The organism is Streptomyces montanisoli (assembly GCF_017813245.1).
Taxonomy (GTDB): Bacteria; Actinomycetota; Actinomycetes; order Streptomycetales; family Streptomycetaceae; genus Streptomyces; species Streptomyces montanisoli.
Genome location: NZ_JAGIQL010000012.1, coordinates 1 through 57,671, shown reverse-complemented (window position 1 = coordinate 57,671; position 57,671 = coordinate 1). Strand labels below are relative to the sequence as shown.

The following is a 57,671-nucleotide window of genomic DNA, read 5'->3' as shown; positions in this document are numbered from 1 at the left end:
CCAATGGTAGGGGACCGCCCCGCCGCCGTGCGGGATGATCAGGCGCAGGGTGGGGAAGTCGGCGAAGAGGTCACCCTGCACGAGCTGCATGAACGCGGTGGTGTCGGCGTTGAGGTAGTGGGCGCCCGTGGTGTGGAAGGCCGGGTTGACACTGGTGCTGACGTGCACCATCGCGGGGATGTCGTACTCGACCATCTTCTCGTAGAGGGGGTACCACGAGCGGTCCGTGAGCGGCGGGGCGCTCCAGTGGCCGCCGGACGGGTCCGGGTTGAGGTTGAGCGCCACCGCGCCGAGCTCCTCGACGCACCGGGTGAGCTCGGGCAGGCAGGTGGCGGGGTCGACCCCCGGGGACTGGGGGAGCATCGCGGCGGGCACGAACCGGTCGGGATAGAGCGCGGCCACACGGTGGCAGAGGTCGTTGCACAGGGCCGCCCACCGGGAGGACGTCTCGAAGCCGCCGATGTGGTGGGCCATGAAGGACGCGCGTGGGGAGAAGACCGTCATGTCGATGCCGCGCTCGTCCATCAGGCGCAGCTGGTTGCCCTCGACGCTCTCGCGCAGCTCGTCGTCGCTGATCGCGGGGCCCGCGGGGGAGGGCGCGGCGGCCGGGTCCGAGAGCGCGGCGACCTGCTGGTCGCGCCACGACGCCAGGGCGGGCGGTGCGGTGGTGTAGTGGCCGTGGCAGTCGATGATCATCGGCTCTCCTCCTGGGACGGCGTCGCGCCGTCGTGCGTGGTGCTGTGGGGGACCAGCACGTCGCCCGCCATGATCAGGCGCGCGGTGCGCAGCAGGGCCGAGCGTGTGACGTGCTGGGGGTCTGCGGGGTCGAGGCCGAGCACCACGCTGAACTCACCGGACGGGTGCTCCACGGAGACCGTGCCGTCCGCGCCGGCGGGCGCGGCGACGGCGTGGGCGACCGAGCCGTCGAGCACGCACGCCGTGGCCGCGGTGACCGCGGCCAGGACGCCGATCGAGGCGTGGCAGACGTGCGGGATGAAACTGCGCGTGCTGAGCGTCCCGCCGTGGGCCGGCGGCGCGACAAGCGTCATCTTGGGGTAGTTCTTCGCGGTGACGTCGCCGAGCCCCATCAGCTCGCCGCAGGCGAGCCGAAGCTCCTCGACCCTGGCCTTGAGCTCCTCGTCGGCGCCGAGGTCCGCGACGGACTCGTAGCCCGTGCGGCCGAGGTCGGCGGCGGCGACCACGACCAGCGGCTGGCCGTTGTCGACGCACGTGACGTCGACGGGGCCCGTCGATGCGGTCTCGACGCGGTCGCGGACGTTGCCGGTGGGCAGGAGCGAGGAGCACACCGAGCCCGCCGTGTCGAGGAAGTCGATCGTCACGGGGGCCGCCGTGCCCGGCACGCCGTCGATGTGCGTCGCTCCTGCGTACTCGACATAGCGGCCGTCGGGCCCCTCGGGGGTGGCGATGGTGATGTCCGCCGTGACCCCCGTGTTCAGGGTGAGCACCCGCGCGGTGGTGGTGTCACCCACCGGCGTGATCAGGCCCGACTCGACGGCGAAGGGGACCACGGCCGCGAGCATGTTGCCGCAGTTCAGCGTCGTGTCCACCACGTCGCTTTCGGGCTGGAGCTGCGCGAAGCGGAAATCCAGGTCCACGCCCGGGCGGCTGCCGGGCCCGACGATGCCGGCCTTGCTGGTGAGGGGGTGCGCCCCGCCGAGGCCGTCGATCTGCCGGGGATCGGGTGAGCCGAGGGCCGCCAGCAGGACGGCGTCGCGGGCGGCGCGGCCGGACGGCAGGTCGGCGGCGCGGAAGAACGGGCCGCGCGAGGTGCCTCCGCGCATGAACCAGCAGGGGATCGCGGTCTGGCCGCCACTACGGCGCGTACCGCCTGCCGGCCTGATGGACGTGGGCTGCGTCATTGCTCTCCCCTCGCTGGTGTGTTGAGCGTCAACTTAACTGGCGACGAAATTGTTGACAATAGCTCCGACGAAAAAGTTCCCCTTATGATCGGCACAGAGGGCGGCACGGATAGACTGCCCGCTGTCGGTAGGGCATCGGCTTCTGACAGTGTTCGCGGCGCAGTGAGGCGGTAGGAGTGGCGGAGAACCGGGTCACCGGTCGAGCGGGTCGGCATGTGGTCAGCACGGCGATCCGAAGGTCGCTCTCGGCGGGCGACATGGTGCCCGGCCAGCGCCTCGTGGAGCAGGAGCTGTCCGAGAGGTACCACGCCACGCGCAGCTCGGTGCGCGAGGCGCTCCAGGACCTCGCGGCCGAGGGCCTCGTCGAACTCGTGCCCCGCAGAGGGGCGCGCGTGCGCGTCGTCTCCGTCGAGGAGGCCATCCAGATCACCGAGTGCCGGGCGGCGCTCGAAGGTCTTTGCGCCAGGCGGGCGGCGGAGCACGCCCCGTCGCAGCGGCGCGAGGGCCTGCGCGAGATCGGCACGGGGATGCGCAAGGCGGTCGCCGAGGGCGACCTCAACACGTACTCCGCGCTCAACCGCCAACTCCACGACGCCATCGCGCGGATGAGCGGTCAGACGGTCGCCGAGGGCCTGCTCGACCGGCTCAAGGGCCAGATGGTCAGGTACCAGTTCAGGCTCGCCCTGCGCCCCGGCCGGCCCAGCCAGTCGCTCCCGCAGCACCTCGCCATCATCGACGCGGTCGTGGCCGGCGACGGCGCCGCGGCCGAGGCCGCCGCGCGCGCCCACCTCGACAGCGTCATCGCGGAACTGCGCGCCACCCCCGAGCGCGACGCGGCGGAGCGCCTCGGCGCCTGACGCACACGGCAGCCGGTGGCCGTACTGGTCCACATGGCGGATTGCGGAAGGCCCGGGCGCGCTGGGCCGGAGCTTCGCCGCCGTCTGCGGCATGCTGGCGCTGATGAGTGCTCCCGTGTGGCGACCGAACAGGACCTGGGTCCCCTGGGCGGTGATCGTCGTCGCGGTCGTGATCGACCTCGTGACACCGACGGCCGTGTCGTCCGCGGCCCTCCTGATCGCGGCTCCGGTCGCCGCGGCGCCGCTGCTCGGGCCGGTCGGCATCGTGCTCGTCGGCGCCGTCTCGATGGCCGTGCACGCCTGGCTCGCCCGGGTCGACCACACCTTCGGCTGGCAGCACGGCGTCGCGAACCAGCTCTGCCTCCTGGCCGTGACGGTCCTCTCGGTCTGGCTGAACCACAGCCTGCGCCTGCAGCACGGCAAGGCCGACCGCGCCTGGCGCGCCGCCGCGCTGGCACAGCGGGCCGTACTGCCCGCACCGCCCGAGGAGCTCGGCGCCCTGCGCATCGCCGCGCACTACGTGCCCGCCGACCGGGAGGCGCTCATCGGCGGGGACCTGTACGTCGTGCAGGACACACCGTTCGGCGTGCGCGTGATGATCGGCGACGTACGCGGCAAGGGCCTCGGCGCGGTCGCCGCGGTCAGCATGGACATCGGCGCGTTCCGGTTCGCGGCCGACCTGGCGCGCACCCTCCCCGAACTGGTCGACGCCATGGAACAGGCGCTGCGCAGGGAGGGCGCCCGCAGGCAGGGGCTCGACCAAACCGAGGGGTTCACCACCGCCGTCATCGCGGAACTGAGCGCCGACCTCAGGCGCGTGAGCATCATGAACCACGGCCACCCCGCGCCCCTGCTGCACTGCCCCGACGGGCGCGCCACGGCCCTGGAGCCCTCGCGCGAGGCACCGCCGCTCGGCCTCACCACGCTCGGCAGGTGGCACGCCCCCGTCGACACCTTCGACCTGCCGCCCGGCGCCACGCTCGTCTTCCTGACCGACGGCCTGACCGAGGCGCGCGACCCCGCAGGCGTCTTCTACGACCCCCTCGCCCGGCTGTCCCACCTCATGCGCCACCTGCCGCACGCCCCCGGCGAGCCCCCCACCCCCGCCGTGCTGCTCGACGCCCTGATCCACGACGTCAGCCGGCACAGCGGCGGACGCGCCCACGACGACCAGGCACTGCTGGCCCTGCGCTGCCCCGGTCCTTGACCGGAGAGCGCTCTCTCTGAGGTAAGATCCTTCCCCATGAACAGCAAGGCGGGGGCCTCCTCAGGACCGACACTGGAGGACGTGGCGCGCGCGGCCGGTGTGTCGCGAGCGACGGTGTCGCGGGTCGTCAACGGTGTGCGCAACGTCGACCCCGAGATCCAGGAGACGGTGCGCCAGGCGGTCGCCGCGACCGGCTACACGCCCAACCGCGCCGCGCGCTCCCTCGTGACCCGCCGCGCCGAGGTCATCGCGCTGGTCGTCTCGGGGGCGGGCGACGCGTCCGAGGCCGAGCAGGACGCCTTCGCCTCCCGGCTGTTCGCCGACCCGTTCTTCGGACGCGTGGTGAGCGGCGTCATCAGCTACCTCAGGCCACGCTCCATGCATCCGGTGCTGATGTTCGCCGAGACGTCCGACGCCCGCGACCAGGTCGTGGGCTTCCTGCGGCAGGGGAGCGCCGACGGGGCGCTGATCGTGTCCACGCACGCACAGGACCCGCTGCCCGCCATGGTCGCCGAGGCGTCCCTGCCCGCCGTGCTGTTCTCCCGTCCCGCGGGTCCCGTGCCGATCAGCTACGTGGACCTCGCCCACAAGGACGGCGCACGACTCGCGGTGGACCACCTGCTGGCCCGCGGCTGCCGGCGGATCGTCACCATCGCCGGCCCGTGCGACGTGCCGTCGGGCCACGACCGGCTGGACGGCTTCAGGGACGCCATGGCACGCGGCGGCCACCCGTACGCACCGATGGCCGAGGCCGACTTCACACTCGGCGGCGGCGCACGCGCGATGGCGCGGCTGCTCGCGGACAATCCGGATCTCGACGGCGTGTTCGCCGCCAACGACCTGATGGCGCAGGGCGCGTGCCAGGTGTTGCGGGACCACGGCAGGCGGGTGCCCGAGGATGTCGCCGTGGTCGGCTTCGACGACAGCTCCGTGGCGTCCGCCTGCACGCCGCCGCTCACCACGGTCAGGCAGCCGGTCGAGGACATGGCCCGCGAGATGGCCCGCCTGCTCCAGCAGCACATCGAGCACCAGGACCGCGCTGTCACCTCGGTCGTCTTCGACCCGGAGCTGGTGGTGCGGGCCTCGGCCTGAGCCCCGCACCACCGCTTCGCCGGTGCTGTGGTGCCGCGGCGCGTCACTGGTGGACGCCGCCGTGGGGTGGACGCATCGGATCCTCCTCGAGCGATCGGCTACGGAAGCTCGTAGTCGGCGTTCAGCACCGCGCCCTTCTCCGGGTGCGCCTGGTCGTAGCCGTGGGCGTCGCACTGCAGGCCGCCGTTGATGCAGTGGGCGACCATGGCGCTGAGCGTGGCGTTGTCCCAGCCGTCGAAGAAGTCGTAGTGGAAGGAGTGCCCGGTGCCGCTGGCCAGCCTGAGTTTCGACGTGTCGCCGTTGACGGGCCACGCCATCTTGAACTCGATCATCGGCAGTGCCACCGGGTGGTCGGCGGGGCAGACGTTCTGGTTGTTGCCGGTCGCCAGCGGGTAGGCCATGTGGCTCTTGTGGTCGGGCGTGTCCAGGTGGATGCCGTCCCAGCAACTCGGCGCCTGGAGGCGAATGTTGAGCTGCGTGTCGGGGGTGGAGGGACAGCTGGTGGGGAAGTCGAAGTTCTTGTACGACGTCCCGCACTCCCACCCCTCGACCGTGCCCTTGAGGTTCTTGAACTCGTCGAGTGTCTGCATGGGGCTGCCGACGACGAACCGCAGGCCCTTCGGGAACGGGCGCACGCTCGTGTAGTCCGTGACACCGGACTTGTAGTAGATGGTCTGCGGGCCGACGGGCAGGACCTTGCGGTCCCCGTCGTAGAGGCTGGGCATCCAGTACGCGGACTTGTCGCCCGGCGCCAGGCAGGCGGTTCCCGCCGTGTCCAGGGACGCCGTCGTGGTGTACGCGTCGGTGCCCGTGTTGCCCATGAACGTGTGGTCGTGGGACTTGCCCGGCTGACCGGGGAAGACGATGGGGTCGTCGGGGAGCGTGTGGTCCGCCGCGCACTTGGCTTGGAACTCGTGGAAGTACGCGTGCGGCGGATCGTATGTCGAGGGCGTGACGCCGGTGACGGGCGGGTCGGCCATGATGTAGCCGTCGCCGTCCGGGTCGTCACCGGACGTTCGCGTGGACGCGGGCATGCCCACCGCGGCCATCCGGGCGCCGCCGGCCATGTGCATCGCGGCGGGTGCCGCGTGCGCCGCCGTGGACGTGCCGGCGGACGTGTTGCCCGCCGCCGCGACGCCGACGAGGCTCAGGCCGGTCAGGCTCGTCGCCGCGAACAGGAACAGCCCGGAGAAGACTCTGGACCTCCGTGCCATGGGAGACCTCCTATCAGGTTCCTGGTTCCGGAGCGGTGGCCCCGCGGTGCTTGGCGCAGGACCGCGCCGGACGTGGTCGGGAGAGCGGGAGAGCGCTCTCCCAACTCGGAGTGTTCCGCTCCTGACAAGAGCCTGTCAAGGCTGTTGCACGGGTGCCGTGACGCGGAAAGCGGCCCGCTCCCTCATGGGGGAGCGGGCCGCTCGTCGCCGATGTGGGAGCGCGTCCGGTCAGCCGTTGATGGCCACCTGGTGCGCCATCGCCGTCACGTCGAGGTCTCCGTGGTCGACCCACTCGCCGAACGCGAGCGTCTTGTGCGCGGTCGACGCGGGCGGCGTGACGATCAGGTACGCGGCGTGGGTCGCGCCCGAGGTGTTTGCATTGGCGTGGGTCCACGCGATGACGGCCTGCGCGGACTGGCCGGGCTCAAGGTCCACTACCTTCTTGCCCGGGTTCTTCGCGTACCAGGTGCTGCCCCAACTCACGTGCGAGGCGAGCACCTTGTGCTGAGCGTTCTCCAGGCCGAGGCCGGGGTAGCCGAGCAGCGCGCAGGTGCGGTCACCGGTGTTCTTGAGCTGCAGCACCGTCCCTTCGTGGTTCATGCCTCCCGCCAGGGGATGGTGCAGTGACGCCTGCAGCGTGGAGGCGGAACAGGTCGGCACCTTCGCGGAAGCCGGCGCGGCCGGCGCCGCCTGCGCGACGCCCGCGGCCGCCGTGCCCGTCAGGGCGACCGCCGCCAGAGTCGCGGCCACCGTCCCGCGCTTGCCCCACCGCTGGTACAGGTTCATGTCGTTCACCTTTCCGCTTGAAGCCTTACATCACGTCCGATGCGGCGCCCTGGGGAAAAGTTCACGGAACGCGAGCATTCTTTCGCCGACATCCCGCCGGCCTCTCGTCGACGCGGTCGCGCGGACCCGCCGCACGTCCATGGGACAATCGGGCCTGGTCGCAACCGTGTTGTCGTCTTGTCCCGGCCGTGCGCGCGCATTACTGTGTGCCCGCTTTCGCAGTGCCCCCTTCCCGGACTGCCGCCCCGTTCCAGGAGTGCCCGTGCTCGCTGCCGAACCACCCGTGTCCCGCGCCCGTTCGCGCCGTAGTTCCGTCCGCTCCAGAGTCCTCGGCGTCGCCGCCACGGCCCTCGCGATCACCGCCCTGACGGCCGGCAGCGGAGCCGCCGCTCCCGTCACCGCCCCCGCCGCCGGCGATGGCGCGCCGGGCCAGGGCGACCCCTACTTCCCCCTCGCGGGCAACGGCGGCTACACCGTCCGGCACTACGACCTCGACCTCGCCTACGACCCCTCCACCAGGCGGCTGGACGGGCATGCCGCGATCACGGCGCGTGCCACCCACGGCCTGCGCGCGTTCGACCTCGACCTGTCGGGGCTGAGGGTCACCGGCGTGCGCGTGGACGGCAGGACGGCGCACTGGACGCGGCACGGCCAGGAACTCGTCATCGAGCCGGCGCGAACGCTGAGGCGCGGCGCCGCCTTCCGCGTCGACGTGGCCTACGGCGGAGTCCCTGAGCAGGTCACCGACCCTGACGGGTCCCCCGACGGCTGGATCGCCACCGACGACGGCGCGTTCGTCGCGGGCGAGCCCCAGGGCGCCATGTCCTGGTTCCCGTCCGACAACCACCCGCTCGACAAGGCCTCCTACTCCTTCGAGATCACCGTGCCGAGCGGGTACACGGCTGTCGCCAACGGCGTCCTGACCTCGCGCCGCACGTCCCGCGGCGAGACGACGTTCCGCTGGCGGCAGAGCCGGCCGATGGCGTCCTACCTGGCCACGGCGACCGTCGGGAAGTTCGACGTCCAGCAGTACACCACCCGCTCGGGCATCCCCGTCTACAACGCGGTCGATCCCCGCGAGGCGAAGGGCGCCGCCCCCGCGCTGGCGAAGATCCCGGACATCCTGGACTGGGAGACGAAGCTCTTCGGCCCCTACCCCTTCTCGGCGGCCGGGGCCATCGTCGACCACGCGCCGGACGTCGGCTACGCCCTGGAGACGCAGACCAGGCCGATCTACGACCGGGCGCCCGATGTCGGCACAGTGGTGCACGAGATGGCACACCAGTGGTTCGGGGACTCGGTGTCCCTCACCAGCTGGCAGGACATCTGGCTGAACGAGGGCTTCGCGACGTACGCGGAGTGGCTGTGGCAGGAGCAGCACGGCGGCCGCAGCGCACAGGCGTCCTTCGACCACTACTACGCCCTCCCCGCGAGCGACGGCCTCTGGGCGTTCCCCTCGGCCGACCCGGGCGACGGCGCCCACATCTTCGCCTCGCCGGTCTACACGCGGGGCGCGATGACGCTGCAGGAGCTCAGGGACGCCGTGGGTGACCGCGCGTTCCTCACCATCCTGCGCACGTGGGCCCGCGACCACCGGTACGGCCACGGTACGACGGCCCAGTTCGTCGCGTTGAGCGAGCGGGTGTCGGGCAAGGATCTCGCCACGCTCTTCCACACCTGGCTGTACACGGCGGGCAAACCCGCCAGGCCGTAGGCGCCGGCCGCCGGGCCGGGCTGCCGCGCCCGGCGGCCACGGCCGCCGCCCACGGAAAGAAAAGACGGACCCTCTTCCCATCCCGTAAGACTGCTTGTAACGTTCCCGGCATCTGAAATCGAGATTGCAGACGCTGCGGGTCCGCCCGCGGCGCTGCGAGCACCGAGTGCCGGGAGGACCCATGCTGGCTGAACGCATCGCCGCCTGTTCCTCGGAGCTGTCGCGGACCGACCGGCTGATCGCCGACCACCTCCTCGAACACCTCGATGACGTGCCCTTCCTGCGTGCGGCGGAGATCGCCGACAGCCTCGGAGTCAGCGCGGCGAGCGTGACCCGCTTCGCCCAGCGCCTCGGGTTCGACGGCTACCCGCACCTTCAGGACGCGGTCCGAGGCGACCTGCGCGCCGTCCTCGCACCGCAGACTGCCCCGACCGGGGGAGAGGGCAGATACGCGCGCATCTGGGAGCGCGAGGCCCGCAACCTGGAGCAGCTCAGGGAACTGCCCGACGACGTACTCGACGCCGCGTCCCGCATGATCGCGGGCGCCGGCGCCGTGTGGGTGCTCGGCGGCCGGGCCTCCGAGTCCGCCGCCGCGGCCCTCGCGTTCTCGCTCGCGCGGGTCAGGGGCGATGTGCGCCGGGTGACCTCGGCGATCCTCCACGATTACCAGCCGCTGCTCGACGTCGGCCCCGACGACCTGCTGATCGCCTTCACTTTCCGCCGCTACACCCGCAGCACGGCCGACATCGGGCGGATGTTCGCCGCGAGAGGCGTGCCCGTCCTGCTGGTCACCGACGACGGCAGCCCCTCGCTCGCCAAGGACGCGGAGCTGGTGCTGCGTGTCTCGGGCAAGGCATCCGGGGGGCTGCCCTCGACAACGGCCGCCACCAGCCTGGGACTTGCCCTCACACTCGGAGTCGTGGGACACCTCGGCCCGGAGCGGCTCGAAGCGGGCGAGCGGCTGAGCAGGAACATGGACATCTTCGAGGGATAGCCGAGGAGTGTCCGCCCCCGACCGGGGACGGACACCTGACGCACCGGAAACCACAACACTTTTTCGACGATCGGTGGCGGTACCCACCGACGCCGCACCGCGCGAGCACGCCGGAAGCACACCGGAACGTCTGCGCGTGGCACACCAACACACCATTTACACGCGTGTCCAGCCACTGGCGGCGCCTGTCCTCAGGCGGCACATGTCAGCGCAAAACACGAGAAGGCATGAAACAGGAGTTCACGATGGCAGACGAACCCACGGGCGGCCGCCCCGGGGAGCAACACACCGGCGAGGAGCCGTGGCAGTGGAGCGAGGAGACCTGGCGCGGCCATGTGGAGCAGGTGCGCGCCGGCCGTTCCCTCACACCGCCGGCGTGGCCCGGCGGCGCGCGGGTCGCGGTGGCCCTGTCGTTCGACTCCGACCACGAGACACCCGCGCTGCGCGACGGCGAGACACGCCCGGGCAAGCTGGCGCAGGGCGAGTACGGCTCGCGCGTCGCCGCACCCAAGATCCTGCGGCTGCTCGACCGTCACTCCGCCCCAGCCACCTTCTTCATGCCCGCCGTCTCCGCGCTGCTGCACCCCGAGGAGGCACGGTCGTACACCGCCGCAGGACACGAGACGGCCATCCACGGCTGGATCCACGAGCGCAACATGCAACTGCCGCCCGACACGGAACGCGAGCTGCAACTGCGCAGCGCCGACACCCTCGAACGGGTCACGGGCACACGCCCGGTGGGCATCCGCACACCGTCCTGGGACTTCTCCGACCACACGCTGCGCATCACGCGCGAGATGGGGCTGCTGTACGACTCGTCCCTCATGGCCGACGACGACCCCTACGAGCTCGTCGCGGACGGCGAACCCACCGGCATCGTGGAGATACCCGTCGAGTGGATACGCGACGACGCGCCCTACTTCATGATGGAGCGCTACGCCGGACTGCGCCCGTACACACCGCCGCGCTCCGTCCTCACCATCTGGCGCGACGAGTTCGACCAGGCGTACCGCGAGGGCGGCGTCTTCCAGCTCACGTGCCACCCCCACTTCATCGGCCACCGCTCACGCCTCCTCGTACTGGCCCAGCTGCTCGACCACATCACGGCGCACGAGGGCGTCTGGTTCGCCACCCACGCCGACATCGCACGGTACGTGGCCGACCGCGCAGGCCTTGCCGGCAGCCCCGGCCACGCCCCCGCGGGCACGGCCCCCGGCGCCGGCACACCGTCCCCGCGACCAGCCGTCCACGAAGGGTAGAGACGATGACGCAGCACGCCACGCCCCCGGGCACACCGCAGCCCGCCCGCTCCGTGCCGTCCGGGGCCACCAACCCTTCCGCCGCCGCACCCGGCAGCGGCGCGGCCCGCCGCCGCGCCATCTGGGCGGGCGCCGTGGGCAACACCGTCGAGTGGGTCGACTGGGCGGTCTACTCGACGTTCTCGTCGGTGTTCGCCGGCACGTTCTTCCCCTCGCACGCCCCCGAGGCCGCTCTGCTGTCCACCCTGGCGGTGTTCGCCGTCGGGTTCCTGATGCGGCCCATCGGCGGGGCGCTGCTCGGCGCCTACGGCGACCGCCACGGCCGCAAGAAGGCCATGACGCTGACCATCTCCATGATGGCCGCCGCGGCCCTCGTCATCGCGGTGTGCCCCGGCTACTCCACCATCGGCGTGGGCGCGCCCATCGTGCTGGTGGTCGCCCGGCTCGTCCAGGGCTTCTCGGCCGGCGGCGAGTTCGGCACGTCCTCGGCGTTCCTCGTCGAGTCCGCCGCCCCGTCGCGCCGCGCGCTCGCCGGGTCCTGGCAGCAGGTGTCCGTCGGCGCGGGCACGCTCATCGCCTCCCTCATGGGCACCATCCTGACCAGCAGCCTCGACGAGCACGCGCTCGACACCTGGGGCTGGCGTGTGGCGTTCGCGGTCGCCGGCGTGCTGGGTCTCGTCGGCTTGTGGCTGCGGGTGTCCGTGCAGGAGACGGAGTCGTTCCGCCGTGTGGAGCACGCCGAATGCCCCCGCGCCAATCCGCTGCGCGCGATGGTCACCGAACACCCGCGGGCCGCACTGCGCGTGGCCGGTGTGACCGTGGCGGGCACTCTGATCTACTACATCTGGGTCAGCTACATGCCGTCGTACGTCCACGTGACGACGGGCATGCCGCTGAGCCGGGCGCTCCTCGCCAACACCATCTCCCTCGTGGTGTTCATCGTGCTGCTGCCGTTCGGCGGCATGCTGTCCGACCGGATCGGCCGCAAGCCCACCATGTTCGCCTTCGCGGCCGGCTTCCTCGTGCTGTCCTGGCCGCTGTTCCACGTGCTGGGCGACAGCTTCTGGACGCTGCTCGCGGTCGAACTCGTCGGCATGGTCCTGCTCGTGGGCTACTCGGCCAACTGCGCCGTGGTCATGGCCGAGCAGTTCCCGCCCGAGGTGCGCACCACCGGCATCGCCCTGCCGTACGCGCTCGCCGTGGCGATATTCGGCGGCACCGCCCCCTACGTCACCACCTGGATGAGCTCGCACGGCCACCGCGGTCTCGTCTGGCTGTACCTGGCCGCCGCCGCACTCGTCGGTGTGATCGTCTACGCCACCATGCCCGAGACCAAGAGCAAGGAGATCGCATGAGCCCCCGCACCCGGGCCCGCACCCCGTCCCCGGAGCGTTCCGCACCGCCCGGCCGGCCCGCGCCCTCGGCGCGGCACGTCCTGGTCACCGGGGCGGCGGGCGGCATCGGGGCGGCGATCTGCGCCGCGTTCGCGGAGGAAGGCTGCACCGTCACGGCGAGCGACCTGCCGGGCGCGCCGCTGAACGCCCTGGTGGAACGGCTGGCCGCGCAGGGCGTGAGCGCCCGCGCGCTGCCCGCCGACCTGTCAGGCGCACAAGCGGCCGCGGACCTCGTGGGCCGCGCGTCGGACCTCGCGGGCACGCCCGGCGTCCTCGTCAACGCGGCGGGGATCTACCCGGCCACACCCCTCGGCGAGATGACCGCCGAGGTGTGGGACCGTGTGATGGACGTCAACGTCCGCGCGGCGATGCTCACCACCACGGCCCTCGCCCGGACACTCATCGAACGCGGAGAGACCGGCACCGTCGTGAACATCACCTCGGGCGCCGCCCTGCGCGCACGTCCCGGCGCCGCCCACTACAGCGCCTCCAAGGCCGCACTGGAGATGCTCACCCGGTCCTGCGCCGTGGAGTTCGGGGCGCACGGCATCCGCGTCAACGCCGTGTCGCCCGGCTTCGTCACGGTCGACAGCGCCGCCAACCCCGTCACCGACGCGTACGCGGCCGCCGTGTCGGTCAACCCGCTCGGGCGTCCGGGGGAGCCCGACGACATCGCCCGCGCGGTCCGCTGGGTGGCAGGACCCGAAGCGTCCTGGATGACCGGATCGATCGTCAGGCTGGACGGCGGCGCGTCGGCCGGCACCACCACGCTGCCCCTGCACTGGCCGCAGCTGTCCGGAACCCAGGCGGGCGCCGCGCCGGACACCGCGGCCTCGGGCGCGGCACCGCACCAGGAGGCCTCATGAACACGGACGGCACCACGGCCGCCCACCCGACCGACTACACCGTCGTGGGAGGCGGCGCGATCGGCGGCACCCTCGCCTTCCACCTCGCCGACGCCGGACACACCGTACGGATCGTCGACACCGACCCAGAGCACGTGGCCGCACTGCGCGCCCACGGACTCACCCTGCGGGGCCCGGACGGCGAGCGCACCGCCGCCGTCTCCGCGACCACGCCCGACGCGCTGGACCACCGGCCGCGCCACGTCCTGCTGTGCGTCAAGGCGCAGGCCACCGAGACGGCAGCCGACTGGCTCGCGACCGTGCTGGCCGACGACGGCTACGTCGTGTCGCTCCAGAACGGCCTCAACGAGCGGCTGATCGCACGGCGCGTGGGAACACACCGCACCATCGGCGCATTCGTGAACCTGTTCGCGGACGTGGTCGCACCCGGCGTCGTCCAGGACGGCGGCGCGGGCGCCCTCGTCTCCGGCGAACTCGACGGCGCGCCCAGCGAGCGCGTACGCACCCTCGTGCGCGACCTGCAGGCGTGGGGACCCGCCCGCGAGACGGCGAACGTCGCCGGATACCTGTGGTCCAAGCTGGCGTTCGGCTCCATGCTGACCGCGACGGCCCTCGTCGACGCGCCGATGGCACGGCTCATCGACGGACACCGCCCGCTGATGCACACGCTCGCCGCGGAGGTCGCGGCCGTCGCCACGGCGGACGGGCTCACACTCGAACCCTTCGACGCGTTCCAGCCGTCCGCCTACCTGCCCACCGCCGCCGCCGCGGAACGCGAGGCGGCGACCGACCGGCTGGTCGCCTGGCTCGGCGGGCAGGCCAAGGACCGCAGCGGCATCTGGCGCGACATCGCCGTACGCCACCGGCCGGTGGAGGTCCACCACCACTACCGGCCCGTCCTGAGCAGGGCCGCCCAACTGGCCGTCCCCACACCGGCACTCGAACACCTCCTGACGATGCTCGCCGAGGTCGAGTCGGGCACACGCCCCATGAGCGACGGCAACCTCACCGACCTGTACCGCCACACCCCCCACGGAAGCGCACGTTGAACACCGCATCCACCCCGCAGAGCGAACCGTCCGCCGCGTCCGTACACGACTGGGTCGCCGCCCACCGCGACACCATGCTCGACGAACTCGCCCGCTACGTGAACACCGACACACCGAGCGACGACAAGGAGTGCCTCGACGCGATCCTGCCCCGCCTGGAGGAGTGGCTCGAGCGCGCGCTCGGCACACCGTCCGCCAGGCACCGCACCGACGGCGGGACATACGGCGACACGCTGGTATGGGACTGGCCCGCCGCCCGCCCCGCCGGCCCGGACGCCGGCGCCGGCACGCCCGTACTGCTGCTCGCCCACTACGACACCGTGTGGGCGAAGGGCACCGTCGCCCAGCGGCCGTTCACCGTGGAGGGCGACCGCGCCACCGGGCCCGGCGTGTTCGACATGAAGGCCGGACTCGTACAGGCCGTGTGGGCGGTACGCGCACTCGACGCGCTCGGCCTGCCGCGCCCGCCGCTGCGCCTCGTGCTCAACGGCGACGAGGAGATCGGCAGCCCCGCGTCGCGCCCCGTGATCGAGGCAGCGGCCGGCGGAGTGCGCGCGGCCCTCGTCTTCGAGGCGTCGGCGGACGGCGCCGTCAAGACGGCCCGCAAGGGCGTCGGCCTCTTCCGGGTCACCGCGACGGGCATCGAGGCCCACGCCGGGCTCGACCCCGAGAAGGGCGTCAGCGCCGTGGACGAGATCGCCCGCGCCGTCCTGTCGCTGCACGCGCTCGCCGACCCGGCGGCCGGCACCACGGTCAACGTCGGGGTCGTCGGCGGCGGCACCCGCACCAACGTAGCGGCGGGCCACGCCGAGGCGCACATCGACGTGCGTGTCGCCGACGCGCGGGAGGCCGAGCGCATCGACCGTGCCCTGGCCGCGCTCCGTCCCCACGATCCGCGGGCCGTGGTGGAGTGGGACGGCGAGTGGAACAGGCCCGTCATGGAACGCACCCCTGGCAACGGCCGGTTGTACGCGCTCGCCCGCGAGCGCGCCGCCGCCCTCGGCCTCGACCTGCGCGAGTGCGCGGTCGGCGGCGCGAGCGACGGCAACTTCGTCACCGCGCTCGGCATCCCCGTCCTTGACGGGTTCGGCGCGGTCGGCGCCGGCGCGCACGCGCGCGAAGAGCACATCAGCCTGGCCGGCATGACGGATCGCACGGCACTCGCCGCCGAAGTCCTGCGCGCGCTGGCCGCCCCCGAGGCCGCGACCGCGGGCTGACCCCTGCCGCCGTGTCCCGCGTCCTCACGAGGTCCGGGACACGGTGGACGCGCCGCGGGCACGGCCGTCCGCGCGGTCCGACTCGCGAACGCCCCCTTGACGGTGGACGCGAACATTGCGAAGAATGATGCCGCCATGTCATGACAACGTTGTCTAGTCGGAGGTGCCACCGCGCGGCGACGCGGTCACCACCTTGGAGGAACCCCGATGAGATGGACCCGACTTCCGCGCCTGCGCACCGCGGGGGCGGTGACGGCCGCGGTCCTGATCGGCGGTGCGCTCGCCGCGCCCGCCGTGCAGGCAGCCCCGCTCAGCGCCGCCGGGGCGCACGGCCGACTCACCAGCCTGGTGAACCCGTTCATCGGCAGTCAGGACGAGGGCAACACCTACCCGGGCGCCACCGTGCCGTTCGGCATGGTGCAGTTCTCCCCCGACACCGGCCACAACACCGGGTACGACTACACGCAGAACCACATACGCGGCTTCTCGCTCGTCCACCTCTCCGGCGTGGGCTGCGGCCTCGGTGGCGACCTGCCCGTCCTGCCCACCACCGGTGACGTGACCGAGACGGACTACGCCAAGTACGCGGCCACGTTCAGCCACGACAACGAGAAGGCGAGCCCCGGCTACTACGAGGTCGGCCTCGACTCCGGCATCAAGGCGGAGCTCACCGCCACGCAGCGCACGGGCGTGCAGCGCTACACGTTCCCCGCGACCGACAAGGCGAACGTCCTGCTGAACGCGGGCCAGGCGCTGCACAAGACCCTCTCCACGAAGGTCACGATCCTCAACGACCACACGGTGCAGACGGCGATCACGGGCAGCGGCTTCTGCCAGGACACCAAGCCCTACACCGTCTACACGGTGACCCACTTCAACCGCCCCTTCACGACCTCCGGTACGTGGAACGGCGAGACGGTCACCGCGGGCTCCCGGCACTCCACCGCGACCTCGGGGCTCAACGGCGCCTACGTCCGCTTCGACACGCGCAAGAACCGCACCGTCGAGGCGACCACCGCGGTCTCCTACGTGGACGCCAGGGGCGCGGCGCTCAACCTCCGTGCCGAGGGCGGCCGTTCCTTCAAGCGCGTCGAGCACGCCGCCCAGGCGACGTGGGAGAAGCGCCTGGAGAGCGTGCGGACGCGCGGCGGCAGCGACACGCAGCAGAAGACCTTCTACTCCTCGCTGTACCGGTCCTTCCTCGCGCCGAACACCGGCAGCGACGTCGACGGGCGCTACACCGGCTGGGACCAGAAGATCCACAGGGCGAGGAACTTCACGTACTACCAGAACTTCTCGCTGTGGGACACCTACCGCACCCAGACCCAGCTGCTGTCGCTGCTCGCGCCGCGGCAGGCCCGCGACATGGCGATCTCGGTGCTCCAGATCGACAAGGACAGCGGCTGGCTGCCCAAGTGGGGCTACGGCACCGTCGAGACCAACATCATGACCGGTGACCCGGTCACGCCGTTCCTGACCAACGCCTACCAGCAGGGCCTGCTCAAGGGGTACGAGGAGGAGGCGTACAAGGCGCTGAAGAAGAACGCGGACGGCGTGCCGCCCACCGACTCCGCGCCGGTCGGGCGCGAGGGCAACAAGCAGTACATCGCGAACGGTTACGTGCCCTACATCGCGAACCACACGCACGCCAAGCCGGGCGACTCCGACTTCGACTACGGCGGCAGCGCGACGCTCGAGTACGCGCTCGCCGACGGCATGCTCTCCCAGATGGCGGCCGACCTCGGCCACAAGGCGGACGCCGCGCGCTACGCCAAGCGTGCCGAGAACTACCGCGACATCTTCGACCCCTCCACCGGCTTCTTCCGCTCGCGTGACACCACGGGCGCCTTCGCCGGCCCGGACGACCCGGCGAAGAGCGTCGGCTTCCACGAGGGCACGTCCTGGCAGTACCAGTGGCTGGTGCCGCAGGACATCCCGGGCATGGTGAGCCTGATCGGCGGCGAGAAGGCCGCCAACGACCGCCTCGACTCCTTCTTCGCCTACGACCAGCTCGTCAAGGACCCGGCGAAGACCGCCAGCGAGATCTGGGTCAACGGGCCCTACTCGTACTACAACGCGAACAAGTACAACCCGTCCAACGAGCCCGACCTCATCGCCCCGTACACCTACCTGTCCACCGGGCAGCCCTGGAAGACCACCGACGTGGTGCACGCCGCGCTGACCCTCTTCACCGACACGCCGACCGGCATGACCGGCAACGACGACCTGGGCACCATGTCCGCCTGGAACGTGCTCTCGTCCATCGGAATCTTCCCCGTGCAGCCGGGCACGAGCACCTGGGGGCTGTCCACGCCGATCTTCGACCGCGTCGACATCACCCTCGACCGCCACTACTACCCCCGCGGACACCTCACCATCAGGGCCGCGGGCACGTCCGACACCGACCGCTACACGCAGTCCGTCTCGGCCGACGGGTCCTCCTACGGCAAGACGTACCTGACGACCGACACGCTGCGGCGCACCCGTGACCTGACGTTCACGGTCGGCGCGCAGCCCTCGCAGTGGGGGACGTCCGCGAACGCGGCGCCGCCCGCCATCGTCGGCTCCGCCGGCTGACAGCGCCACGGCCCGCCGCCAGGACGGGCCGTGAGCGCGAGCACACGGGGTGCCCACCGATCCGGTGGGCACCCCGTGGCGTGCGCGTCGCGTGCGGTGGGCCGGTCAGGCGCCCGCCGCCGGCGGGCCCTCCCAGTCCCAGCGCAACCCGATCCGGCAGTGTCCCGCTTCGAGCGCCACGGCGTGGGCCGAGCCGGCCGCGTCGATGCGCAGCAGCCGCTCGCTGCGGTGGTCTTCGGCGTCCTCCCGCGCGCAGGCGCCGTCCAGGCGGTAGGAGTAGCAGGCGGACGGCAGGCACGCGGGGTCGAACCGCGCCTCCAGAACGTACTCGCGCACCGGCAGGTGCAGCGCGGCCTCGACATGGGTCTCGAACGGCCGCGGCACGGCATGCGTCAGCGTGTACTCGACGATCACGGTCTCGCCGCGCGCCAGCGGCCTGTCGAAGAGCAGCTCTGCGGCGAGCAGGCCTCCCTCGTGGCTCCTGACGACCCGCCCGGTGCGGCAGGGTGCCACGACCTCGATGCCGGGGGGAAAGCCCGGCTCGTCCAGCCGGTACACCGTCACCCAGCGGTCGGGGCCGTCGCGGTCGGCCCGCAGCAGCTGCCGCGTCCACTTGGAGCGGCTGCGGCCGTTCTCGTCGAACTCCATCCGGGTCTGGCAGCTGATCCGGGTCAGGCTCGCGTCCCAGCTCGTGTCGATCCCGCTGAGGGCGGGCAGCGAGAGGTCGGGGACGACGTTCTCCAGAGAGGCTTGCCCGTCGGCGCCGGCGGGTCTGGGACCGCGCGGGCGCGGCGGTCCGAGCAGCGCGAACAGGGCGCCGTCCGGCACCGGCAGGAAGCGCTCCATGGCACGGAGCGCGGCCAGCGAACGCGGCCGCTCAGGGCGGTACCTGCCGGACTGCCAGGAGCTCAGGCTCGCCAGGCTGACGTCGGCTCCGTGCCGCCGCAGCCGGTCCTGGACCCTGTCGAGGCTCAGCCCGCTCGCCGCGATGGCGGCGCGCAGCGCGTCGTGGAAGGGCCCGGTGCGCAGCAACTGCGCGAGCTGCGGCGACGGGCCCGCGCAGGCCGGGTCGACGAGTCCGCGGTGGACCACCGGAGCTGCCATGGACGCGGCGTGGGCCGTGCTTTCGAACTGCATGCGGTGTCTGCCTCCCGGACGGCCGCTGTGCTGTCCGGAACGCTACGCCGACTTGTTCGGTGCAGGTCAACCAAGGGTTACCCAAGAGGAAACCAGGACTGGAGCACGCGATTCCGGGACCGGCCGCTGACGTGCCGGCTCCCGGACCCGGCTCCACCGCTCAACTCGCGCCCGCATCCCGCCCCCAACTCCCGTAAAACTAAAAAGCCTGCGTCTCTTGCTGCACAGACTTTCGAACCGTCACTCTTCTGGTGCGCACAACCGTGAACGCCGGCCAGGCGGCCAAGCCGGACCGGCACCCCCCATCACGTGCTCCCCCCACGCACAGAAAGTGAGCGCACCCGTATGTCCTCTCACGTCTCCACCCGCCGCAATAGCCTCCGGGCGCTGTCCGTCGGCGCCGCCGTCGTCAGCGTGGCCGGTCTGAGCATGGCGGGCGCGAACGCGGCTCCGCGGACCCCCGCCCAGCTCACGTCGTCCATCGCGAGCCACGAATCGCACGCGCTCCACGGCTCCAGAGGCCACAACACCACGACGGAGGCGAGCAACTGGTCGGGTTACGCGGCCACCGGCGGCAGCGGCGCCTACAAGTCGGTCTCCTCGTCCTGGGTCCAGCCGGCCGTCAGCTGCACCTCGCAGAACACCTACTCGTCGTTCTGGGTCGGCATCGACGGATACAGCCAGAGCGACAGCGGCCTGGAGCAGACCGGCACCGAGGCGGACTGCATCAACGGCAGGGCCACCTACGGCGCGTGGTGGGAGGTGCTGCCCGCGGCGGAGAGCGCGTACTCGGTGACGGTCAGGCCCGGCGACCACCTCAAGGCCACGGTCACCAACGACGGCAACGGCCAGTACACCATGACCCTCGCCGACAGCACCGAGGGCTGGACGAAGACGACCCACCACGCCGGCAGCCAGGGCGTCAACGGCAGCTCCGCCGAGGTCATCGCCGAGGCGACCCAGGTCAACGGCCAGATAGCCGCGCTCTCGAACTTCGGGACCGTCAACTTCAGCGGCGCGACGGCCAACGGGTCGACCCTGCCCGGCAGCTCCGACGAGATCGTCATGGAGAACTTCAACACCGGCTCCGTCAAGGCCCAGCCGAGCGCGCTGTCCGCAGGCGCGTTCTCCGACACCTGGCGCAACTACAACTGACAGGTACGAAGCCCCGCGCCGTCGGGCGCCACCCAACCGGGTGGCGCCCGACGGGCGTTCCGGCCCCCGGGCGTCACGGCGATCCGATTCTGGCGTGTCCGCGCCATGGACAGTCAACTCACCGCCTGGCAATCTGAGTTGAGCACTCCGGGAGGAGCGTGACAACGTTGTCGTCCTCCCGGTACCCCGTACCCCCCACCATCGGGAGCAGCCGTGAAGACGAACAGACGCAAGGCGGCGGGACTCGCAGGCGCCGCGCTCGGCATCGCCGCCCTGGGCTTGACCGTCCCCGCCCATGCCCAGCCGGCGCCCGCCGCGGGCGCGGTGGCCACCCATGTCTCCGCGTCCCAGCAGCGGGAGGCGAGCCACTTCTGGACGGCCTCGCGGCTGCGCTCGGCCCGCGACGTCACCACCGCGCCGCGAGCGCACGCGGGCGCCGCCGCGCCCGAAGGCACGGCCGGCGCGCCCGTGTCGGTACCGCCGGTGACGGGCCCGGCGGCCGCCGATCGGGCTGCCACGGCCGCGCGTCCCGCGGCCTCAGCGCCGACGGCGTGGACGGGCGGCGGCCTGATCAGCACGACCGCGGGCAAGGTCTTCTTCCAGAACAACTCGGGCGGGACCTTCGCCTGCACGGCCACCGTCGCCAACAGCGACAACAAGTCGATCGTCCTGACCGCCGGACACTGCGTGGTCAACGCCTCGACCGGCGAGGTGTACCACAACTGGGTCTTCATCCCCGGGTACAACAACGGCAACCGTCCCTACGGCACGTTCACCGCCACCGACCTCTTCCACGACGACCAGTACGTCTCGACCGGCGGCAACGCCAACTACGACTTCGCCTTCGCCAAGGTGGGGCAGGTGGGCGGCCGTACGCTCGTCGACACCGTGGGCGCCGAGGGCATCGCCTTCAACTCCCCGACAGGGCAGGACGTGCACTCCTTCGGGTACGGGGGCTCGGCCGCCGAGGGCAGCGGCGAGCGCCTGAACCACTGCGAGGGAACGGAGTTCGCCGACACGGGGCGTGCCGGCTCCACGATGTGGGGCATCGACTGCGTGCAGTCGGGCGGCTCGAGCGGCGGCGGGTTCCTCTCGAACTTCGACACCTCGACCGGCGGCGGCTACCTGGTCGGCAACATCAGTGTGAGTGCGGGGAGCAACGAGTACCACCCGTACCTCGGCAACGAGGCGTTGAGCCTCTACCAGCGGGCCGGCGCCTGAGCAATCCGGGTGCGGGCGTCAGGATCTGCCCGTCACACCGGCGATGACGGCGGCCACCACCTGGAGTACGGCTTCCGCCCTGGGCGGAGCGGCCTTGCGGTCGGCGAACAGGAGGTGGCCGCTGCCCGTCAGGGTCGGGGCGAGTGCGTCGATGTCGGCGTCCGCCGCGATCCTGCCCAGGTCGCGTTCGGCGGTGAGGTACGAGGCGAACATGGCCGTGGCCTCGGTCAGGAGCGGGATGCCGGCCGGCGTGGTCGCACGCAGCCGCGCGCGCAGCTCGTCCCGTGACGTCACGAGGCCGACGATCGCCACCGCGACCGTCCCGAACAGCTCGGTCAGTGCCGCGGTGACATTGCCCGCGACGGTGCCGGTGCCCGCCGCGTCCCGCAGGGCGGCCGCCTGGCCGTCCAACCGGGCGATCCTGTCGCGCACGAGCTCGGCCAGGAACGCGTCGAAGTCGGCGAAGTGACGGTGCAGCACGCCCTTGGCGCACCCCGCCTCGGTCGTCACCGCCCTGCTGGTCAGCGCGTTCGGCCCGTCGCTCAGCAGCACGCGCTCGGCCGCGTCGAACAGCTGCTCGCGCGCATCGCGCAGCGCCACCCCTGTCGGCAACTGCCGCTCCTCTCCTCATGGCCCGCACGGTTGTCGAGTGGGCATGTGCCCACTAGGGTGGGCGTATGCCCACTCTACCGCCGGAGCACCCGGGTCCCGCACGAGACGAGCCGCACCGGCTCAGGACGGTGGCGGAGTCCTTCGGCTCCGACCCCGGCCGCTACGACCGGTCGCGGCCCCGGTATCCCGGGGCCCTGATCGAGCGGATCGCGACCGCCGCCGCGGGAGGCGCCGTCCTGGACGTCGGCTGCGGCACCGGCATCGCCGCCCGTCAGCTCAGGGCGGCCGGGTGCCGGGTGCGCGGCGTCGAGCCCGACGCGCGGATGGCGGCCGTGGCGCGGCGGGACGGTATCGAGGTCGACACCGGGCGCTTCGAGGAGTGGGATCCTACGGGGCGCGTGTTCGACGCGGTCGTCGCGGGCCAGGCGTGGCACTGGATCGATCCGGCCGCCGGAGCGGTGCGGGCCGCACGGGTACTGGTGCCGGGCGGCCGGCTGACCGTGTTCTGGAACGCCTTCCAGCTCCCGCTCCCCGTCGCGGAGGCCGTCGCCGCGTCGTGCGAACGGGTGATGCCCGGAGCGCCGTTCGACTTCAGCGCGGTCACCAAGCCGGCCGCGGAGGGCTACCGGCCCTTCCAGGACATGGCCGCCGACGGCATGCGGCGGTCGGGCGGCTTCCGCGACCCCGACCTGTGGCGCTTCGACTGGGAGCGGCGCTACACCCGGGACGAGTGGCTGGAGCAGATGCCCACCCAGGGCGCCTTCACGCGCCTCGCGCCCGACGCCCTCGCCGAGGTGCTGGCGAGCGCGGGATCCGCCATCGACGCGCTCGGAGGCGCGTTCACGATGCCGTACGCCACGGTGGCGGTCAGCGCGGCGCGCGCCGGCAGCGCCGGCAGCGCCGGCTGACCCGCCGTCCACGCTCCGCTGCCCGAGGTCAGTTCGCCGGCGCCGCCTCGGCGCTCAGCAGCGTGCGCAGGTCGTCGAAGTGACGGTGCATCGTCTCCGCCGCCCGCTGCCGGTCGCCCGTCTCCAGGGCGGTGACGATGGCCTGGTGCTGCTTCCACGTCGACAGGGGGTCCGACGGGCCGCCGTGCAGTTCGGCCCGCACCTGGTTCATCGCCGACCAGAAGGCGTCGAGCACCTCGCTCAGCAGGTGGTTGCCGAGTGTGCCGTAGAGCGTGGAGTGGAACGCCCGGTCGGTGGCGGGGGCGACGCCGCCCTGCTCGGCCTCCTGCCGCATGGTGTCCACGATCGACCGCAGGGACGCGAGGTCGCCGGGCGGCAACGCGCCCGCGATCGAGCTGATCAGGCCGGTCTCCAGCGCCTCGCGCACGGCCATCAGCTCGTACAGGCCCGCCTCGCCCTGGTGGTGGCGCACGGCCGCGCGGAAGGCGATGCCCTCGGCGAGCGAATCGAGGGACAGGCTCCCCACGTAGGTGCCGAAGCCGTGCCGGATGTCGACGATGCGCATGGCCTGCAACGCCTTGAGAGCCTCGCGTACCGAGTTGCGGCTGATGTCGAGGAGCTTCGTCAGCTCGGTCTCGGTCGGCAGCGCGTCTCCAGGGGCCAGCCGGCGGTCCAGGATCAGCTGCTTGATGTGCGCCTGGGCGTCCTCGGACCTGCTCGGCCTGCTCATCGGCGCTTCCTCCGCTTTTCGCTTCGCGCTTTTTGACGGCTCCCGGCTCTTGACCGGACGCGCCAACCTGGGCTTACCTTAGCCCCCAGATAGGACATCCTACGTTCTACATCCATACGGTCACTCAAGCTGGAGCACCTCATGGCACTGCCCGCCCCGTTGCGCGGCGTCGTTCCCCCCGTCTGCACCCCCCTGGACGCGGAGGGCGAGGTCGACACGGCCTCGCTGACCCGGCTCGTGGAACACCTCGTCCGCGGTGGCGTGCACGGCCTGTTCGCGCTCGGCTCGACCGGTGAGGTCGCCTACCTCACCGACGCCCAGCGGCGCACCGTCCTCGAAACGGTGGTGTCCGCCGCGGCCGGCCGCGTCCCCGTGCTGGCCGGCGTCATCGACACCACCACGCCGCGCGTACTGGACCACGCACGGGCGGCGGCCCTGGCCGGCGCGGACGCCGTCGTCGCCACGGCCCCCTTCTACACGAGGACCCACCCGCTGGAGATCGCCGCGCACTTCCGCAGGATCCGCGCGCTGTGCGACCTTCCACTCTTCGCCTACGACATCCCCGTCTCCGTCCACAGCAAGCTCTCCACCGACCTCGTGCGGGAGCTCGCCCTCGACGGCACGCTCGCCGGCGTCAAGGACAGCAGCGGCGACGAGGGCGGCCTGCGGCGCCTGATGGCGGCGCTCGGCGGCCCCGACCGCGCGGCCCAGGGCGCACCCGGGTTCAGCGTGCTCACGGGCGGCGAACTGACCGTCGACGCGGCCCTGCTGTGCGGCGCCGACGGTGTGGTCCCGGGCCTCGGCAACGTCGACCCCGCCGCCTACGTACGCCTCTACGACGCCGCGAGGGGCGGCGACTGGCAGCGCGCCGCCGCCGAACAGGAGCGGCTCGTCGCGCTCTTCGCGATCGTCGACGCGGGTCCCGAGGACCGGATGGGCCGATCGTCCTCCGCGCTCGGCGCCTTCAAGGCCGCGCTGCGGCTGCGAGGAGTGATCGAGCGGCACGACACCGCGTTCCCGCAGATCCCGCTGGACGACGAGTCCGTCGCGCGCGTGGCGAAGCTCCTCGCGGACGCGGGACTCGGCGCGGCCCGGTGAGCGTGGCACGCCCCGCGGCAGCCATCGGGGCCCGGCCCGTGGTGGGCCTCGACCTCGGCGGCACCAAGATCGCCGCGGCGCTCGTCGCCCCCGACGGGACGGTACGTGCCCGATACAGCTGCCCCACCCCGGCGACGGAGGGCGCGGACGCCGTGCTCGACGCGCTCGCCCACGCGGCCGCCGCCGTCCAGGGCGGCGCGCAAGCGCAGGCCATCGGGGTGGCCGCGGCGGGGGTCGTCGACCCGGCGGCCGGGGTGGTACGCGCGGCGACCTCCACCATCGCGGACTGGTCAGGGGTACGGCTCGCCCCGCTCCTCGCGGCCCGCACCGGGTGCCGGGTCGCCTGCGACAACGACGTCCGTGCGGCCGCGGCGGCCGAGTACGCCGCCCTGCAAGCGCCCGGCGCGTCGCTGCTGCACCTGTCCGTCGGCACCGGCGTGGGCGGCGCCGTCGTCGCGGACGGCCGGATGCTGCGCGGATACGCCGGCGTCGCGGGCCACCTCGGCCACCTGCCGAGCCCCGAGGCAGCGGGGCTGCCCTGCAGTTGCGGGGCGCTCGGTCACCTGGAGGCGGTGGCGGCGGGCCCCGGGATCGCCGCCCTGTACAACCGCCTTGCCGGCGGAGAACCGGCACCGCTCGAAGAGGTGGCGCGACGCGCGGCCGCCGGCGATCCGCACGCGGCCGGGGCGATCGCGACCGGGGCCACCGCCGCCGGCCGTGCGCTCGGCGGCCTGACCAACGCGCTCGGCCCCGGGCACGTGGTGGTCGGCGGCGGCGTCACCGGCATCGGAGACCCGTACTGGGCGCCGCTGCGCGCCGCCTTCGCCGCCGAACTGATCGAGCCCCTTCGCTCGGCGCCGGACGCACTCGTCCCGCGCCCGCCGCTCGCAGGACCCGACGCACCCGTTCTCGGCGCGGCCGCTCTCACCGCCACCGCCCCTCTGCACGCCCCGGACACCGGAGAGACCCGATGAAACCTTCCGCCTCACTCACGCAGGACGCCTCCACGCAGGACGCCTATACGCAGGTCGCCTCCACCCAGGACGCCGCCGCGTTCGTCTCCGCGCTCAGGGGACAGCTCGTCGTCTCCTGCCAGGCCCCTCCCGGCGACCCCCTGCGCGACACCGCCACGATGGTGCGGATGGCCCGCGCCGCGCAGGCCGGCGGCGCCGTCGCCATCCGCGCCAACGGGCCCGACGACGTCGCCGCCATCGCGGCGGCCGTGCCGCTCCCGCTGATCGGCCTGTGGAAGGACGGCGACCAGGGCGTCTACATCACGCCCACCGTGCGCCACGCACTCGCCGTACGTGCGGCGGGCGCGGCGGTTGTCGCCGCCGACGCCACCGACAGGCCGCGCCCGGACGGCAGCACGTTCACGGAGATCGTCGAAGCCGTCCACGGAGACGGCGGCCTCGTGATGGCCGACATCTCCACCGCCGAGGAGGGCATCGCCGCGCAGCGGGCGGGCGCCGACCTGCTCTCCACCACCCTGTCGGGATACGTCCCGGGACAGCACCGGGGGAGCGGGCCCGACCTCGACCTGGTCGCCGAACTCGCCGGTGCCACCGACCTGCCGGTGATCGCCGAGGGCAGGATCGGCACGCCCGACCAGGCGGCGGAGGCGCTGCGCCGCGGCGCCCACGCCGTCGTCGTCGGCACCGCCATCACCGCGCCCGGCGCCATCACCGCCAGGTTCGCGGCGGCCCTCGCAGCAGACGCCCGCTGACCCGGCACCGCTTCCCGCGGCCCTTCCCCGTCCCCTACGCTCATCCAGCCACCGCCGGGTCCGGAGGCTGGACCATGGAGAGACATGCACAACCCCACCACCACCGCGCCACCGTGGTACCGCGAGCTCGGTGCCCGCCGCTGGAAGGCCTTCTTCGCGGCCTGGCTCGGCTATGTACTCGACGGCTTCGACTTCGTGCTGATCACACTCGTCCTCACGGAGATCGCCCACGACTTCCACCTGAGCACCGTCGAGTCCGCGAGCCTGGTCTCGGCCGCGTTCATCACCCGCTGGCTCGGCGGCGCCGTGCTCGGCGCGGTCGGCGACCGCTTCGGCCGCAAGTACTCCATGATCTTCAGCATCCTGCTGTACACACTCGGGACGCTGGCCTGCGGTTTCGCCTGGAACTACACCAGCCTGTTCGCCGCGCGCCTGGCCATCGGCATGGGCATGGCGGGGGAGTACGGGGCGAGCGCCACCTACGTGCTGGAGAGCTGGCCCGCCAGGATGCGCAACAAGGCGAGCGGCTTCCTGATCTCGGGCTACTCCGTGGGCACCGTCATGGCGGCCGAGGCGTACAAGATCGTCGTCCCCAACCTCGGCTGGCGCTGGATGTTCTACATCGGGCTCGTCCCGATCGTCATCGCGCTGTGGGTGCGCCGCGCGCTGCCCGAGGCCGACGAGTGGCAGGAGCAGGTCGCCGACCGCTGCGCGCGGCCCAACCCCTTCCGGCCGCTGTTCCGTACGTCCGGGCTCGCAGCGGTGAACGTCGTGCTCGCCGCGCTGGCGACCGTCTCCCTGTTCTGCGTGTTCACCTCGAACGCCGGCGGCCTGACGCTCCCGCTGTCCGTCGTCGCCGGTCTCTGCCTCGCCGCCTTCGCCGTCCAGCTGGGCGGACGCCGCTGGCTGCTGTACCTGTCGCTGATGGTCACCATCTTCGTGGCCTTCATGTACAGCTGGCCCATCCAGGCGCTGCTGCCGACCTACCTCAAGACCCAGCTGCACTACTCGACGGGCCAGGTGACCGACGTCCTGTTCTACGCGGGCTTCGGCACCGTCGCCGGCTGCTGGCTCGCGGGCTTCCTCGGGGACTGGATCGGCACGGTCAAGGCGTACGCCTTCACACTGCTCGCATCGCTGATCTTCGTCTACCCGGTCTTCGCCACCCACGACAACCTGCCCCTGCTGGGAGTCCTTCTCTTCGTGCTCCAGGCACTGAGCTTCGGCATCTCCAGCCTGCTGCCCCGCTACATCGGCGGCCACTTCCCGACCGAGTCGCGCGCCGCGGGCCTCGGCTTCACGTACAACGTCGGCGCGCTGGGCGGGGCGGTCGCCCCGGTGCTCGGCGCGCGGCTCGCGGACGGCATGAAGCTGGGCACCGCGCTCGCCGTGCTGACCGCGGTGGGCACCGTGGTCGTGGTCGCCCTCGTCGGCTTCGACGTGCCGGGCCGGCTGCAGCGCCTGGTCACCCCGGGCGAGGTACGCGACCACCTGGCGGCGGAGCCGTCGCCGGACGCCGCGGGATCGACCGCCGGCGCGCAGGCAGCCCGCGGGTAGGCTCCGGCACGTCCCGCGGCGGGGTCTTTCACGTCCGGCTACTGGTGCCCCGTGAACATGTCGATCAGGCCGTGGGGCGCGTCGTCGCCGAACATGAGCTCGTGGAGGCGGGCGGCCTCGACGGCCTCCGCGGCGCTGCGGGGGAACAGCTCCCGCTCGTAGGCGGCGAGCGCGGCCTCGGCGTCTTCCGGGTGCGCGGCGATGGCCCCGCCGAGTTCGGCGCCGTCGTACATGGCCAGATTGGCGCCCTCGCCCGACGGGACCATGAGGTGCGCGGCGTCGCCGAGCAGGGTCACCCCAGGAACCCGGTCCCACCGGTGCGCGGCGGGCAGGGCGTGCAGCCGGCGGAGGACCGGCGCGGTCTCGCCGTCGGTGATCAGCGCGGTGAGCTCGGGTGCCCAGCCGCCGAACTCCTCCGCCACGCGCGCGGCGGCAGCGCCGGGATCGGTGAAGTCGACTGCGGCGAACCAGTTCTCCGGCCTGCGCAGTGCCACGTAGGTGTGGAGCGTCCCGCCGCTCTCCCGGTGGGCCTGAATGCCCTTGCCCGGCGCCAGTGCCATCATCCCGCCGTCGCCGACCGCCTTCGCCGCCGCCGTGTGGCGGGTGTCCGCGTCGTACAGGTACGTCTCGACGAACGACGTGCCGGAGTACGCGGGTGTGGCGCGGGAGAGCAGCGGGCGCACCCGTGACCAGGCGCCGTCCGCGCCGACCAGCAGGCTCGTCTCCACCGTGCCGCCCTCGGCGAACGCCACCTCGTGGCGTCCCCCGCCGAGGGGGCGGACGCGGCTGACCTTGCGGCCCCACTGGACGGTGCCGTCGGGGAGGGAGTCGAGCAGGAGCTGCCGCAGGTCGCCGCGGAGCACCTCGGGGCGCCCGCCCGTGCCGTCGTCGGGCTCGTCGAGCAGGAGGGTCCCGTCCGGGGCGAGGACCCGTGTCGCCTCGCGCCCTTCGAGGACGAGGCCGCGGAACGCGTCGAGCAGGCCGGCCGCCCGCAGGGCCGGCTGTCCGTTGTTCTCGTGGATGTCGAGCATCCCGCCCTGCGCGCGGGCCGCCGGCGACGGCTCCGCCTCGTACACCGTGGCCGGAATGCCGTGGACGTGCAGGACCCGGGCGAGCGTGAGGCCGCCGAGGCCGGCACCGATGATCGTGACGTGGGTACGCATGGTGCACCTCCGGATGTGCGTCGTCTCTGGTACGCCGTTCCATTCTTGGAACGGCGTACCAGATATGTCAAACTTGCGGCATGGCAACGCGGACGCGCCGCTCGCAGCGACGCACAGAGGCGCTCTCCCGCGAGCGCATCGTGAAGGCTGCCGTCGAGCTGCTCGACGCGTCAGGTGAGAGCGGGCTGACGTTCCGGGTGCTGACCGAGCGCCTCGAGACCGGGCCGGGGGCGATCTACTGGCACGTGGCCAACAAGGACGAGCTGCTCGCCGCCGCCACCGACGCCGTCGTCGCCGGTGCCGTGGCCACCGGGGCCACCGGCATCACCGGGGCCGGCGAGCCATCGCAGGAACCGGAGGACGGGATCCGTGACGTCGCCCTGCGCCTGTTCGACGCGACCGAGGCGCACCCCTGGCTCGCCGCGCAGCTCGCGACTCAGCTCTCCCGCAACCCAGGGGGGACTGTCGCACCGCGGATCCTGGAGGGCATCGGCCGGCACGTGCGGGCACTTGGCGTGCCCCAGGACGGCTGGTTCACGACGGCCTCGGCGCTGATGCACTACATCCTCGGCGCGGCCGGCCAGAACGTCGCCAACACCGAGAGCGCCCGCGCTCTCGGCCCCGAGGCCGACCGCGGCGACTTCCTCGGCACCGTGTCGGCGGCGTGGAAGAGGCTCGACCCCGACGACTACCCGTTCACCCGGGCCGTCGCGGAGCAGGCACGCACGCACGACGACCGCGAGCAGTTCCTCGCGGGTGTCGATCTCCTGCTCACCGGCATCAACGCCGGCCACCCGCGCACCGCGTAAAGCCCCGGCGTCCGCGGCCCCCGGCCCGTACCGTGAGCCCCATGACCGACGAGGAGTTCCGGCACCCGGCGCTCGCCGCGATCTACGACGCGCTCGACCCGGACCGCGGCGATCTCGACGCCTACGTCCGCGCGGTGGGCGAGTTCGGGGCCCGCAGCGTGCTGGACGTGGGGTGCGGGACGGGGGTGTTCGCCCTGCTCCTGGCAGAGCGCGGGGTCGATGTCGTGGCCGTCGATCCCGCCGAGGCGTCGCTGGTCGTGGCACGCCGTAAACCGGGCGCCGCGCGCGTGCGGTGGATACACGGGGACGCGACGGCGCTGCCGCCGCTGCGGGTCGACGCCGCCACGATGACCGCGAACGTCGCCCAGGCCATCGCCGAACCGGGCGACTGGCACAGCACACTGCGGACAGTGCACGCGGCACTGCGCCCGGGCGGCCGCCTGGTGTTCGAGACCCGGGACCCCGCCAGGCGCGCCTGGCGGCAGTGGAACCGCGACGCCTCCTACAGCGTGACGGACGTCCCCGGCGTGGGCGCGGTCGAGAGCTGGATGCAACTCACTGATGTCAGCGGCCCGTTGGTGACGTTCCTGTGGACGTACGTGTTCGCCGCCGACGGGCGGACGCTGACATCGCGCTCGACACTGCGCTTCCGCGAACGGGAGGAGACCGAGGCCGACCTCGTCGCCCACGGCTACGTCGTCGAGGACGTCCGTGACGCCCCCGACCGCCCAGGCCGCGAGTTCGTCTTCGTCGCGCGGCGGCCGTCGACGGGCCGTGACGGCGGCGACAGCACGACGCCGCCGACCGCGCGGCCCGGCGGTGTCAGGCGCCGGTGACCTTCGCCGCGAACGCGTCGAGGTTCCCCGCCATGCGCGCCAGGCGCTCGTCCAGCGTCAACGACTCCTCGTACCGTCCCGCGCGCAGCTTGGGCTGCCGCTTCCCGCGCACGTACAGGGGGCACGCGAGGTCCGCGCACACATAGATCCCGACCGTGTTGCCCTCACGGCCCCGCGCGCCCGCGAGCGGCGCGGCCAGCAGGGTCACACCGGAAGAGGCGTGGCCCGTCAGGCAGATCTGGCACAGACTCGACTTGACCGCGCTGGTGCGGCCCACCGACGGCACACGCAGCGTGATGCCGAGCGGCCCCTGCGCCCCGGACATCACGAGGTGCGCCCGCAGCGGGGCCCCCGGATCCACCCACCCGAGGAAGTCCAGATCGCCCCAGGGCAGGCCGGCGAAGTCGAGGGGCAGCCGCAGCCGTGTCGCCTCACCCTTCGTGCAGTTCACGAACGACGAGCGGATCTGTTTCTCGGTGAGTGGTTCCACGGGATCCCACTGTAGGTACCGGCCTGACCTGCTCGCATCACAATTTCCGCCGGGACCGGCGCCCGCGCCCGCGCCTGCGCCGCGGGGCGAGGACGCGCCGTCACCAGGGGAGCGGGCCCTGAGCGTCGAAGAAGCCGCCCGTGGGCCCGTCGGCGCCCACCTGCGCCATGCGGACGATGATGCCCGCCCCCTGCTCGACCGTCTGCACGCCGGTGTTCCCGTTCAGGTCGGTCTTGGTGAACCCGGGCTCGACCGCGTTGATCCGCATCTCGGGGAACGCCTTCGCGTACTGCACCGTGATCATGTTCACGGCCGTCTTGGACGCCGGGTAGGCCACCCCCGGATAGGCGTAGGCGGGCGTGCCCGGCGCGGAGAGCCCCGCGAGCGAGGCCAGGCCGCTGCTCACGTTGACCACGACGGGCGCGGCCGAACTGCGCAGCAGCGGCAGGAACGCGTGCAGGACGCGCACGGTGCCGAACACGTTGGTTTCGAACGTCTGACGGACCACGTCGGCCGTCGTACCCGCCGCCCCGATCACGGTGTTGCCCTCGCCGCGGTGCTCGATCCCCGCGTTGTTGACCAGCACGTCGAGCCCTCCGGCGTCTTCGATGGTGCGCGCCGCGGCCGCCACGGAGGCGTCGTCGGTCACGTCGAGGACGACGAGCCGCGCCCCCAGTTCCTCGGCGGCACGGCGCCCGCGCCCGGCGTCCCGGCTGCCGATGAAGACGGTGTGTCCCGCCGCGACGAGCCTGCGGGCGGTCTCGAAGCCGAGACCCTTGTTCGCTCCGGTGATCAGTGTTGTCGTCATGGCTCCACCCTGCGGCGCGCGCTCGCGGCCGGCCAGGCGTCCCGTCTTCCTGGGACCAGCGGTACCACCCGGCCGCCCGTCAGCCCTGTCAGCCCCGTCAGGCCTGTCAGCCCCGCCTGACCCGCGTCGACTCCCGCACCACGAGCCGGTACGGGGGGTGGATGCGGCGCGGCTCGTCCGAGGGGGACGGAGGCGTCGTGATCCGCGTGACCAGGCACTCCACGGCCAGCTCCGCGATCGCCGCCTTGTCCGGGGCGATGGTGGTGAGCGACACCGCCCCGTAGTGGCCCTCCTCGATGTCGTCGAAGCCGACCACGGCGACGTCCTCGGGGATGCGCAACCCGCGTTCGTAGAGTGTGCGCATCGCGCCGAGCGCCATCATGTCGTTGTAGGCGAACACCGCGTCGGGCCGCTCGCCCCGGTCGAGCACCGCCGCCATCGCGACCGCGCCGTCACGGCGCCCGTACCCGTCCGTGGCGACCACGAGCGACTCGGGCGGTGTCATGCCGTTCGCCTCGATCTCCGCGCGCCACCCCTGCAGGCGCAGGTGGGCGGGCTGGCGCTCGCTCTCGTGCCGAGCGCCGAGGAAGGCGATGCGGCGCCTGCCCAGGTCGAGGAGGTGGCGCACGGCGGTCCTCGCGGCGGCGATGTTGTCGATCGCGATGTGGTCGTACGGCGCGTCGTACTGGCGCTCGCCCAGCAGGACCATCGGCGGCCCCGCCGGGCGGGCGACCAGGTCCTCGTTCTCCAGCTCGATCGGGCTGAGGATCAGGCCGTCGATGACGTGCGACCGAAACCCCTGGGAGACGAGGTTCTCCAACTCGCGCCGGCCCGCGGTGTGGTCGAGCAGCACGGTGTGCTCGTGGCGCACCGCCGCGTCGATCACCGCGCCCGCCACCTCGGCGAAGTACGGGTTGCCGAGTTCGGGGACGGCCAGCGCGATGATGCCCGTACGCCCCTTGCGCAGATGGCGCGCGCTCAGGTTGGGCCGGTAGCCGAGATCGTCGATGGCCCGCTGCACCCGGGCCCTCGTGCTGGGTGTGACATGGGGAAAGTCGTTGACGACGTTCGACACGGTTTTCACCGATACGCCCGCTCGCTGCGCGACATCCTTGAGGCTGACGCCCACGGCGCTCCTTGTCCTGGGCCGGGCCGCGTTGCCCGGATGCTGTGCTGCGCTGTCGCGGCGGGCGGGCCCGCCGTTTCCCGCGCCGTGAGCGGCTCCGCGGGACCGTGGCCCTGGGCGCCGCTCCGCCGGGGCGGCGCCCAGGAACGGGTCACGGTAGTTTCTGGGTTCGGCTGAGTATCGTCTGCAACAGGACCACCAGGGCGAGGAAGGCGCCGTTGACGGCGTCGGTGAAGGCCGAACCGTACTGCGAGAAGTAGTGGTCGATGAGGTTGTGGATCACGGCGAGCAGCAGGACGCCGCTGACCGTTCCGCCGACCGACCCGCTGCCACCCGTGAGCAGCGTCCCGCCGATCACCACCGAGGCGATCGCCGTCAGTTCGTAGCCTACGCCGATGGTGGTGACGCCCGAGCCGAGGCGTGCGCCGCCCAGCGCCCCGGCCGCCGCGGCGAGCGTGCCCGACAGCACGTAGACGAGGACCTTGGTGCGCTGGACGGGCAGTCCCATCAGCAGCGCCGCGTTCTCGTTGCCGCCGAGCGCGGTGAGGTTCGCGCCGAAGCGTGTGCGAGTGAGCAGCAGCGCGCCGAGCGCGAACAGCGCGGCCACGATCAGCACGGGCACCCAGGTGCCGCCGCCGAGCTGCCGGAAGAACGAACCCTTGGGGACCAGATAGGTCTTCGAGCCCTCGTGGGTGAGAGCCTGGAGCAGCCCGCGCGCGCCGAGCAGCCCGGCGAGGGTGACGATGAACGGCGCCATCTTCGTCCGCGCGACGAGCAGACCCTGCATGGTGCCCCAGGCCGCGCCCACCGCCAGCGGCAGCAGGATGGCCAGCCAGGTTCCGGTGCGCGAGCCCTCCGCCCCGAGCACCCCGCCCAGCGCGTACATCGAGCCGACCGAGAGGTCGATCCCGCCCGTGATGATCACGAAGGTCATGCCGAGCGCCAGCAGCCAGACGAACGCGTTGCCGCCGAGGATGCTGCTGACGTTCGCCCAGGTCGGGAACGCCGACGAGGTGGCCGACGCGATGATCACGACCAGCACGAGGACCGCGAGGGCGCCGTGCTGCTGGAGGCGGCCCGCCAGCCGCTCGCGCGCCGGCGCGCGCAGGTCCTGCCCGGATCCTGGCGGCCCCGGGGTGACGGCCGAACTCAGGGTGGCGCTCATCGGGTACCACGCTCCTGGGACGCGTAGACGGCGAAGCAGATGATGACGGCCTCGACGATCTGGGTGTACGAGTTGGGCACGTTGTGCTGGGTCAGTACGGCGGTGATGAGCTGCATGAACAGCGCGCCCGCCACCGTGCCGAGCACGCGCACGCGGCCACCGCTGAGCGGTGTGCCGCCCACGACGACCGCCGTGATGGCGTTGAGCTCCATGTTGATGCCCTGGTTGGCCGGATCGGCCTCCGCGCCGTGACCCACGATCATCACACCCGCCAGCGCGGCCAGTACACCGGAGATCACGTACACGGTGATCAGCACGCGGCGCACCGGCAGGCCCGACAGGCCGGCCGCGGTGCGGTTGTCGCCCACCGCCACCAGCTGCCTGCCGAAGGTGGTGCGGCGCACCAGCAGGGCCGTCAGGACCGCGGCGGCCGCGGCGATCCACGCCATGTACGGGACGCCGGCGAGGGCGCCGGTGCCCAGGTCGAGGGCCCCGGCCTGGTTGACCGGCTTGGCGGAGTTGCCGTTGACGATCTCGGCCAGACCGCGCACGCCGATCATCAGGGACAGCGTGGCGACGATGGGCTGCACCCGCGTGAGTGCCACCATGGCGCCGCCCGCGGCGCCCGAGGCGGCGCCGAGCAGCAGCGCGACCGGCAGCGCGACGGGCAGGCCGTAGCCGAGGTACAGCGGGAGGATGGACGCGGACAGCGCGATGACCGCGCCGACCGAAAGGTCGATGCCCTCCGTGCCGATCACCAGGGCCATGCCGAGCGCCACCAGCAGCGTGGGAGAGACCTGGAACAGCTGCACGCGCAGGTTGTCGGCCGACAGGAAGTGGCCGTCGAGGCCCACCGCGACGATGGCGAGGACGATCAGCGCCGCGTAGACGCCGTACTCCTGGAGCAGCCGCAGCGCCCGGTCGCGGTCGAACACGGGGGTCTGCAGGGTCTCTGCGCTCACCGGCGCGACTCCTTCGTTGTGGGCGGGGTGCCGGGGGCTGCGGCGCCGGCGTCCACGCCGGTGTCCGCGTCGGTGTCCGCGTCGGTGTCCGCGCTGGTGTCCGCCTGCGGGTCCGCCGCGGCGAGGGCGCTCAGCAGTTGCTCCTCGCCGACCTCGTCCCCCGTCAGGTGCCCCACGACGCGGCCGTCCTTGAGGACGACGACCCGGTCGGACCCCTCGATGAGCTCCTCCAGGTCGGACGAGATGAGCAGCACGCCGAGCCCGTCCGCGGCCAGTTCGTCGATCAGGGCCTGCACCTCGGCCTTGGCGCCGACGTCGATGCCGCGGGTCGGCTCGTCGAGCAGCAAAGCCTTGGGGCTGAGGCACAGCCACCGGGCGAGCAGCACCTTCTGCTGGTTGCCGCCGGAGAGGTCGCTGACCTTCTGGTCCGGGCTCGACGCCTTGATGCGCAGCCGGTCCATGAAGAACCGCACCACCTCGTCCTGCTTCGCCCGGGAGACGATGCCCGCTCGCGACAGCCGGGGGAGTGCCGCCAGCGAGATGTTCTCGCGGACCGAGAGGTTCGGGATGATGCCCTCCGCCTTGCGGTCCTCGGGCAGCATGACCACCCCGGCCCTGATGGCGGCCGCGGGGCTGCGCCGCTTCATCGGCGTGCCGTCGACCTCGACCGTGCCGGCGTCGGTCGCCAGCGCACCGACGACGGCCTTCGCCGTCTCGCTGCGCCCCGCGCCGAGCAGGCCGCCGAGTCCGACGACCTCGCCGGGGCGCACGTCGACGGAGACGTCGTGCACCCGGTGGCGGACGCTGAGGCCCTTCGCGCGCAGGACCGGCTCCGTCCCGGCGCGCTCGTGGCGCGCGCTGTCGAACGCCGTGGTGCCCCCGGAGCGCACGGCGGCCATCTCGCGGCCCAGCATCATGGAGATGAGCTGCAGCCGCTGCAGGTCGGCCATCCTCCCGGTGTGCACGTGCTGCCCGTCCCGCAGGACCGTGACGCGGTCGCAGATCGCGTACAGCTCGTCGAGGCGGTGGCTGACGTACACGACGGCGATGCCGCGCTCGCGCAGACCGCGGATGACGGAGAAGAGCGTCTCGACCTCGCGCGGTTCGAGGGACGAGGTCGGTTCGTCCATGACGACGACGCGCGCGTCGACCTGGACGGCGCGCGCGAGGGCCACCATCTGCTGGGCGCCGAGCCCGAGCGTGCGCAACGGGCGCGTCACGTCGACGTGGACGCCGTAGCGGCCGAGCGCGGCGGACGCCTCACGGTTCATCCGCCGCTGGTCGATCAGCCCGAAGCGGCGCGGCTCACGCCCGAGGAACAGGTTCCGGGCGACGGACATCAGCGGTACCAGGTTGACCTCCTGGTAGATGGTCGAGATTCCGGCCGCCTGCGCCTCCAGCGGGTTGCGGAACTCCCGGGCCGTGCCCTCGAAGCGGACCGCGCCGGAGTCGGGGCGGTGCACGCCGGTCATCACCTTGATGAGCGTGGACTTGCCCGCGCCGTTCTCGCCCACCAGGGCGTGCACCTCGCCCGGACGGAGGGCGAAGTCGACGTCGCGCAGCGCGTGCACGCCCGCGAAGCTCTTGGTGACACCGGCGACTTCGAGCACGGGGGCGGGCGCCGCCGGTGCCTGTTCGTCCTCCTGGGCCATGTTCTCCTCCTCGCATGGAACTGCGCCGCCGCCCGGGCCGCGCCGGACGGGACGATCGGCCCGGCCCCGGGTGCGAGCCGAGGCCGGGCCGGACTGAGCCGGCCGGGGGGAGCCGGGCGGGTCAGGTACCTGGACGTGCGCGTTCGCGCCCGTTCGTCAGTACACGAGCCCCTGGTCCAGGGCCTGCTTGGCGTTCTTCTGCGTGAAGTGGCCGTCCTGGATGATGACCTTCGCCTGCACGCCCTTGGTGCCGTAGAAGTCCTGCAGCGCCTGGAACGCGAGCGGGCCGAACCGGGGGTTCGTCTCGATGTCGGCCACGACACCACCCGCTGACACGTCCTGCACGACCTGCTTGATGCCGTCGATGGTCACGACCTTGACGTCCTTGCCCGGGGTCTTGCCCGCCGAGCGGATCGCCTGGAGGGCGCCGAGCGCCATCTCGTCGTTCTCGGTGAAGACGGCGTCGATGTCCGGGTGGGCCTGGAGCAGCTGCTCCATCACCTTCTGGCCGTCGGTCTGGGCGAAGTTGCCCGTCTGGGACGCGACCACCTTCATGTTCGGGTACTTGGCCTTGAGCCGGTCCTTGAAGCCCTTGGTCCTGTCGGTGGTGACGTTGTTGCCCGGCGTGCCGGTGAGGATGGCGACCTTCGCCTTCTCGTTGGTCGCCGCGGCCAGGTCGTCCGCCGCGGTCTGGGCCTGGCCGTAGAAGTTCGAGCCGACGAACGACATGAAGTCGGTGCAGGCGGAGCCCGCGGCCGTCCTGTCGATCGTGAGGACCGGGATCTTCTTGGCCTTCGCCTTCGCGAGCGCCGGGCCGAGTCCGTCGGAGTTCTCGGGCGCCACGATGAGGACCTTCGCGCCCTGCGCGATCATGTCCTCGATCTGCGAGTTCTGCGCGTTGACATCCGCGTTGGCGTTGCGCTGGATCAGCTTGACCCCCAGCTTCTTCGCCTGGGCGGTGATGCTGTTCGTCTCGGTCGCGCGGAACGGGTTGCTCGTCGACTCGGACTGGGAGAAGCCCACCACGGTCTTGCCGTCGGTGATGTCGAGCTTCGGCACGCCGCCGCCGTACGACTTGTACGTGCAGGACGGGCCTGAGGAGCCCGAGGAGACGACCTTCTGCTCCGCGGCCTTGTTGCTCGTGGCACCCGGGCTGCTGCTGGACGAACCGGAGCTCGACGTACCCGAGTTGGTGCAGGCGGAGGCCGCCAGGCAGAGACCGGCGGTCATCACCAGGGCGGCCGTGGCCTTGGCCCGGGGAAAGGCGTTCATGCGCGGATCACATCCTCGTCGATGCGGGGAGAGGGCTGAGGGGGCCGGGAGCGCCGGAGGCGCACGTCGCCCGGGAACGGTCCCGGCGGTGTCGTGCCGACGGGTCGTTCCAACGATGTAAGGAGGAGATTGCGTCACGTCGCACGGGGTGTCAAGGGAAGTGCGCAACCCGGAAGTTGCCGATGTGGAAAAGCGCGGCGCCCCGGAGGGCGCTTTCGTCCCCGCGTGGCACGCGGCGCCGGAGCGCCGCCGGCGCCGCCGCCCGCCGGACCGTCGGCCGTGCCTCAATGGGCCCACGGAGCAGGGGTCGTGAGGGTGCGCCGGAGAGGAAAGGCCGTGGTCCCGAGCCCGGAAGCGGCGGCTCCGGGGCGCCGGGGCCCGGATGCCGCAAAGGTAAAAACGGGGTAGTCGCCGGTGCCGCACCTCTGGACACTGGCCGACGCACCGTGCTCTCATGCTGGCTGCCCCATCGTTTTCCAACGTTGTACCGACGCCGGGGCGCAACGGGGCATATGGCGATCAACGCCATTCTCCCCCTGCGCGCCCCGGCAGGCTCCGCAGCGCCCACCGCTCCTGCCCCCACCACGAGCGGGCGTCGTACCACCGTCGCACCACAGCCGCACCACCGCCGTACCACCTCAGGCGCGCCGCCCCCTGCTGCGGCCGCCTGGACAGGCCCGGCGGCCGGGCACGGCACGCCCGGCCCCCCGGCCCAGGACAAGTGGAGGAAAAGATGTCGCTCCGTCACGACCCCGCCGAACCCGCCGACTCCGCCCAGGACGACGGCACACCCGCGAACGGCGAGGGCCTCAGCCGCCGCGGCCTGATGCGCTGGACGGGGGCGGCCGGCCTCGGCGCGGCCGGCGCGGCGCTGCTTCCCCAGAGCGCGCTCGCGGCGACCCCGAAGGGCGCCCCCGCCGCGGCTGCCGCGAGGAGGGGCACGCCCGCACTCCCCGCCTTCGATCCGGTCAGGCCCCCGGCCGTGCCACTGGCCGTGCGGTCGCCGTACCTGAGCACGTGGAGCGCCGACGACAACCTGGCGGGCACCTGGCCCGGCTTCTGGACGGGCCGCACCACGGCCATGGTGGGCTACGCGACGGTGGACGGGGACAACTTCCTCTTCCTCGGCGATCCCGCCGTCGACAGCCCCGCACCGCGCGGCATGGTGCAGAAGTCCCTGACGGTGACGGCTACCCGGTCCGTCTACGTCCTGACCGGCGGCGGCGTCGAGCTGACCCTCACCTTCCTGTCCCCGGTCGAGCCCGGCGACCTGCGCAGGCAGTCCGTGCCGCTGTCGTACATCACGGCCGACGTCCGCTCCACCGACGGGCACCGGCACAAGGTCGGCCTGTACTTCGACATCTCGGGGGAGTGGGCGAGCGGCGACGCCGGCACGAAGATCGGGTGGAAGCAGGAGAAGGTGAACGGTGCCGGCGGAGCATCGGTGACAACGATGTCATGCACGCCCGCCGACCCCACCGTCATCGGCGAGAAGAACGACATGGCCACCTGGGGCAGCGTGGTGTTCAGCGCCACCGACCGTCCCGGACTGACCTGGCAGATCGGCCCCGACACCACCGTGCGCCCCGCCGCACTCAAGGACGGCAAGCTGGCCGGCACCTCGGACAGTGACCAGCCCCGGGCCATCAACGACCACTGGCCCGTCTTCGCCTACCACTTCGACCTCGGCACGGTCGCGTCCCGCAAGGAGAGCGCCGTGCTCTCCATCGGCCACGTACGCGAGCCCGCCGTCGCGTACCTCGGCGACCGCCTCCCCCCGCTGTGGCGATCGCACTGGGACACCTGGCAGTCGATGGTCTCCGACTTCCACGCCGACCTGCCGGGCGCCGAGCACCGCACGGCCTCCCTCGACCGGCGTATCAGGCGCGAGGCGACCGCCGCGGGCGGGGCGCGCTACGCGGCGCTGTGCGCGCTGGCACTGCGCCAGGCGTACGCGGGCACGGAGCTCGTCAGCCGCAACGGCAAGCCGTGGGCGTTCCTCAAGGAGATCTCCTCCGACGGCAACATGTCGACGCTCGACGTGACCTACCCCGGCGTCCCGGCCTTCCTCGTCACCGACCCGGAGTACCTCGGCCTGCTGCTCGCGCCGATGCTCGACTACGCCGAGAACGGCGGCTGGCCAAAGGACTTCGCCGAGCACGACCTGGGCAGCCACTACCCCGACGCCAGCGGGCACAACGACGGCAACGAGGAGGACATGCCGGTCGAGGAGTCGGCGAACGCCATCATCATGTCCGCCGCCTACCTGGACCGCACCTCCGCGGGGAACGCCAGGACGTTCGCCACCGGCCACTACACGATCCTCAAGAAGTGGGCCGACTACCTGGTGGCCAACGCGCTCGACCCCGCCTACCAGAACCAGACGGACGACTTCACCGGGTTCATCGGGCACAGCGTCAACCTCGCGCTCAAGGGCATCATCGCCATCGGCGCCATGAGCAAGATCGCCAAGGCCGCCGGCAACACCGCCGACGCCGCGAGCTACCTCTCCACGGCCAAGAGCTACATCGCGCAGTGGGTCGACAAAGCCCAGGACGGCGACGCGGGCCACCTCAAGCTGGCCTACGACCAGCCGGGCACATGGAGCCTGAAGTACAACGGCTACCCCGACCAGCTGCTCAAGCTGAACCTCATCCCGCGCGAGGTCGCCAAGGCCGAGGGCGACTGGTACCTGAGCCGGGCCAACCAGTACGGCATCCCGCTGGACATCCGCCACTCCTACACCAAGGGCGACTGGGAGATGTGGACCGCCGCCTGGCTGCACGACCACCCGGTCCGCGACTACCTGATCGACTCGCTGTACGACTTCGCGCACAGCACACCGAGCCGCGTGCCCTTCAGCGACTGGTACGACACGATCGACGACAGGCCGAGCGGCGGCTTCAAGGCGCGCCCCGTCATCGGCGGTGTGTTCGCGCTGCTGAGCCTGCGCTCCTGACGCCGTAACCGGCAGCCCCGCCCGCCACCTGATCGCGGGCGGGGCCCGGGCGCGGGCCGGCACGCACCGAGGCCCGCCCGCGCCTTCGCGAACGTGACCGATCGTGACCAAACATGACCGAACACCGTGCGCGCAGACGCGGAGACGCCGTGCCGCCCGCGCAGCGAGGAAGGACACACCGTGGAAAGACGCTCGTTCCTGAACCGTACCGCCGCCGTCGCGTCGGGTGCCGCGCTCGCCGGATCCGTCCACCTGCCCGCCGCCTCCGCGGCCACCCCGGCCGGCCCCGTACACACACGGAAGGACGGCGCCGGGCCCCAGTACGTCGCCAACAAGGCGCCGCTGACCCGCGAGCCGTTCCTCAGGCTGCCACCCGGCAGCATCACACCCAAGGGGTGGCTGCGCGCCCAGCTCGACCTCCAGATCAAGGGCCTCAACGGGCGCATGCCCGACGTCTCCGACTACCTCGGCCTCACCACCAGCGGATGGTCCGTCCCCGACAAGCCCGGCTGGGAGGAACTTCCCTACTGGCTACGCGGGTTCGGCGACCTCGGCTATGTCACCGGCCACGCCGCCACCCTGGAACTCACCAAGACGTGGATCGACCGCATCCTGGCGACACAGCAGCCCGACGGCTTCTTCGGACCCACGTCCGTACGCACCGCGCTCAACGGCGGAGTGGACTTCTGGCCGCACATGCCCGTGCTCGACGCGCTGCGCACCTGGCAGGAGTACAGCGGCGACGAGCGTGTCGTGCCCGCCCTGACCCGCTGGCTCACCTTCCTGCACAAGCAGCCGCCGACGCTGTTCTCACAGGGCTGGGGTTCGGCCAGGTGCGGTGACACCATCGACACCGCCTACTGGCTGTACAACCGCACCGGAGACAGCTGGCTGCTCGACCTCGTGCACGACATGCACACCAACGGCGCCGACTACACGCACACCATCCCCACCTGGCACAACGTCAACCTCGCCCAGGGCTTCCGCGAACCCGCGCAGTACGGTGTGCTCGCCGGCGACCCGTCCTTCGAGGCCGCCACCCACCGGGTGTACGACACGGTGATGGGCAGGTACGGGCAGTTCGCCGGCGGTGGTTTCGCGGCGGACGAGAACGCCCGCAGCGGCTACCACGACCCGCGCCAGGGCTTCGAGACCTGCGGCATCGTCGAGTACATGCACAGCCACCAGATGCTCACCCGCATCACCGGCGACTCGGTCTGGGCGGACCGCTGCGAGGAGCTCGCGGTCAACATGCTGCCCGCCGCGTTCGACCCCGAGCAGAAGGGCACGCACTACATCACGGCCGCCAACAGCATCCAGCTCGACAACGTGCCCAAGTCGCACGGGCAGTTCGACAACGGCTTCGCGATGCAGGCGTTCATGCCGGGCATCCACCAGTACCGCTGCTGCCCGCACAACTACGGCATGGGGTGGCCGTACTACGCCGAGGAGATGTGGCTCGCGAGCCAGGACGGCGGGCTGTGCGCCTCCCTTTACGGCGAGTCCACCGTCACGGCCAAGGTCGCCGGCGGCGTCTCGGTGACGCTCACCGAGCACACCGACTACCCCTTCGACGAGACCGTCTCGATCACCCTGTCCTCGCCGAGGAGCGTCCGCTTCCCGCTGTACCTGCGGGTGCCCGGCTGGTGCTCCGCACCGTCGCTGAAGGTCAACGGCCGCGGCACGCACGCCAGGAGGAGCGGCGGGTACCTCGTCGTCGAACGCGACTGGCACCACCGCGACCGCGTCGAACTGCGCCTGCCGATGGACGTCCGCGTGCGCACCTGGCGCGACAACCGCGACTCCGTCTCCGTCGACCGCGGGCCGCTCACCTACTCGCTGCGCATCGACGAGCAGTGGTCGCGGTTCGCCGGCACGGACGACTGGCCCGAGTACGAGGTGCGGCCGGGTTCCGCGTGGAACTACGCCCTCGACGTCGACGCGGCCCACCCGGAGCGCTCGTTCCACGTGGAGCGCACCCGCGCCTCGGCCGCCAACCCGTTCACGGCGGCCACCACGCCCGTCCGCCTGCGCGCCAGGGGCCGCCGCGTGCCCACCTGGAAGGCCGACGACCAGGACGTGGTCACGCCGCTGCAGCCCAGCCCCGTGCGCACGGGCGAGCGCACCGAGGTCCTCACCCTCGTCCCGTCGGCGGCGGCACGGCTGCGCCTCACGTCGTTCCCCACCGTCGGCACCGGGAGGGCCGCCACACCCTGGGCCTCCTGCACCGCGTCCTTCAGCGGGGTCGACGACCCCCAGGCGCTGGTACTCAACGGCCCCGCCGAACCCACCGACTCGTACGACCAGGAGCTGCCGCGCTTCACCTGGTGGGACCACACGGGCACGGACGAGTGGGTGGCCTACACCTGGGACGAGCCGATCAGGGCGAGCGGCGTCTCGGTCTACTGGTACGACGACACGGGCCACGGCGCCTGCCGGGTCCCGGCCGGATGGTCCGTCGAGTACCTGGACGGCTCCGGCACCTTCCGCCCCGTGACCGGCGCGTCCGCCTACGGAGTGGCGAAGGACACCTTCAACGAGACCCGGTTCGACACGGTGCGCACCACGGCCCTGCGGGTCGCGGTACGGCTGCGGCCGGGCGTCTCGGGCGGCCTGCTGGCCTGGCGCGTACGCGGCGCCTGACCACACCCGTCCCTGGCCCGGCTCGACAGCCCGGCCAGGGACGGGCCGCAATCCACTGGACAGCGAGCGCTCCCGTCGCGTGTGATGTGCCCGGTCGCCCGCTGTCGCGGTGGGCACGTCGCAGGAGCCGCCCTTGACCCCACCGACCGGCATCGACGACCGCCCCGAGATCGGCACAGCCCTCGTCAGGCGGCTCGTCGACGCGCAGTTCCCGCAGTGGGCGGGGCTTTCGCTGACACGCGTCGAGCCGGCCGGCTCCGACCACGTCATCCACCGCCTGGGCGACGGACTGGCCGTACGCCTGCCGTGCCATCGGGGGGCCGTCGGGCAAGCCGCGAAGGAGATGGAGTGGCTGCCCCGCCTGGCCCCTCACCTGCCGCTGGCGGTGCCCGCGCCGGTCGCCGTGGGCGCTCCCGGCTTCGGGTACCCGTGGCCCTGGGCGGTGGCCCGCTGGCTGGACGGCGAGGTCGCCACCGTCGACGCGCTCTCCCACTCCCGGCCCGCGGCCATCGCCATGGCACGGTTCCTGCGTGCGCTGCGGTCCGTGCCCGTCCCCGGCGGCGGGCCGGGTCTGATCGAGCGCGACGAGGCGACCCGTGCCGCCATCGCCGAGACGGCGGGCGTGTTCGACGCGCCGGCCATGACGGACCTGTGGGACGCGGCACTCGCGGCGCCGCCGTGGGGCCGCGACCCCGTGTGGGTCCACGGCGACCTGCACACGGGCAACCTGCTGACCGACGGCGGACGGCTCAGCGCGGTCATCGACTTCGGCAACCTCGGCGCGGGAGACCCCGCCTGCGACCTGACCATCGCCTTCACCCTCATGTCGCCCGCCTGCCGTACCGCGTTCCGCGACGCCCTCGCAACGGACGAGGCGACGTGGACCCGAGGACGCGGCTGGGCCTTGAGCACCGGCCTCAACGCCCTCACGCACTACGCGGACGACGCCCGCGTAGTCGCCCAGACCACCCGCCAGATCACCCAGGCGCTCCTCGGATAGCGCGTCACCGGGGCGCGCCGAGATCGCGCAAGCCGTTCTCCAGGAGTTCGAACGCGAACCGCGCGTCGGCCAGGGCGCCGGCGCAGCGCGCGTCGGCCTTCTCGCCGTACGCGAGCCGCGCGGCGTTGTCCTGGGCCAGCGCCCAGTGGACCGCGACGATCTGGACCGCGGCCAGGCGCGCGGTGAGCTCGGGAGCGTCCGCCGTCTCGCGCAGTGCCTGGGCGAGCGCGCTCTCGGCGCCCGCCTTGAACCGCTGCATCCGGGCCACCAGCGAGGGTGTCTCGAGGATCATCCGGTGGAGCCTGCGCACCTCGGGAACGTCGTTCAGCCCGGTGATCGGGTCGCGCTCGCGCAGCCCGCGCAGGAAGTGGTCCCGCACCGCGGGCAGCGGGGCGGACCGCGGCGGCCGGGCCCGCACCACGCGGGCGATCTCGGTCTCGTGATCGGCGAGACGGTGCGTGACGAGGTCCTCCTTCGCCGGGAAGTAGGCGAAGAGCGTGCGTTTGGACACTTCGGCGGCCTCGGCCACCTGGGCCACCGAGACCTGGTTGAAGCCCTGTTCGAGGAAGAGCGCGATCGCTGCCTCCGAAATGGCCTCGCGGGTCCGCTGCTTCTTCCGCTCCCGCAGCCCTGGCTTGCCGTCCACGTAACCCACCCTAGCAAATTCCTGCGACGAGGTTGATTCTGCACCTGGTATACATTTGCTCCGAGTCGAGAGATGAGGCGGAGTGACCGTGCTGACAGGAACGCTGACGGAGACCACGACCGAAGTCGTCATCGCGGGCGCCGGCCCGACCGGGCTGATGCTGGCGTACGAACTGTCCCTGGCCGGGGTCGAGACCCTGGTGCTGGAGAAGCTGCCCGAGCGCATCGAGCAGGTGAAGGGCGGCGCGATCCAGCCACGCACCGCCGAACTGCTGGAGCTCCGCGGGCTCCTGGAGCCGCTGCTAGTGCGGGCCGCGCCGCGCGACCCCGTGGGAGGGCACTTCGCCGGCCTGCCGGTGCCGCTGGACTGCGCACCCTGGCGCACCAGGCACCCCTTCCCGCTCCTGGTCCCGCAGTGGGGGATCGAGGAGGTACTCGAAGGGCGGGCGGTCGCCGCCGGGGCGAGGGTCGTGCGCGGCACTGCCGTCTCGGCCGTCGAGTCGGGCGACGACGGCGTACTCGTCACGGCGGACGGCCTCCGGGCGCGGGCGCGCTACCTCGTAGCGTGCGACGGCGGCCACAGCACGGTCCGTGGGCTGCTCGGCGTTCCGTTCCCCGGCAGGCCGGGAACGAGGCAGGCGGCCCTGGCCGACATCCGGCTGTCCGCCGTGACGCCGTCGGTGCCACGGCGCATGGGCCACATCAGCACCCTGACCCGGCAGGCGGGCGGCTACTGGACCATGCTGGTCCCGCTCGGAGGTGACCGCTACCGATTCACCTTCGGACACGCGGACCAGCCGGAGGCCGACCGCGATGTCCCCGTCTCGCACGAGGAGGCCGGCGCCGCGCTCAAGGCCGTCTACGGTCAGGGGACCACCCTCGCCGCCGTCGACAGCTCCTCCCGGTTCTCCGACGCCACACGCCAGTTGGAGCACTACCGCGCGGGCCGCGTGCTGTTCGCCGGCGACGCCGCGCACATCCACCTGCCGCTGGGCGGCCAGGGCCTCAACCTCGGCATACAGGACGCCTTCAACCTCGGCTGGAAACTCGCCGCCACCATCCAGGACCTGGCACCGAGCGGCCTCCTGGACAGCTACCACACCGAACGGCACCCGGCCGGGGCGCGGGTCCTGCACCACACCTCCGCACAGCGCGTCCTGGCCGACCCGGTCCCGGGCGAGGACGTGGCCGCCCTGCGCGACATCGTCACCGACCTCCTGCGACTGCCCGACACCAACCGCCATCTCGCGGGGCTGATGTCCGGACTGTCACTGCGCTACGACCTGCCCGGCGACCACCCGCTCACCGGGGAACGCGCGCCGGACGCCGACCTGGCGACCGAGGCCGGCCCCACCCGCCTGTCGGCGTTGTTCCGGCCCGGGCACGCCGTCCTGCTCGATCTGACCGGCACGGTCCCGCCCGACCTCAGCCTCCCGCCGCGCATCGACCTCGCCCGCGCCACCTGCGCCGACGACCTGGGCGCCGCCGCCCTGCTCATCCGCCCCGACGGCTACGTCTGCTGGGCGGCAGACACCGACGCAGACGCCGACGCAGTCTGGGGCGACTCCCTGCGCACCGCCATCGCGCGCGGCGTCGCCAAGGCGGGCTGAGCCCCGAAAAGGCCCGGCGCCGGCGGCGCGGCTCGTGTCAGGATGCCGGCATGTCCTCTCGCGCCCTGAGCTTCGGTGCCGTGTCCGAGGCGTACGAGCGGTTCCGCCCCGGGTATCCCGAGGCGCTCTTCGACACGGTGATGGCCTACGCGGGCCGCCCCGTGGCCACCGCCCTCGAGATCGGTGCGGGGACCGGGAAGGCGACCCGCCTCTTCGCTCGGCGGGGTATCAGGGTCACCGCGACGGACCCGGATGGCGCCATGCTCGCCGAACTGCGCAAACACGTGCCGGCGAACGTCGAGTCGGTGCGAGCCGCGTTCGAGGAGGTGCGGACGGACACCGGCTACGGGCTGGTCTACGCGGCGGCGTCGCTGCACTGGACGCAACCGGAGGGCAGGTGGCCACGGGTCGCGGCGTTGCTGGAGCCCGGCGGGGTGTTCGCGTCGTTCGGCGGGCCGGTCGGGCTCGCCGACCCGGCCGTGGCGGAAGCGGTGCGCGCGGCGCGGGCGCCGTTTCTGCAGAGCGACGATGTTCCGTCGCCGGACGGGACGCCTCCCGAGCGGGACATGCAGTGGCCGGGAACGGAACTCCGACGGTCCGTCTGGTTCACCGACGTCCGGCAGTCGGTGATCGAACGGCGGCTGACGATGACCGCACGCGACTACATCGGCCATCTCTCCACCGTCTCGGCCTACCTCGAACTGCCCGGCCCGGAGCGGGAGCGGCTGTTCCGCGAGATCATGCGGGTGCTGCCCAAGGCGGTCGAGGTCGCCGCCGACATCACCGTCCACCTCGCGCGTCGGAGGGCGCCGCGAGTCACTTGACCACCAGGAACACTCCCGCCGCCGACGCCATGAGGCCGACGAACCAGCCCGCCACCGCCTCGGCCAGCGCCATCCCGCGCCGGCCCGTGCGGAAGACGCGTGCGGTCTCGTAGCCGCAGACGCTGAACAGCGTGATCGCCGCGCCGAGAGCCGTCGTCGCGCCGCCCGCGCCCTGCCGGTACGCCCAGCCCGACAGTGCGCCAAGGAGCAGGCAGCCGAGGAAGTTCAGCGCGAACGGGCCCCCGCGGGTGGGCCGTCGCAGGCGGGTCTGCAGGCCCCTCTCCGTCACGTAGCGCAGCGAGCCGCCGACGAGTGCGCCGAACAGCGTCAGGAGCAGCGGCATCGGGGCCTCCCCATGGTGGGCGACAGCGGGCCGCCGGACCATAGCGCCGTCCACGCCCGGTGGGCCCCCGCCACTGAGCAGTGGTCAGCGCGTCCCACCGGACGGGCCAACCGGCCACCCGTTCGGCGTGCGGCACCCGCCGGAAGGCCCCGTCAGGCGCCTGTCCCGCGTGCCGGCAGCCAGGCGGCCGCGTCAGGGGCGAGCCGGGCGCGGCCGTCCGGTGCGGGCGCGCTCAGCAACAGCGGCTCGGTCGCGTCGGGCAGCGCGACAGGATCGGGTCCGGTGTTGAGGACGCAGCGCAGGCCCCCGACAGCGAAGTCGAGCACCCCTTCCTCCGCGGTCGTAGCCCAGGTGAGACGCTCACCGCCGGCCAGGGCACGGCGCAGGCGCAGCGCCGCGCGGTACAGCGTCAGCGTGGACTCCGGATTGCCGTCCTGCGCCTCGACGGACAGGGCGGCGAACGCGTCCGGCTGCGGCAGCCAGCCGGGACCCGCCGAGAAGCCGAGAGACGGGCCCGACGCGGACCAGGGCAGCGGGACGCGGCAGCCGTCCCGTCCCTTGCGGGCACCGCCCGAGCGTGCGTGCACCGGGTCCTGGAGCACGGAGTCGGGCAGGTCGGCGACCTCGGGCAGCCCGAGCTCCTCGCCCTGGTAGAGGTACGCGGCGCCCGGCAGCGCCAGCAGCAGCAGCGCGGCGGCCCGCGCACGCCGGCGCACGGCCGCGGGGTCGAGCGCGGGGCGGGCCCCGCCGCCGGCCAGCCACGCGTCGGAGTCCGTGCCGTCCGGCAGGCACAGCCGGGAGGCGTGGCGCACCACGTCGTGGTTGGACAGCACCCAGGTGGGCGCGGAGCCGGAACCCGCGGCGAGCGCGATGGACCGGTCGATCGTCGCGCGCAGCGCTCCGGCCTCCCACCTCGTGCCGAGGAAGTCGAAGTTGAACGCCTGGTGGAGTTCGTCGGGGCGGGTGTACAGGGCGCGGCGGTCCAGCGCCGCCCAGGACTCGGCGACGGTCATGCGCGGCGGCTCGTACGCGTCGGTGACGTGCCGGAAACCGCGCAGGATGTCATGGACCTCCTCGCGGTCCCAGAACGGGTGCCGTCCCGCCCACCCGTCGCCGACGATTCTGTGGTGCACCTGGCCGGGACCCAGGTCGCGCAGCGGCTCGGCGAGGTCCTTCGCCATGCCGTGTGCCACGTCGAACCGGAACCCGTCGACGCCGCGTTCCAGCCAGAAGCGCAGCACGCCGTGGAAGTCCTCGACGACGTCCGGGTGCGACCAGTCCAGGTCGGGCTGCTCGGGCGCGAACAGGTGGAGGTACCACTGCCCGTCGGCCACCCGCCGCCAGGCCGGCCCGCCGAACACGGACTGCCAGTCCGTGGGCGGGGCCGCGCCGCCGTCCCGGCCGTCGCGGAAGACGTACCGGGCGCGCGCGGGCCCGGCCGGATCCGCGAGCGCCTCCCGGAACCAGGCGTGCTGGTCGGACGTGTGGTTGGGGACGATGTCGACGATGACCCGCAGCCCGAGCTCGTGCGCCCGTGCGAGCAGCGCGTCGGCGTCCGCCAGGGCGCCGAAACGCGGGTCGACACCGCGGAAGTCCGCGACGTCGTACCCGCCGTCGACCATGGGGGACGGATAGAACGGCGTGATCCACACGGCGTCCGCCCCGAGGGCGGCCACATGGTCGAGGCGTGCCGTGATGCCGGGCAGGTCACCGACGCCGTCACCGTCGCTGTCGGCGAAACTGCGCACGTAGATCTGGTAGATGACGGCGGTGCGCCACCAGGCGCGGCTCTCGCTCATGGTTTTTTCCCTACCCCATATCGGTGGTGAGTTCGGCGCACTGCTCGACGGTGAGCGGCCGCGCGGGGCGTCGCTCGCCGACGAGGAGCTGGAGCGCGGCGCTCTCCTCCAGCTCGACGGCCGCGTCGACGGCCTCGTCCAGACGCGTCCCGGTGGCGACCTGCCCGTGGTGGGCGAGGAGGAACGCCCGGGCGCCGGGCGGCAGCCCCGCCGCCCCCTCGGCGAGCCGCGCGCTGCCCGGAGGCGCGTACGGCAGGAGCGGCACCCGGCCGAGCCGCAGCACCGCGTACGGGGTGAGCGGCGGCAGCGCGTCCGCCGGATCGCGCGGATCGAGGCAGGCCACGGCGACCGCGTGCCGCGAGTGCAGGTGGACGACGGCACGGACGTGCGGGAGCCGTGCGTACACGGCCAGGTGCAGCGGTACCTCCTTTGTCGGAGGCGGCCCCGAGCTCGGGCGCCCGTCGGCGCCGAGGACACTGAGCCCTTCCGGTGTCAGGGCCGCGAGGGGCGTGCCGGTCGGTGTGGCGAGGAAGCCGGTCGCCGTGCGGACGCTGAGGTTGCCCGAGCTGCCGGGGCTCAGCCCGAGGGCCGCGAGCCTGCGGCCCGCGGCGCTCAGGGCCGCGGCCGCGTCCGCGGGGTCCGTGCCGGGCCCCGGTGCTGCCGCCGTCACAGGTGGTCCTCCGCTCGTGTGAAGAGGTCCTTTTCGCCGAAGTTCCCCGACTTCAGGGCGAGGTTGAGCGTTGTGCCCCGCCGCTGTGCCGCCGTCCACGGGACTCCGGCCGCGATGGCGGGGCCGATCCGCAGGGTCCGCACGGCGAGCGCGTCGACGACCGCCCCCGACGTCTCACCGCCCGCGACGACGAACCGGCGCACCCCCGCGTCGGCGAGTCCGCTCGCGCACCGGGCAAGGGCTCGCTCGGTGGCCTCGCCGACGCGGTCGCGTCCGAAGGCCTCCTGGGCACGGTCCACCTCGGCCCGGTCGCCTGCGCTGTGGATCAGCACGTTCCGGCCGGCGTCGAGGTGCGTGCGCGCCCAGGCGAGTACGTCGGCCACCGCGGCGTCGGGCGACGCGACCACCGCCGCGGGGTCGAGCTTGCGGTGCGGCATGCGCGCGCGGGCGTGCGCTGTCTGCGCCAGCGTCGCGTCCGACACACTGCCTGCCAGCACTGCCGTCGGACCTGGCGCCACCTCGATGTCCGTGGCGGCCGACTCGCGCCGCGCGGGCAGTGCGAGAGCCAGTCCCGAACCCCCGGTGACGAGCGGAAGGTGGTGTGTGGCCCGCTCGACGGCCGTCAGGTCCTCGTCCCCGAGGGCGTCGGTGACGACGATCCTGGCACCCTGTGCGGTCAGCCGGTCGAGGTGGTCGCTCACCGCACGCCCACCGGCGCGCAGGATCGCGTGGGGGAGCAGCCCCACGGGATGGGCGGTCTGCGCGCCGAGCACCCGCATGAGGTCCGAGTCGGTCATCGGCGTGAGCGGGTGGTGGCGCATGCCGCTCTCGGCCAGCAGCCGGTCGCCGACGAAGAGATGGCCCTGGTAGACGGTGCGGCCCGCGGCGGGGAAGGCCGGGCAGGCGATCGTCCAGGGCGCACCCGTCGCCGTGAGCAGGGCGTCGATGACCGGGCCGATGTTGCCGAGCGGGGTGGAGTCGAAGGTCGAGCAGTACTTGAACCAGTACCGCGTGCAGCCGAGACGGGCCAGCGCGCGGTGGGCGTCGAGCGCCGCGGCCACCGCCAGGTCCGCCGCCACCGTGCGCGTCTTGAGCGCGACGACCACGGCGTCGGCGTCGGTGACCGGCCCGCGGGGAGGCCCCACGGTCACGACGGTCCTGCGGCCCGTGGCCACGAGATTCCCGGCGAGGTCCGTGGCGCCCGTGAAGTCGTCCGCGATGCAGCCGAGTTCGATCACTCGTCCGGCTCCCGGCGATGGGTGGCTACCGGCCGGGTGGCTCCTGGCCGGTCGGCTACCGGCCGGACCGCGGCCGGCCTGACGGCCGCCAGTTGCGCGGTGCCGCTGCGCGTGGAGGTGAGCACCGGCACGGTGAGCGCGCCCTGCGGCAGCCGGTCGAGCGCGCCGGCCATCGACGCCTGGGCCAGCACCAGCACGTCGTGATCGGCCGCGAGCCGGAGCGCCTCCTCGGCGATCAGCGTGTCGTGCCGCGGCGCGTCACCCGCGGCCTTGGCCGCGTAACTCCCCGGGCACACCGACGTGGTGAGCGTGATCTCCCGCGCTCCTGCCTGCCGCCTGATCAGGTCGGCGGTCGGCGCCAGCGTCGACTCGAGCGTGGCGAGCACCGCGATGCGGGCGCCCGTGGAGACCGCGGAGGCCGCCATGGGCTCGTCGACGCGCAGCACCGGGATGGACACGAGCGGACGCGCCTGCTCGGCGGCCGGGCCGATCGACGAGCACGTGACGAGGACGGCGTCCGCGCCCGCGGCCTCCGCCTGGGTGACGTACGCGGCCAGGCGCGCCGCGGTGCGGGGAAGCGGGCCGTGGGCGACGGTGTCGGCGAGCAGGCTCTCGTCGACGACGTGGTAGGGCCTGACGCCGGGCGCGAGTTCACGCAGCAGCGGATCGAAGACGGCCGGCAGCGCGGCGACGGTGTGCAGCACGCACACGCGGGGGCCCGCGGCAGCGGTGCCGCCGCCCGCGGCCGTCACGCCGTCACCCGCTCGCTCGCGGCGGCCGCGTCCCACCAGGGGCGGCCGTGCGTGTCGACGATCTCGCCGAGCAGCCGCAGCCGGTCGGTGCTCGCCCCGCGCAGCGTGGCGTCGCGGTCACCGCTGAGGGCGTCCGTCCACAGCGCGCGCCCCGCGAGGAAACCGGAGGCGCCCGCCCGGCAGGCCGCCTCCACGGCACGCGGGAAGTCGGCCGACTCGACCCCCTGCGAGAGAACCACCCAGGGCACGTCGACGACGGCGTCGATGCGCTCCGCCTGCGCGGCGATCCCGGCGACGGTGCCCGCGCCGCCGTCCGGCACCTGGCACTTGTACAACGAAGGCCGCAGCGGCGCGAGTTCGCGAGCGGCCTCGACGATGGCGTCGTTGAGCGCGAAGGTGCCCGCGGCCTCCTCGTCCGCGGTGGGGCGGGCGACGGGCTCCAGCACCGACGCGAGCCCCGCGTCCCGGCACATCTCGACGAAGCGCGCGGCCAGCGCGACGCGGCGGTCACGGTGGGCGTCGCGCCGCCAGATCACCAGCAGCTTCAGGCCGCGTGTCCCGTCGGCGACGACCGCCGCGAGGTCCGTGGCCTCGTCGAGGGCGGTGTCCTCGACGGGGCCGCCGGGCCGCTGGTCCAGGATGTCGACGGCGAGGATCGGCGCGCAGGTCGCGGGCAGGACCTTCTCGTCCACGAGTCGCCGGTAGCCGTGGTCGCGGTCGATCAGCAGCGCGGAGGCGTGCGGGCCGAGCGCCCGCGCGACGGCCAGCTTGAAGTCGGTGAGCCGGGCGGCGGGAATGTCGCTGCCGGGGACGCCCTCGCGCTGCGCCATCATCGTGCGCAGCGAGTCGCGCTGGTCGGCGGCGACCATGGCGAAGGTGCCGCTGGGACGGGCGAGCGCCGCCGGGGCGGCCGAGCCGCCAGTGAGGACGGCGGGGTGGGTGGTCACGAAGGGTTCTCCTTGCGGTACGGGATTGACGGTTCGGTGGTCCCTGGCGCGGGCGCCGTGCGCGCCGCGGTGACGTGCGGGAGGAACGACGTCTCGTGGAACGTGCGTTGGGCGTCCGCCACGGCTGGATCGGGGACAAGGGGCTCGCAGGGCGCGACGACGTCCGCCGGGTCGAGGCCCAGCGCGGCGCCCGCCCAGGCGGCCGCCCCGAGCCCCGGCGCCTCGGGCTCCGCGCACAGCAGCACGGGCCAGGGACTGACCGCCGCCTTCAGCGCCGTCCACGCCCGCGAGCGTGTCGATCCGCCGAGCAGCGTGACGGCCGAGGGCGCCAGGCCCGTGAGCGCGGCCTGCGTGTCGGTCATCCACCGGGCGTGGTGGGCCGCGCCCTCCAGCAGGGCACGCGCGAGGTGCGCGAGGCCGTGCTCCGGGCCCGCGCCGTGCACGGCGAGGCGCGCCTCGGGCAGCGGCGCCGGCGAGCTGCGGCCGAACAGGTACGGCTCGACGACGAGCCCGGTCGGCGCGGCGGGCAGCGACTCGGCGAGCCGCGCGAACGCCGCGTACCTCTCGGGCCCCGGCGCACCCGTGAGCCCGAGGAAGCGGTCGCAGAACCACTCCACGAGCGCGCCCGAGCCCTGCATGCCGGCCAGCGTGATCCAGTGCTCGCCGTCGGCGTGCCGGCCCCACGACATGCCCTCGCGCCCCGCGGCCACCGCGTCCGGCACGTCGCCCGACACGGTGAGCACCGCCTCCGCCGTGCCCATCGAGTCGGCGACGCGGCCCGCGCCGCGCACCCCGGCCGCCCACGCACCGACCAGGTGGTCGTGGCCCGCGACGACCACCGGCGTGCCGGCACGCAGCCCGGTCGCGGCCGCGCCCTGCGGTGTGACCCGGCCGACCGGTTCGCCCGGCCGGCACACGAGGGGCATCCGCTCGGCGCCGAGGCCCGCCTCCGCGAGCAACTCGGGGATCCAGCACCGGCCGGACGGGTCCCACGCCATCGTCCGCTGCGCGAACGTCGCGTCGGTCCCGGCCCGTCCGGTCAGGGCGTGGCCGACGAGGTCGACGGCACCGGCCCAGGTCCGCATCCGCGCGAGCGCCGCCGCCGAACGCCCGGCCATGGCACACCACTTGGCGAGCGGCACCTTCCCGCTCGGCAGCACTCCCGTGCGCCCGTGCAGGGCGGCGGCCCCGAACGTCCTGCCCAGCTGCCGTGCGTACGGCCCCGGGGCAGGGTCGGACCAGGCCTGCACGGGACCGAGCGGCTGCCCGTCCGCGTCGAGCGGGACGCCCGCCTCCGCCATGCCCGTCAGGCCGACGGCGTCCGGGACGCGCCCCGCGGACCGCACGCAGTCCGCGAGCACGCCGAGCCCCGCCGCGACCAGGTCGCCCGCCGGATGGGTGTGCCCGTCGTCTCCGCGCGGTGTGCGGCGCTGCGCGCGGGCGACGACCGCGCCCGACGCGTCGCACAGCAGCGCCTTGCAGTGGGTGCTGCCGATGTCCACACCCGCGAGCAGCGGGGAATCGCCCCTCATGCGCTGCCCACCCGTTCCGCCTGCCGGCGCCCCGGCACGAACCCCTCCGGCAGGTCCGCGCGGTGCGGGTCGTGCTCCCACGGCAGCGGGCAGGCGCCGGGCGTGCCGCGCTCGGCGAGCAGCCGCTCCCAGGCGCGTGCGTCGCGGCCCGGCGCCTGTCCGGCGTCCAGGCCGAACCGCAGCCGCAGCCGCGTGTGCGCCTGCGCGGCCAGCGGCGCCCTGACGTCGCCGAGATAGGCGACGAGCGTGCGTACGCCCTCCGCGTCGCCGCACTGCGCTCGGGCGCGCGCCAACGCGAGTTCGAGCATGGCGCGCCGCTCCTGGAAGTCGTCGGGCTCCACACCCCGGTGCCGCCACTGCGCGTGCAGGGCCGGCCGCCGGTGCAGGGCGCGCAACACGGGCAGCGCGGCCGGGTCGCCGAGGCGCTCGGCCCCGGCGGCGACCGCCTCGACCCAGAAGAAGGTGCCGGCGACCGGGTCGCGGAGCGTGCCGTCGTCGATCCGCAGGAGCCGCTCCACCCGCTCCCACAGCGCCACGGCCCTCGGATCGCGGGCCAGGGCCAGGGTGTTGAGGAGGTAGACGGCCCCGGGCATCGCCGACTGGTCGGGCGGGAGCTGCACCTCGCGGATACCGGCGTCCCGCACGGGCAGCGAGGCGCCCGACAGCTCAGTCGTGAGGTGCCCGAGCAGTTCCTCGGTGCCGGTGGTGTCGCCGCGGCAGACGAGGATCTGTGCGATGACGAGGCGCAGTGGGCCTTCCGCCGCGCTCAGCGCGTCCCGCAGCGCCCGCGTGGTGGACGGGCGCGGGTCGAGGGCCAGGTCGACGAACGAGACGCGGCCGTGGAAGACCTCGCGCCGCCCCATGTCGGAGTAGCGGTGCAGCGGCACATGCGCGGCGAGGTCGCGCAGGGCCTCGCCGACGGGCGCCGGCTCCGTCGCCGCGCGCGGGGCGGCCGCCGGCGGCAGCAGTCCCTCGTCGAACAGCCGCCTGCGCAGGGCGCGCACGTTCAGGCGCTGGGGTGTGGTGCGCTCGCGGACGCACAGTGCGGCGGCGATTCCCGTGGCCGCCCCCAGGTTCTCCAGGTCGGCCTGCATGCGCAGCGCGGGCAGCGCGTCGTGCGTGGCGGACAGCGCCTTGCCGGTGACCAGCAGGCCGTCGAGGCCCCGGGGGAGCAGCGCCCTGTAGGGCACCTCGGCCTCCAGGTTCGGCGGGATCAGGCCGAGTTGGGGCCAGAGCGCCTCGCCCTTGCCCTTGAGGTCGTGGTTGGAGAAGTGCACGCCGACGGCGTCGGGCCAGCGGCGCTGCGTCAGCTGGTCGGTGAGCGTCAGCACGGTCTGCCCGACGAGATGGCGGCCCTCGCGGGTGACGGGCTGCGCGCCGTGGTCGTGCAGGTCCGGGCTGCGCCGCCGGGCGGCGAGCACCGCGCGGGTGGCGTCGACGCCGTCCGTGAGGTCGGCGAGCCCGCCGAAGTTGTTGCGGGCCGTGCCCGGCGCCTCGAACCGGGCCAGCGACGACCACATCAGCGTGTGCGTGGACGCGGCACCGTGCACGACGGGCGCGCCGCCCCACGCCGCGAGATCGGCCTCCCCTGTCGCGTCGACGACGACGGCCGCGGTCACGGCGTACGCACGCCCGCCGGGCCCCGCGACGGCGGCGCCGCACACCCGGCCGCCGTCGGTGAGCACCCCGAACGCCCGGGTGCCGTACCGGACGTCGACGCCGCGCCGGGTGAGCGCGTCGTGCAGGGCGAGGGACTTGGCCTCGATGTTCCAGGCGCCGACACCGCCGCGCCGCAGGCCGAGCTCACGGTGCGCGCGGCGGGTGGCGTCCTGGACGCGTGCCGCGTGCGCGGCACGGCGGCCGAACCAGTAGCTGGCCACACCGCCGTACGTGCCGGTGCCGCCGGGCCCGGGGCCGTGCTCGACGAGCAGGGTGCGGGCGCCTTCCGCGGCGGCGGCGAGCGCCGCTGAGGCGCCGCTGGTCCCGCCGCCGACGACCAGCACGTCGAAGGGCGCCTCGCAGGGCAGCTCTTCGTCGGCGACAGGTTCGGTGGCCCCCGCCCCGCGCGGAGGGGTGTCGCGGTGCTCAAGCACCACCGGCCGGTGTCTCGCGAGGCCGCCACCGGACGGGCACGCGCCGAGCGTCGCGGTAGCCGACTCCCCGCCAGGGGCCCCCG

The 57,671-nt window shown here is 73.1% G+C and carries 49 protein-coding genes (1 of these 49 running past the window's edge); 25 read left to right on the top strand and 24 right to left on the bottom strand.

Annotated elements, in window-relative coordinates:
• Together JFN87_RS05340 and JFN87_RS05335 are read right to left on the bottom strand one after the other, a co-directional pair.
• Window positions 1–696: the 5' portion of an amidohydrolase family protein gene (locus JFN87_RS05340; RefSeq protein WP_209338709.1), read on the bottom strand. It extends 330 nt beyond the left edge of the window; only the first 696 of its 1,026 coding nucleotides appear in the window; its start codon is at window positions 694–696; its stop codon lies off the left edge, out of view.
• On the bottom strand, window positions 693–1,880 hold the full coding sequence (locus JFN87_RS05335; protein WP_209338708.1) for a 4-oxalomesaconate tautomerase: 1,188 nt from the start codon (window positions 1,878–1,880) through the stop codon (window positions 693–695). Before JFN87_RS05335 ends, JFN87_RS05340 begins: the two co-directional genes overlap by 4 nt.
• 176 nt (window positions 1,881–2,056) lie before the next feature.
• On the opposite strand from JFN87_RS05335, the gene JFN87_RS05330 reads away from it, so the two are divergent.
• From JFN87_RS05330 to JFN87_RS05320, 3 genes are all read left to right on the top strand, one after another.
• Window positions 2,057–2,737, top strand: a complete 681-nt coding sequence (locus tag JFN87_RS05330) for a GntR family transcriptional regulator (protein WP_209338707.1) — start codon at window positions 2,057–2,059, stop codon at window positions 2,735–2,737.
• Window positions 2,738–2,840: 103 nt separating this feature from the next.
• Entirely contained in the window at window positions 2,841–3,944 is a 1,104-nt protein-coding gene (locus JFN87_RS05325; protein WP_209338706.1) for a PP2C family protein-serine/threonine phosphatase, read from the top strand.
• A gap of 36 nt (window positions 3,945–3,980) precedes the next feature.
• The gene (locus tag JFN87_RS05320; protein ID WP_209338705.1) at window positions 3,981–5,036 is read left to right on the top strand and encodes a LacI family DNA-binding transcriptional regulator; all 1,056 of its coding nucleotides are present in this window, start codon (window positions 3,981–3,983) and stop codon (window positions 5,034–5,036) included.
• A gap of 98 nt (window positions 5,037–5,134) precedes the next feature.
• Here JFN87_RS05320 and JFN87_RS05315 read toward each other — a convergent pair whose 3' ends face one another.
• Together JFN87_RS05315 and JFN87_RS05310 are read right to left on the bottom strand one after the other, a co-directional pair.
• Window positions 5,135–6,250, bottom strand: coding sequence for a DUF1996 domain-containing protein (locus tag JFN87_RS05315; RefSeq protein WP_209338704.1), 1,116 nt, complete (start codon window positions 6,248–6,250; stop codon window positions 5,135–5,137).
• A gap of 228 nt (window positions 6,251–6,478) precedes the next feature.
• The gene (locus JFN87_RS05310; RefSeq protein WP_209338703.1) at window positions 6,479–7,036 is read right to left on the bottom strand and encodes a DUF4232 domain-containing protein; all 558 of its coding nucleotides are present in this window, start codon (window positions 7,034–7,036) and stop codon (window positions 6,479–6,481) included.
• Between the two features lie 283 nt (window positions 7,037–7,319).
• Here JFN87_RS05310 and JFN87_RS05305 point away from each other — a divergent pair, with 283 nt between their 5' ends.
• The 8 genes from JFN87_RS05305 to JFN87_RS05275 all read left to right on the top strand — a co-directional run bounded on the left by JFN87_RS05305 (window position 7,320) and on the right by JFN87_RS05275 (window position 18,106).
• Entirely contained in the window at window positions 7,320–8,750 is a 1,431-nt protein-coding gene (locus tag JFN87_RS05305; protein ID WP_372449182.1) for a M1 family metallopeptidase, read from the top strand.
• A gap of 181 nt (window positions 8,751–8,931) precedes the next feature.
• On the top strand, window positions 8,932–9,744 hold the full coding sequence (locus JFN87_RS05300) for a MurR/RpiR family transcriptional regulator (RefSeq protein WP_209338702.1): 813 nt from the start codon (window positions 8,932–8,934) through the stop codon (window positions 9,742–9,744).
• Between the two features lie 245 nt (window positions 9,745–9,989).
• Window positions 9,990–11,003: a polysaccharide deacetylase family protein gene (locus JFN87_RS05295; RefSeq protein WP_209338701.1), complete on the top strand. Its 1,014-nt coding sequence runs from the start codon at window positions 9,990–9,992 to the stop codon at window positions 11,001–11,003.
• 5 nt (window positions 11,004–11,008) lie between these two features.
• Window positions 11,009–12,358 carry an MFS transporter gene (locus tag JFN87_RS05290; RefSeq protein WP_209338700.1) on the top strand — a complete coding sequence of 450 codons (1,350 nt, stop codon included), beginning with the start codon at window positions 11,009–11,011 and terminating at the stop codon, window positions 12,356–12,358.
• Window positions 12,355–13,263, top strand: a complete 909-nt coding sequence (locus JFN87_RS05285) for an SDR family NAD(P)-dependent oxidoreductase (protein WP_209338699.1) — start codon at window positions 12,355–12,357, stop codon at window positions 13,261–13,263. Before JFN87_RS05290 ends, JFN87_RS05285 begins: the two co-directional genes overlap by 4 nt.
• Entirely contained in the window at window positions 13,260–14,312 is a 1,053-nt protein-coding gene (locus JFN87_RS33480; protein ID WP_245178782.1) for a ketopantoate reductase family protein, read from the top strand. The genes JFN87_RS05285 and JFN87_RS33480 overlap by 4 nt, the downstream gene beginning before the upstream one ends.
• Complete coding sequence (locus JFN87_RS33475) at window positions 14,309–15,529, top strand: M20 family metallopeptidase (RefSeq protein ID WP_245178781.1); 1,221 nt, start codon at window positions 14,309–14,311, stop codon at window positions 15,527–15,529. Before JFN87_RS33480 ends, JFN87_RS33475 begins: the two co-directional genes overlap by 4 nt.
• A 207-nt stretch (window positions 15,530–15,736) precedes the next feature.
• Complete coding sequence (locus tag JFN87_RS05275; protein ID WP_209338698.1) at window positions 15,737–18,106, top strand: GH92 family glycosyl hydrolase; 2,370 nt, start codon at window positions 15,737–15,739, stop codon at window positions 18,104–18,106.
• 105 nt (window positions 18,107–18,211) lie between these two features.
• Here the strand turns inward: JFN87_RS05275 and JFN87_RS05270 are convergent, their stop codons facing one another.
• Window positions 18,212–19,243 carry a hypothetical protein gene (locus JFN87_RS05270; protein ID WP_245178780.1) on the bottom strand — a complete coding sequence of 344 codons (1,032 nt, stop codon included), beginning with the start codon at window positions 19,241–19,243 and terminating at the stop codon, window positions 18,212–18,214.
• 345 nt (window positions 19,244–19,588) lie between these two features.
• Here JFN87_RS05270 and JFN87_RS05265 point away from each other — a divergent pair, with 345 nt between their 5' ends.
• Together JFN87_RS05265 and JFN87_RS05260 are read left to right on the top strand one after the other, a co-directional pair.
• The gene (locus JFN87_RS05265) at window positions 19,589–20,398 is read left to right on the top strand and encodes a G1 family glutamic endopeptidase (protein WP_209338697.1); all 810 of its coding nucleotides are present in this window, start codon (window positions 19,589–19,591) and stop codon (window positions 20,396–20,398) included.
• 213 nt (window positions 20,399–20,611) lie between these two features.
• On the top strand, window positions 20,612–21,619 hold the full coding sequence (locus tag JFN87_RS05260; protein WP_307865312.1) for a trypsin-like serine peptidase: 1,008 nt from the start codon (window positions 20,612–20,614) through the stop codon (window positions 21,617–21,619).
• Window positions 21,620–21,637: 18 nt separating this feature from the next.
• Here the strand turns inward: JFN87_RS05260 and JFN87_RS05255 are convergent, their stop codons facing one another.
• The gene (locus JFN87_RS05255; protein ID WP_209338696.1) at window positions 21,638–22,231 is read right to left on the bottom strand and encodes a TetR/AcrR family transcriptional regulator; all 594 of its coding nucleotides are present in this window, start codon (window positions 22,229–22,231) and stop codon (window positions 21,638–21,640) included.
• A gap of 65 nt (window positions 22,232–22,296) precedes the next feature.
• On the opposite strand from JFN87_RS05255, the gene JFN87_RS05250 reads away from it, so the two are divergent.
• Complete coding sequence (locus JFN87_RS05250) at window positions 22,297–23,139, top strand: class I SAM-dependent methyltransferase (protein ID WP_209338695.1); 843 nt, start codon at window positions 22,297–22,299, stop codon at window positions 23,137–23,139.
• Window positions 23,140–23,167: 28 nt separating this feature from the next.
• Here JFN87_RS05250 and JFN87_RS05245 read toward each other — a convergent pair whose 3' ends face one another.
• Window positions 23,168–23,869 carry a FadR/GntR family transcriptional regulator gene (locus tag JFN87_RS05245; RefSeq protein ID WP_209338694.1) on the bottom strand — a complete coding sequence of 234 codons (702 nt, stop codon included), beginning with the start codon at window positions 23,867–23,869 and terminating at the stop codon, window positions 23,168–23,170.
• A 141-nt stretch (window positions 23,870–24,010) separates the two neighbouring features.
• On the opposite strand from JFN87_RS05245, the gene JFN87_RS05240 reads away from it, so the two are divergent.
• From JFN87_RS05240 to JFN87_RS05225, 4 genes are all read left to right on the top strand, one after another.
• Entirely contained in the window at window positions 24,011–24,967 is a 957-nt protein-coding gene (locus tag JFN87_RS05240) for a dihydrodipicolinate synthase family protein (protein WP_209338693.1), read from the top strand.
• 2 nt (window positions 24,968–24,969) lie between these two features.
• A complete protein-coding gene (locus JFN87_RS05235) occupies window positions 24,970–25,941 on the top strand; it encodes an ROK family protein (RefSeq protein ID WP_209338722.1) in 972 nt (323 codons plus the stop codon).
• Complete coding sequence (locus JFN87_RS05230; protein ID WP_209338692.1) at window positions 25,938–26,693, top strand: N-acetylmannosamine-6-phosphate 2-epimerase; 756 nt, start codon at window positions 25,938–25,940, stop codon at window positions 26,691–26,693. Before JFN87_RS05235 ends, JFN87_RS05230 begins: the two co-directional genes overlap by 4 nt.
• Window positions 26,694–26,777: 84 nt before the next feature.
• A complete protein-coding gene (locus tag JFN87_RS05225) occupies window positions 26,778–28,250 on the top strand; it encodes a sialate:H+ symport family MFS transporter (RefSeq protein WP_209338691.1) in 1,473 nt (490 codons plus the stop codon).
• Between the two features lie 38 nt (window positions 28,251–28,288).
• Here JFN87_RS05225 and JFN87_RS05220 read toward each other — a convergent pair whose 3' ends face one another.
• Window positions 28,289–29,413: an FAD-dependent oxidoreductase gene (locus tag JFN87_RS05220; protein ID WP_209338690.1), complete on the bottom strand. Its 1,125-nt coding sequence runs from the start codon at window positions 29,411–29,413 to the stop codon at window positions 28,289–28,291.
• 80 nt (window positions 29,414–29,493) lie between these two features.
• Here JFN87_RS05220 and JFN87_RS05215 point away from each other — a divergent pair, with 80 nt between their 5' ends.
• Window positions 29,494–30,222: a TetR/AcrR family transcriptional regulator gene (locus tag JFN87_RS05215; protein ID WP_209338689.1), complete on the top strand. Its 729-nt coding sequence runs from the start codon at window positions 29,494–29,496 to the stop codon at window positions 30,220–30,222.
• Window positions 30,223–30,263: 41 nt separating this feature from the next.
• On the top strand, window positions 30,264–31,058 hold the full coding sequence (locus tag JFN87_RS05210) for a class I SAM-dependent methyltransferase (protein ID WP_209338688.1): 795 nt from the start codon (window positions 30,264–30,266) through the stop codon (window positions 31,056–31,058).
• Here JFN87_RS05210 and JFN87_RS05205 read toward each other — a convergent pair.
• The 7 genes from JFN87_RS05205 to JFN87_RS05175 all read right to left on the bottom strand — a co-directional run bounded on the left by JFN87_RS05205 (window position 31,045) and on the right by JFN87_RS05175 (window position 38,533).
• Window positions 31,045–31,548, bottom strand: coding sequence for an FBP domain-containing protein (locus JFN87_RS05205; protein ID WP_209338687.1), 504 nt, complete (start codon window positions 31,546–31,548; stop codon window positions 31,045–31,047). The genes JFN87_RS05210 and JFN87_RS05205 overlap by 14 nt on opposite strands.
• 100 nt (window positions 31,549–31,648) lie before the next feature.
• On the bottom strand, window positions 31,649–32,356 hold the full coding sequence (locus JFN87_RS05200) for an SDR family NAD(P)-dependent oxidoreductase (protein ID WP_209338686.1): 708 nt from the start codon (window positions 32,354–32,356) through the stop codon (window positions 31,649–31,651).
• A 106-nt stretch (window positions 32,357–32,462) separates the two neighbouring features.
• Window positions 32,463–33,485: a LacI family DNA-binding transcriptional regulator gene (locus tag JFN87_RS05195; RefSeq protein ID WP_209338685.1), complete on the bottom strand. Its 1,023-nt coding sequence runs from the start codon at window positions 33,483–33,485 to the stop codon at window positions 32,463–32,465.
• Window positions 33,486–33,633: 148 nt separating this feature from the next.
• Window positions 33,634–34,647 carry an ABC transporter permease gene (locus JFN87_RS05190; RefSeq protein WP_209338684.1) on the bottom strand — a complete coding sequence of 338 codons (1,014 nt, stop codon included), beginning with the start codon at window positions 34,645–34,647 and terminating at the stop codon, window positions 33,634–33,636.
• Window positions 34,644–35,609, bottom strand: a complete 966-nt coding sequence (locus JFN87_RS05185; RefSeq protein ID WP_209338683.1) for an ABC transporter permease — start codon at window positions 35,607–35,609, stop codon at window positions 34,644–34,646. The genes JFN87_RS05190 and JFN87_RS05185 overlap by 4 nt, the downstream gene beginning before the upstream one ends.
• Complete coding sequence (locus JFN87_RS05180) at window positions 35,606–37,261, bottom strand: sugar ABC transporter ATP-binding protein (protein WP_209338682.1); 1,656 nt, start codon at window positions 37,259–37,261, stop codon at window positions 35,606–35,608. Before JFN87_RS05180 ends, JFN87_RS05185 begins: the two co-directional genes overlap by 4 nt.
• Window positions 37,262–37,417: 156 nt before the next feature.
• A complete protein-coding gene (locus tag JFN87_RS05175) occupies window positions 37,418–38,533 on the bottom strand; it encodes an ABC transporter substrate-binding protein (protein ID WP_209338681.1) in 1,116 nt (371 codons plus the stop codon).
• A gap of 733 nt (window positions 38,534–39,266) precedes the next feature.
• Here JFN87_RS05175 and JFN87_RS05170 point away from each other — a divergent pair.
• From JFN87_RS05170 to JFN87_RS05160, 3 genes are all read left to right on the top strand, one after another.
• Entirely contained in the window at window positions 39,267–41,492 is a 2,226-nt protein-coding gene (locus tag JFN87_RS05170; protein WP_209338680.1) for a glutaminase family protein, read from the top strand.
• Between the two features lie 180 nt (window positions 41,493–41,672).
• Window positions 41,673–44,135 carry a beta-L-arabinofuranosidase domain-containing protein gene (locus JFN87_RS05165; RefSeq protein ID WP_209338679.1) on the top strand — a complete coding sequence of 821 codons (2,463 nt, stop codon included), beginning with the start codon at window positions 41,673–41,675 and terminating at the stop codon, window positions 44,133–44,135.
• Between the two features lie 133 nt (window positions 44,136–44,268).
• Complete coding sequence (locus JFN87_RS05160) at window positions 44,269–45,135, top strand: aminoglycoside phosphotransferase family protein (RefSeq protein ID WP_209338678.1); 867 nt, start codon at window positions 44,269–44,271, stop codon at window positions 45,133–45,135.
• Between the two features lie 4 nt (window positions 45,136–45,139).
• Here JFN87_RS05160 and JFN87_RS05155 read toward each other — a convergent pair whose 3' ends face one another.
• Window positions 45,140–45,781, bottom strand: a complete 642-nt coding sequence (locus JFN87_RS05155; protein WP_209338677.1) for a TetR/AcrR family transcriptional regulator — start codon at window positions 45,779–45,781, stop codon at window positions 45,140–45,142.
• 82 nt (window positions 45,782–45,863) lie between these two features.
• Between JFN87_RS05155 and JFN87_RS05150 the strand changes: the two genes are divergently transcribed.
• Window positions 45,864–47,390: an FAD-dependent monooxygenase gene (locus tag JFN87_RS05150; protein ID WP_307865310.1), complete on the top strand. Its 1,527-nt coding sequence runs from the start codon at window positions 45,864–45,866 to the stop codon at window positions 47,388–47,390.
• Window positions 47,391–47,440: 50 nt separating this feature from the next.
• Window positions 47,441–48,214 (top strand): class I SAM-dependent methyltransferase, encoded by a 774-nt coding sequence (locus JFN87_RS05145; RefSeq protein ID WP_209338676.1) that lies wholly within the window; start codon window positions 47,441–47,443, stop codon window positions 48,212–48,214.
• Here the strand turns inward: JFN87_RS05145 and JFN87_RS05140 are convergent.
• The 8 genes from JFN87_RS05140 to JFN87_RS05105 all read right to left on the bottom strand — a co-directional run.
• Window positions 48,207–48,557: a CrcB family protein gene (locus tag JFN87_RS05140; RefSeq protein WP_209338675.1), complete on the bottom strand. Its 351-nt coding sequence runs from the start codon at window positions 48,555–48,557 to the stop codon at window positions 48,207–48,209. The genes JFN87_RS05145 and JFN87_RS05140 overlap by 8 nt on opposite strands.
• Before the next feature lie 152 nt (window positions 48,558–48,709).
• Entirely contained in the window at window positions 48,710–50,356 is a 1,647-nt protein-coding gene (locus JFN87_RS05135; protein WP_209338674.1) for an alpha-amylase family glycosyl hydrolase, read from the bottom strand.
• Window positions 50,357–50,366: 10 nt separating this feature from the next.
• On the bottom strand, window positions 50,367–51,026 hold the full coding sequence (locus tag JFN87_RS05130) for a class II aldolase/adducin family protein (RefSeq protein ID WP_209338673.1): 660 nt from the start codon (window positions 51,024–51,026) through the stop codon (window positions 50,367–50,369).
• Window positions 51,023–52,264, bottom strand: a complete 1,242-nt coding sequence (gene otnK / locus JFN87_RS05125) for a 3-oxo-tetronate kinase (RefSeq protein ID WP_209338672.1) — start codon at window positions 52,262–52,264, stop codon at window positions 51,023–51,025. Before otnK ends, JFN87_RS05130 begins: the two co-directional genes overlap by 4 nt.
• Entirely contained in the window at window positions 52,261–53,016 is a 756-nt protein-coding gene (locus JFN87_RS05120; RefSeq protein WP_209338671.1) for an aspartate/glutamate racemase family protein, read from the bottom strand. Before JFN87_RS05120 ends, otnK begins: the two co-directional genes overlap by 4 nt.
• Entirely contained in the window at window positions 53,013–53,963 is a 951-nt protein-coding gene (locus JFN87_RS05115; protein ID WP_209338670.1) for a hypothetical protein, read from the bottom strand. The genes JFN87_RS05120 and JFN87_RS05115 overlap by 4 nt, the downstream gene beginning before the upstream one ends.
• Window positions 53,960–55,495, bottom strand: a complete 1,536-nt coding sequence (locus JFN87_RS05110; RefSeq protein ID WP_209338669.1) for an FGGY-family carbohydrate kinase — start codon at window positions 55,493–55,495, stop codon at window positions 53,960–53,962. Before JFN87_RS05110 ends, JFN87_RS05115 begins: the two co-directional genes overlap by 4 nt.
• Window positions 55,492–57,671, bottom strand: a 2,180-nt coding sequence (locus tag JFN87_RS05105) for an FAD-dependent oxidoreductase (protein WP_209338668.1), incomplete at its 5' end; no start/stop codon positions are given. The genes JFN87_RS05110 and JFN87_RS05105, both read right to left, overlap by 4 nt.

Bases quoted from the DNA above. Each gene is read 5' to 3' on its own strand.
- JFN87_RS05225 (WP_209338691.1), top strand. From the start codon at position 26,778: ATGCACAACCCCACCACCACCGCGCCACCGTGGTACCGCGAGCTCGGT.
- JFN87_RS05245 (WP_209338694.1), bottom strand. From the start codon at position 23,869: ATGAGCAGGCCGAGCAGGTCCGAGGACGCCCAGGCGCACATCAAGCAG.
- JFN87_RS05230 (WP_209338692.1), top strand. From the start codon at position 25,938: ATGAAACCTTCCGCCTCACTCACGCAGGACGCCTCCACGCAGGACGCC.
- JFN87_RS05170 (WP_209338680.1), top strand. From the start codon at position 39,267: ATGTCGCTCCGTCACGACCCCGCCGAACCCGCCGACTCCGCCCAGGAC.
- JFN87_RS05300 (WP_209338702.1), top strand. From the start codon at position 8,932: ATGCTGGCTGAACGCATCGCCGCCTGTTCCTCGGAGCTGTCGCGGACC.
- JFN87_RS05335 (WP_209338708.1), bottom strand. From the start codon at position 1,880: ATGACGCAGCCCACGTCCATCAGGCCGGCAGGCGGTACGCGCCGTAGT.
- JFN87_RS05210 (WP_209338688.1), top strand. From the start codon at position 30,264: ATGACCGACGAGGAGTTCCGGCACCCGGCGCTCGCCGCGATCTACGAC.
- JFN87_RS05295 (WP_209338701.1), top strand. From the start codon at position 9,990: ATGGCAGACGAACCCACGGGCGGCCGCCCCGGGGAGCAACACACCGGC.
- JFN87_RS05290 (WP_209338700.1), top strand. From the start codon at position 11,009: ATGACGCAGCACGCCACGCCCCCGGGCACACCGCAGCCCGCCCGCTCC.
- JFN87_RS05285 (WP_209338699.1), top strand. From the start codon at position 12,355: ATGAGCCCCCGCACCCGGGCCCGCACCCCGTCCCCGGAGCGTTCCGCA.
- JFN87_RS05140 (WP_209338675.1), bottom strand. From the start codon at position 48,557: ATGCCGCTGCTCCTGACGCTGTTCGGCGCACTCGTCGGCGGCTCGCTG.
- JFN87_RS05265 (WP_209338697.1), top strand. From the start codon at position 19,589: ATGTCCTCTCACGTCTCCACCCGCCGCAATAGCCTCCGGGCGCTGTCC.
- JFN87_RS05250 (WP_209338695.1), top strand. From the start codon at position 22,297: ATGCCCACTCTACCGCCGGAGCACCCGGGTCCCGCACGAGACGAGCCG.
- JFN87_RS05270 (WP_245178780.1), bottom strand. From the start codon at position 19,243: ATGCAGTTCGAAAGCACGGCCCACGCCGCGTCCATGGCAGCTCCGGTG.
- JFN87_RS05175 (WP_209338681.1), bottom strand. From the start codon at position 38,533: ATGAACGCCTTTCCCCGGGCCAAGGCCACGGCCGCCCTGGTGATGACC.
- JFN87_RS33480 (WP_245178782.1), top strand. From the start codon at position 13,260: ATGAACACGGACGGCACCACGGCCGCCCACCCGACCGACTACACCGTC.
- JFN87_RS05275 (WP_209338698.1), top strand. From the start codon at position 15,737: ATGAGATGGACCCGACTTCCGCGCCTGCGCACCGCGGGGGCGGTGACG.
- JFN87_RS05180 (WP_209338682.1), bottom strand. From the start codon at position 37,261: ATGGCCCAGGAGGACGAACAGGCACCGGCGGCGCCCGCCCCCGTGCTC.
- JFN87_RS05220 (WP_209338690.1), bottom strand. From the start codon at position 29,413: ATGCGTACCCACGTCACGATCATCGGTGCCGGCCTCGGCGGCCTCACG.
- JFN87_RS05320 (WP_209338705.1), top strand. From the start codon at position 3,981: ATGAACAGCAAGGCGGGGGCCTCCTCAGGACCGACACTGGAGGACGTG.
- JFN87_RS05215 (WP_209338689.1), top strand. From the start codon at position 29,494: ATGGCAACGCGGACGCGCCGCTCGCAGCGACGCACAGAGGCGCTCTCC.
- JFN87_RS05190 (WP_209338684.1), bottom strand. From the start codon at position 34,647: ATGAGCGCCACCCTGAGTTCGGCCGTCACCCCGGGGCCGCCAGGATCC.
- JFN87_RS05325 (WP_209338706.1), top strand. From the start codon at position 2,841: ATGAGTGCTCCCGTGTGGCGACCGAACAGGACCTGGGTCCCCTGGGCG.
- JFN87_RS05315 (WP_209338704.1), bottom strand. From the start codon at position 6,250: ATGGCACGGAGGTCCAGAGTCTTCTCCGGGCTGTTCCTGTTCGCGGCG.
- JFN87_RS05200 (WP_209338686.1), bottom strand. From the start codon at position 32,356: ATGACGACAACACTGATCACCGGAGCGAACAAGGGTCTCGGCTTCGAG.
- JFN87_RS05310 (WP_209338703.1), bottom strand. From the start codon at position 7,036: ATGAACCTGTACCAGCGGTGGGGCAAGCGCGGGACGGTGGCCGCGACT.
- JFN87_RS05135 (WP_209338674.1), bottom strand. From the start codon at position 50,356: ATGAGCGAGAGCCGCGCCTGGTGGCGCACCGCCGTCATCTACCAGATC.
- JFN87_RS05145 (WP_209338676.1), top strand. From the start codon at position 47,441: ATGTCCTCTCGCGCCCTGAGCTTCGGTGCCGTGTCCGAGGCGTACGAG.
- JFN87_RS05110 (WP_209338669.1), bottom strand. From the start codon at position 55,495: ATGAGGGGCGATTCCCCGCTGCTCGCGGGTGTGGACATCGGCAGCACC.
- JFN87_RS05240 (WP_209338693.1), top strand. From the start codon at position 24,011: ATGGCACTGCCCGCCCCGTTGCGCGGCGTCGTTCCCCCCGTCTGCACC.